This window comes from Chelativorans sp. ZYF759 (assembly GCF_012911015.1).
Lineage (GTDB): Bacteria > Pseudomonadota > Alphaproteobacteria > Rhizobiales > Rhizobiaceae > ZYF759.
In genome coordinates this window covers 55,486-111,693 of the sequence record NZ_WVVV01000010.1, presented here as the reverse complement: position 1 = coordinate 111,693, position 56,208 = coordinate 55,486, and the positions used below count along the sequence as shown (strand labels likewise).

56 protein-coding genes (2 of these 56 cut by a window edge) are annotated in these 56,208 nt (G+C 64.5%); 22 read left to right on the top strand and 34 right to left on the bottom strand.

What is annotated here, in order from left to right; all coding sequences use genetic code 11:
- Both GRZ55_RS16490 and GRZ55_RS16485 read right to left on the bottom strand, forming a co-directional pair.
- Positions 1-557, bottom strand: partial view of a D-alanyl-D-alanine carboxypeptidase family protein gene (locus GRZ55_RS16490; RefSeq protein ID WP_368856633.1) — the 5' portion only. It extends 352 nt beyond the left edge of the window; the window shows 557 of its 909 coding nt (coding positions 1-557); its start codon is at positions 555-557; its stop codon lies off the left edge, out of view.
- A gap of 118 nt (positions 558-675) precedes the next feature.
- Positions 676-1,818 carry a 5-methyltetrahydropteroyltriglutamate--homocysteine S-methyltransferase gene (locus GRZ55_RS16485; RefSeq protein ID WP_169288047.1) on the bottom strand — a complete coding sequence of 381 codons (1,143 nt, stop codon included), beginning with the start codon at positions 1,816-1,818 and terminating at the stop codon, positions 676-678.
- 138 nt (positions 1,819-1,956) lie between these two features.
- Between GRZ55_RS16485 and GRZ55_RS16480 the strand changes: the two genes are divergently transcribed.
- From GRZ55_RS16480 to GRZ55_RS16470, 3 genes are all read left to right on the top strand, one after another.
- Entirely contained in the window at positions 1,957-2,700 is a 744-nt protein-coding gene (locus GRZ55_RS16480; RefSeq protein WP_169288046.1) for a GntR family transcriptional regulator, read from the top strand.
- Positions 2,701-2,850: 150 nt separating this feature from the next.
- Positions 2,851-3,882: a TRAP transporter substrate-binding protein gene (locus tag GRZ55_RS16475; RefSeq protein WP_306785610.1), complete on the top strand. Its 1,032-nt coding sequence runs from the start codon at positions 2,851-2,853 to the stop codon at positions 3,880-3,882.
- A 140-nt stretch (positions 3,883-4,022) separates the two neighbouring features.
- Entirely contained in the window at positions 4,023-4,709 is a 687-nt protein-coding gene (locus GRZ55_RS16470) for a D-lyxose/D-mannose family sugar isomerase (RefSeq protein ID WP_169288045.1), read from the top strand.
- Between the two features lie 15 nt (positions 4,710-4,724).
- On the opposite strand, the gene GRZ55_RS16465 is transcribed toward GRZ55_RS16470, so the two are convergent.
- The gene (locus GRZ55_RS16465; protein ID WP_169288044.1) at positions 4,725-5,777 is read right to left on the bottom strand and encodes a LacI family transcriptional regulator; all 1,053 of its coding nucleotides are present in this window, start codon (positions 5,775-5,777) and stop codon (positions 4,725-4,727) included.
- Between the two features lie 370 nt (positions 5,778-6,147).
- Here GRZ55_RS16465 and GRZ55_RS16460 point away from each other — a divergent pair, with 370 nt between their 5' ends.
- The 12 genes from GRZ55_RS16460 (at position 6,148) to GRZ55_RS16405 (ending at position 18,921) form a co-directional block, all read left to right on the top strand.
- Positions 6,148-7,377 carry an ABC transporter substrate-binding protein gene (locus GRZ55_RS16460; RefSeq protein WP_169288043.1) on the top strand — a complete coding sequence of 410 codons (1,230 nt, stop codon included), beginning with the start codon at positions 6,148-6,150 and terminating at the stop codon, positions 7,375-7,377.
- Positions 7,378-7,450: 73 nt separating this feature from the next.
- Positions 7,451-8,347: a carbohydrate ABC transporter permease gene (locus GRZ55_RS16455; protein ID WP_169288042.1), complete on the top strand. Its 897-nt coding sequence runs from the start codon at positions 7,451-7,453 to the stop codon at positions 8,345-8,347.
- Positions 8,340-9,290, top strand: coding sequence for a carbohydrate ABC transporter permease (locus GRZ55_RS16450; protein ID WP_169288041.1), 951 nt, complete (start codon positions 8,340-8,342; stop codon positions 9,288-9,290). The genes GRZ55_RS16455 and GRZ55_RS16450 overlap by 8 nt, the downstream gene beginning before the upstream one ends.
- Before the next feature lie 14 nt (positions 9,291-9,304).
- On the top strand, positions 9,305-10,390 hold the full coding sequence (locus tag GRZ55_RS16445; protein ID WP_169288040.1) for an ABC transporter ATP-binding protein: 1,086 nt from the start codon (positions 9,305-9,307) through the stop codon (positions 10,388-10,390).
- 33 nt (positions 10,391-10,423) lie between these two features.
- A complete protein-coding gene (locus GRZ55_RS16440) occupies positions 10,424-11,173 on the top strand; it encodes a sugar phosphate isomerase/epimerase (protein ID WP_169288039.1) in 750 nt (249 codons plus the stop codon).
- 4 nt (positions 11,174-11,177) lie between these two features.
- Entirely contained in the window at positions 11,178-12,335 is a 1,158-nt protein-coding gene (locus tag GRZ55_RS16435) for a Gfo/Idh/MocA family protein (RefSeq protein ID WP_169288038.1), read from the top strand.
- A 17-nt stretch (positions 12,336-12,352) separates the two neighbouring features.
- On the top strand, positions 12,353-13,402 hold the full coding sequence (mgrA, locus tag GRZ55_RS16430) for an L-glyceraldehyde 3-phosphate reductase (RefSeq protein ID WP_169288037.1): 1,050 nt from the start codon (positions 12,353-12,355) through the stop codon (positions 13,400-13,402).
- The gene (locus tag GRZ55_RS16425; protein WP_169288070.1) at positions 13,399-15,021 is read left to right on the top strand and encodes a glycoside hydrolase family 43 protein; all 1,623 of its coding nucleotides are present in this window, start codon (positions 13,399-13,401) and stop codon (positions 15,019-15,021) included. Before mgrA ends, GRZ55_RS16425 begins: the two co-directional genes overlap by 4 nt.
- 100 nt (positions 15,022-15,121) lie before the next feature.
- Positions 15,122-15,943, top strand: a complete 822-nt coding sequence (locus GRZ55_RS16420) for an enoyl-CoA hydratase/isomerase family protein (protein ID WP_169288036.1) — start codon at positions 15,122-15,124, stop codon at positions 15,941-15,943.
- Positions 15,940-17,748, top strand: a complete 1,809-nt coding sequence (locus GRZ55_RS16415) for an acyclic terpene utilization AtuA family protein (protein WP_169288035.1) — start codon at positions 15,940-15,942, stop codon at positions 17,746-17,748. The genes GRZ55_RS16420 and GRZ55_RS16415 overlap by 4 nt, the downstream gene beginning before the upstream one ends.
- A 166-nt stretch (positions 17,749-17,914) precedes the next feature.
- On the top strand, positions 17,915-18,661 hold the full coding sequence (locus tag GRZ55_RS16410) for a Crp/Fnr family transcriptional regulator (protein WP_169288034.1): 747 nt from the start codon (positions 17,915-17,917) through the stop codon (positions 18,659-18,661).
- 77 nt (positions 18,662-18,738) lie between these two features.
- On the top strand, positions 18,739-18,921 hold the full coding sequence (locus tag GRZ55_RS16405; RefSeq protein ID WP_169288033.1) for a hypothetical protein: 183 nt from the start codon (positions 18,739-18,741) through the stop codon (positions 18,919-18,921).
- A gap of 11 nt (positions 18,922-18,932) precedes the next feature.
- Here the strand turns inward: GRZ55_RS16405 and GRZ55_RS16400 are convergent, their stop codons facing one another.
- Positions 18,933-19,826 carry a Crp/Fnr family transcriptional regulator gene (locus GRZ55_RS16400; RefSeq protein WP_368856632.1) on the bottom strand — a complete coding sequence of 298 codons (894 nt, stop codon included), beginning with the start codon at positions 19,824-19,826 and terminating at the stop codon, positions 18,933-18,935.
- Between the two features lie 44 nt (positions 19,827-19,870).
- Between GRZ55_RS16400 and GRZ55_RS16395 the strand changes: the two genes are divergently transcribed.
- A complete protein-coding gene (locus GRZ55_RS16395; RefSeq protein ID WP_169288032.1) occupies positions 19,871-20,371 on the top strand; it encodes a DUF2231 domain-containing protein in 501 nt (166 codons plus the stop codon).
- Positions 20,372-20,419: 48 nt separating this feature from the next.
- On the opposite strand, the gene GRZ55_RS16390 is transcribed toward GRZ55_RS16395, so the two are convergent.
- The 8 genes from GRZ55_RS16390 to ureC form a co-directional block, all read right to left on the bottom strand.
- Complete coding sequence (locus GRZ55_RS16390) at positions 20,420-21,313, bottom strand: dihydrodipicolinate synthase family protein (RefSeq protein WP_169288031.1); 894 nt, start codon at positions 21,311-21,313, stop codon at positions 20,420-20,422.
- A gap of 104 nt (positions 21,314-21,417) precedes the next feature.
- Positions 21,418-22,065 (bottom strand): urease accessory protein UreG, encoded by a 648-nt coding sequence (gene ureG / locus GRZ55_RS16385; RefSeq protein ID WP_169288030.1) that lies wholly within the window; start codon positions 22,063-22,065, stop codon positions 21,418-21,420.
- Complete coding sequence (locus GRZ55_RS16380) at positions 22,062-22,457, bottom strand: hypothetical protein (RefSeq protein WP_169288029.1); 396 nt, start codon at positions 22,455-22,457, stop codon at positions 22,062-22,064. Before GRZ55_RS16380 ends, ureG begins: the two co-directional genes overlap by 4 nt.
- A complete protein-coding gene (locus tag GRZ55_RS16375; RefSeq protein WP_169288028.1) occupies positions 22,454-23,128 on the bottom strand; it encodes an urease accessory protein UreF in 675 nt (224 codons plus the stop codon). Before GRZ55_RS16375 ends, GRZ55_RS16380 begins: the two co-directional genes overlap by 4 nt.
- On the bottom strand, positions 23,121-23,684 hold the full coding sequence (ureE, locus tag GRZ55_RS16370) for an urease accessory protein UreE (protein ID WP_169288027.1): 564 nt from the start codon (positions 23,682-23,684) through the stop codon (positions 23,121-23,123). Before ureE ends, GRZ55_RS16375 begins: the two co-directional genes overlap by 8 nt.
- Positions 23,681-24,280, bottom strand: coding sequence for a glutathione S-transferase family protein (locus GRZ55_RS16365; RefSeq protein WP_169288026.1), 600 nt, complete (start codon positions 24,278-24,280; stop codon positions 23,681-23,683). The genes ureE and GRZ55_RS16365 overlap by 4 nt, the downstream gene beginning before the upstream one ends.
- An 8-nt stretch (positions 24,281-24,288) precedes the next feature.
- Positions 24,289-24,759, bottom strand: coding sequence for a DUF29 domain-containing protein (locus GRZ55_RS16360; RefSeq protein ID WP_169288025.1), 471 nt, complete (start codon positions 24,757-24,759; stop codon positions 24,289-24,291).
- Positions 24,760-24,799: 40 nt separating this feature from the next.
- Entirely contained in the window at positions 24,800-26,512 is a 1,713-nt protein-coding gene (ureC, locus tag GRZ55_RS16355) for an urease subunit alpha (RefSeq protein ID WP_169288024.1), read from the bottom strand.
- Positions 26,513-26,660: 148 nt separating this feature from the next.
- Here ureC and GRZ55_RS16350 point away from each other — a divergent pair, with 148 nt between their 5' ends.
- Positions 26,661-27,134: a hypothetical protein gene (locus tag GRZ55_RS16350; protein WP_169288023.1), complete on the top strand. Its 474-nt coding sequence runs from the start codon at positions 26,661-26,663 to the stop codon at positions 27,132-27,134.
- Between the two features lie 41 nt (positions 27,135-27,175).
- Here GRZ55_RS16350 and GRZ55_RS16345 read toward each other — a convergent pair whose 3' ends face one another.
- From GRZ55_RS16345 to GRZ55_RS16330, 4 genes are read right to left on the bottom strand one after another with little or no spacing between them, the layout of a single operon-like run.
- Positions 27,176-27,481 (bottom strand): urease subunit beta, encoded by a 306-nt coding sequence (locus tag GRZ55_RS16345; RefSeq protein ID WP_169288022.1) that lies wholly within the window; start codon positions 27,479-27,481, stop codon positions 27,176-27,178.
- A gap of 11 nt (positions 27,482-27,492) precedes the next feature.
- A complete protein-coding gene (locus tag GRZ55_RS16340; protein ID WP_169288021.1) occupies positions 27,493-28,089 on the bottom strand; it encodes a HupE/UreJ family protein in 597 nt (198 codons plus the stop codon).
- A gap of 23 nt (positions 28,090-28,112) precedes the next feature.
- Positions 28,113-28,415, bottom strand: a complete 303-nt coding sequence (locus GRZ55_RS16335) for an urease subunit gamma (RefSeq protein ID WP_169288020.1) — start codon at positions 28,413-28,415, stop codon at positions 28,113-28,115.
- A 28-nt stretch (positions 28,416-28,443) separates the two neighbouring features.
- Positions 28,444-29,277, bottom strand: coding sequence for an urease accessory protein UreD (locus GRZ55_RS16330; protein ID WP_246734817.1), 834 nt, complete (start codon positions 29,275-29,277; stop codon positions 28,444-28,446).
- A gap of 200 nt (positions 29,278-29,477) precedes the next feature.
- Here GRZ55_RS16330 and GRZ55_RS16325 point away from each other — a divergent pair, with 200 nt between their 5' ends.
- Together GRZ55_RS16325 and GRZ55_RS16320 are read left to right on the top strand one after the other, a co-directional pair.
- On the top strand, positions 29,478-29,732 hold the full coding sequence (locus tag GRZ55_RS16325) for an acyl carrier protein (RefSeq protein WP_169288018.1): 255 nt from the start codon (positions 29,478-29,480) through the stop codon (positions 29,730-29,732).
- 3 nt (positions 29,733-29,735) lie between these two features.
- Positions 29,736-30,968, top strand: a complete 1,233-nt coding sequence (locus GRZ55_RS16320) for a beta-ketoacyl synthase (RefSeq protein ID WP_169288017.1) — start codon at positions 29,736-29,738, stop codon at positions 30,966-30,968.
- Between the two features lie 16 nt (positions 30,969-30,984).
- Here GRZ55_RS16320 and GRZ55_RS16315 read toward each other — a convergent pair whose 3' ends face one another.
- The 13 genes from GRZ55_RS16315 to GRZ55_RS16260 form a co-directional block, all read right to left on the bottom strand.
- Positions 30,985-34,254, bottom strand: a complete 3,270-nt coding sequence (locus GRZ55_RS16315; RefSeq protein WP_169288016.1) for an error-prone DNA polymerase — start codon at positions 34,252-34,254, stop codon at positions 30,985-30,987.
- Complete coding sequence (locus GRZ55_RS16310) at positions 34,251-35,801, bottom strand: DNA polymerase Y family protein (protein ID WP_210257379.1); 1,551 nt, start codon at positions 35,799-35,801, stop codon at positions 34,251-34,253. Before GRZ55_RS16310 ends, GRZ55_RS16315 begins: the two co-directional genes overlap by 4 nt.
- The gene (locus GRZ55_RS23245; protein ID WP_210257378.1) at positions 35,695-36,477 is read right to left on the bottom strand and encodes an ImuA family protein; all 783 of its coding nucleotides are present in this window, start codon (positions 36,475-36,477) and stop codon (positions 35,695-35,697) included. The genes GRZ55_RS16310 and GRZ55_RS23245 overlap by 107 nt, the downstream gene beginning before the upstream one ends.
- Before the next feature lie 288 nt (positions 36,478-36,765).
- Entirely contained in the window at positions 36,766-37,164 is a 399-nt protein-coding gene (locus tag GRZ55_RS16305; protein WP_169288014.1) for a RidA family protein, read from the bottom strand.
- 4 nt (positions 37,165-37,168) lie between these two features.
- The gene (locus tag GRZ55_RS16300) at positions 37,169-38,167 is read right to left on the bottom strand and encodes an oligopeptide/dipeptide ABC transporter ATP-binding protein (protein ID WP_169288013.1); all 999 of its coding nucleotides are present in this window, start codon (positions 38,165-38,167) and stop codon (positions 37,169-37,171) included.
- Positions 38,164-39,135, bottom strand: a complete 972-nt coding sequence (locus GRZ55_RS16295; RefSeq protein ID WP_246734816.1) for an ABC transporter ATP-binding protein — start codon at positions 39,133-39,135, stop codon at positions 38,164-38,166. Before GRZ55_RS16295 ends, GRZ55_RS16300 begins: the two co-directional genes overlap by 4 nt.
- On the bottom strand, positions 39,132-40,676 hold the full coding sequence (locus tag GRZ55_RS16290; protein ID WP_169288011.1) for a gamma-glutamyltransferase family protein: 1,545 nt from the start codon (positions 40,674-40,676) through the stop codon (positions 39,132-39,134). The genes GRZ55_RS16295 and GRZ55_RS16290 overlap by 4 nt, the downstream gene beginning before the upstream one ends.
- On the bottom strand, positions 40,669-41,580 hold the full coding sequence (locus tag GRZ55_RS16285) for a polysaccharide deacetylase (RefSeq protein WP_169288010.1): 912 nt from the start codon (positions 41,578-41,580) through the stop codon (positions 40,669-40,671). Before GRZ55_RS16285 ends, GRZ55_RS16290 begins: the two co-directional genes overlap by 8 nt.
- Positions 41,581-41,603: 23 nt before the next feature.
- Positions 41,604-42,392 (bottom strand): SDR family NAD(P)-dependent oxidoreductase, encoded by a 789-nt coding sequence (locus GRZ55_RS16280; RefSeq protein WP_169288009.1) that lies wholly within the window; start codon positions 42,390-42,392, stop codon positions 41,604-41,606.
- A gap of 9 nt (positions 42,393-42,401) precedes the next feature.
- Complete coding sequence (locus tag GRZ55_RS16275) at positions 42,402-43,217, bottom strand: ABC transporter permease (protein WP_368856634.1); 816 nt, start codon at positions 43,215-43,217, stop codon at positions 42,402-42,404.
- A 47-nt stretch (positions 43,218-43,264) separates the two neighbouring features.
- Positions 43,265-44,191, bottom strand: a complete 927-nt coding sequence (locus tag GRZ55_RS16270; RefSeq protein WP_169288008.1) for an ABC transporter permease — start codon at positions 44,189-44,191, stop codon at positions 43,265-43,267.
- A 67-nt stretch (positions 44,192-44,258) separates the two neighbouring features.
- Complete coding sequence (locus GRZ55_RS16265) at positions 44,259-45,767, bottom strand: ABC transporter substrate-binding protein (RefSeq protein WP_169288007.1); 1,509 nt, start codon at positions 45,765-45,767, stop codon at positions 44,259-44,261.
- A complete protein-coding gene (locus GRZ55_RS16260; protein ID WP_169288006.1) occupies positions 45,764-46,543 on the bottom strand; it encodes a GntR family transcriptional regulator in 780 nt (259 codons plus the stop codon). The genes GRZ55_RS16265 and GRZ55_RS16260 overlap by 4 nt, the downstream gene beginning before the upstream one ends.
- A gap of 383 nt (positions 46,544-46,926) precedes the next feature.
- Between GRZ55_RS16260 and GRZ55_RS16255 the strand changes: the two genes are divergently transcribed.
- A complete protein-coding gene (locus GRZ55_RS16255; protein ID WP_169288005.1) occupies positions 46,927-48,432 on the top strand; it encodes an ABC transporter substrate-binding protein in 1,506 nt (501 codons plus the stop codon).
- Positions 48,433-48,515: 83 nt separating this feature from the next.
- Positions 48,516-49,730, top strand: a complete 1,215-nt coding sequence (locus tag GRZ55_RS16250) for an amidohydrolase family protein (protein WP_169288004.1) — start codon at positions 48,516-48,518, stop codon at positions 49,728-49,730.
- A gap of 39 nt (positions 49,731-49,769) precedes the next feature.
- Here GRZ55_RS16250 and GRZ55_RS16245 read toward each other — a convergent pair whose 3' ends face one another.
- Genes GRZ55_RS16245 through GRZ55_RS16235 form a run of 3 tightly spaced genes read right to left on the bottom strand, consistent with a single transcriptional unit; the run spans position 49,770 to position 53,261 of the window.
- Positions 49,770-51,290 carry a M81 family metallopeptidase gene (locus GRZ55_RS16245; protein WP_169288003.1) on the bottom strand — a complete coding sequence of 507 codons (1,521 nt, stop codon included), beginning with the start codon at positions 51,288-51,290 and terminating at the stop codon, positions 49,770-49,772.
- A gap of 28 nt (positions 51,291-51,318) precedes the next feature.
- Positions 51,319-52,596, bottom strand: coding sequence for an FAD-binding oxidoreductase (locus GRZ55_RS16240; protein ID WP_169288002.1), 1,278 nt, complete (start codon positions 52,594-52,596; stop codon positions 51,319-51,321).
- Entirely contained in the window at positions 52,593-53,261 is a 669-nt protein-coding gene (locus GRZ55_RS16235; RefSeq protein WP_210257377.1) for a VOC family protein, read from the bottom strand. Before GRZ55_RS16235 ends, GRZ55_RS16240 begins: the two co-directional genes overlap by 4 nt.
- A gap of 386 nt (positions 53,262-53,647) precedes the next feature.
- Between GRZ55_RS16235 and GRZ55_RS16230 the strand changes: the two genes are divergently transcribed.
- Entirely contained in the window at positions 53,648-54,682 is a 1,035-nt protein-coding gene (locus GRZ55_RS16230) for a fatty acid desaturase (RefSeq protein ID WP_210257376.1), read from the top strand.
- An 87-nt stretch (positions 54,683-54,769) separates the two neighbouring features.
- Here the strand turns inward: GRZ55_RS16230 and GRZ55_RS16225 are convergent, their stop codons facing one another.
- Both GRZ55_RS16225 and GRZ55_RS16220 read right to left on the bottom strand, forming a co-directional pair.
- Positions 54,770-55,012 carry a hypothetical protein gene (locus GRZ55_RS16225; RefSeq protein ID WP_169287999.1) on the bottom strand — a complete coding sequence of 81 codons (243 nt, stop codon included), beginning with the start codon at positions 55,010-55,012 and terminating at the stop codon, positions 54,770-54,772.
- Between the two features lie 100 nt (positions 55,013-55,112).
- Positions 55,113-56,208 carry the 3' portion of an AsmA-like C-terminal region-containing protein gene (locus tag GRZ55_RS16220; protein WP_169287998.1) on the bottom strand. It continues 746 nt past the right edge of the window, so the window shows 1,096 of its 1,842 coding nt (coding positions 747-1,842); the start codon falls outside the window, past its right edge — the gene reads right to left on this strand; it ends in the stop codon at positions 55,113-55,115.

Sequence of the window (56,208 nt, the reverse complement as noted above, 5' to 3'; positions counted from 1 at the left end):
TCGCGCGCCGTCGTCACCTGGCCCGAATCAGGCAGGCCCGACGCGTTTCGAAAGACGGTGTCGCGCAAGCCGAGTTCGCGCCCGCGCGCCGTCATCATCTCGCCAAAACGCTCCTCCGAACCGCCCAGGAACTCGGCCACCGCGCTGGCCACGTCATTGGCAGATCGGATCAGCAGGGCGCGAATGGCGGTGTCGACGTCGATCGTGCCGCCGCGGGCGAAACCGATCTTGGTCGGCGGGCGGGCACGGGCATATTCGGAAACCGGAATGGCGGTCGTCTTGGTGATACGCCCCTGGTCGAGCGCCTCGAACAGCATCAGCACCGTCATCATCTTGGTGAGAGAGGCAGGAAAGCGACGCTGGTCGGCGTGAACCTGGTAGAGCACGCGACCATCGGAGGCGTCGACCACGATGGCTGCGTAGCGCTCGTTCTGTATGGGAGGCGGCGGCTGCGGCAGCGCGATGGTCGTGCAGCCTGCCAGCGCAATGCAGAAGGCCAGGAGCGCGAACAGGAGCGGCGCCCGCTCACCGGCGCGCGAAATGGCTACATGCCTCACAGATTGCTCCCGCCCAAATCACTTGTGCCGGTCCCGACACGTCGATGATGCCCGAGCAGCGATGGCCGCGCAATCCCGCGGCCATCTCCGGACCAGCCCGAATGCCGGTCGATGGCGGTCAGCGGTCGACGCCGCCCCAGATCGCCTCGGCCGTCTTCACGACCAGCTCCAGCTTGCGCTTCTGGTCGTCCATCGTGACCTTGTTGCCCTCCTCGGTGGAGGCGAAGCCGCATTGCGGGGCGATGCCCAGCTGGTCGAGATCGGCATATTTGGAGGCTTCCTCGAACTTGCGCTTGAGGTCGTCCAGGTTCTCCATCTCGGGCGTCTTGGTGGTGATGAAGCCCGGCAGCACACGCTTCTTGCCCTTGGGCAGGAGCTTCAGCGGCTCGAGGCCACCGGAACGGTCGGAATCATACTCCATGAAGTAGATATCGACGTCCGTCTTGTTGAAGATCGCGTCGGCGGCCGGGTCGTAGGCGCCTTCGGCCGCATAGGTCGACTGGAAATTGCCGCGGCACATATGCATGCCGATCACCATGTCGGACGGGCGGTCCTTGATCGCCTCGTTCATCATCCAGGCATAGCGGTCGATCAGCCAGTCGGGATCCTGGCCTTCCGCCTTCTTGGCCTCGCGGTGCTTGGGATCGCACAGATAGGCGAAGAAGATGTCGTCCATCTGGAGATAGCGGCAGCCGGCATCGTAGAAGGACTGCACGGCCTTGGCGTAGGTCCTGGCCAGATCGGCGAAGAGCACGTCGAGATCGGCATATTCGGCAGGATGGATGTCGGCGCGCGCGGTGCGGAAATGGCAGCAGCTGGGGCCGGGGATCGAGATTTTCGGCGTCACCTTCGTGTTCTCGGCCACGAAGCGGTAGTGGGCCAGCATCGGGTGATCGTCGGGGAAGTCGAGCTTGCCGGTAATCGTCGGATGGATCGGCCTCAGCTTGACGCCATGGAACTGCACGCCTTCGTCGCGCTGGTCCAGCGTGAAGCCGTCCAGCTCGCCCATGAAGTCGTAATGCCAGAAGGAGCGGCGAATCTCGCCGTCGGTGACCGCGAGGAGACCGACCTCCTCCTGCATGCGAATGGCATCCCGGATCGCCTCGTCCTCGACGACCGCCAGTTCCGCCTTGTCGATCGACTTGTCGTCATAGAATTTCCGGCGCGCTTCCTTCACGGAATCGGGACGCAGCAGGCTGCCGACATGGTCCGCGCGGTAAGGCGGCTTGGCAAGCCCGGTTCCGGTCGTTGGGGAAGTCATGCGATGTCTCTCCTGTGGTCGATACTGCTTAATAGCGCAACAGAGGGGTCGCATGGGCGACCCGCTCTTGACGGGGTTGTATACAGTTTGTACCGGTTTGATGTCGACCCCCGCCTCCGGAAAGCCTGGGACCAGCCGATGGGACAGCCACCGAAACAGGAACGCACGGCCTCGCAATCGCTGAAGGCCGTTCTGGGCGTGCGCGACCTCGTCTTTTCCGGCGAAATCGCGCCGGGCGAGCGGCTGTCCGAGGTCAATATCAGCGAGCGCCTGGGCATCTCCCGCACCCCCGTGCGCGCAGCGCTGGCGCGCCTGGAACAGGAGGGCATCCTGGACGCGATTCCCTCCGGCGGCTACTCGGTCCGCGCCTTCACGGTGGCCGACGTGGCCGATGCGATCGAACTGCGCGGCGTGCTGGAGGGCACGGCGGCCCGGCTTGCGGCCGAACGCGGGGTGGCCCCTGCCCGGCTGGCGCAGTTGCGGGCGATCGTGGCCGAACTCGACCCGATCGTCGCGGTTCCCGTCGACCAGCTCGATTTCATCAAATACGAGGACCTGAACGCCCAGTTCCACCAGTTGCTGGCGGAACTGTCCGGCAGCCGGATCATCCAGCGCCAGATCGAGCACGCCACGCAGCTTCCCTTTGCCGGGCCAAGTGCGTTCCTGAACGCCCAGACCGACATCCCGGCCTTCCGCGCCTCGCTGGTGATCGGCCAGGCGCATCATCGGGCGCTGGTGCACGCCATCGAGATGCGCGAGGGTTCACGCGCTGAAGCGCTCGGCCGCGAGCATGCGCGGCTGGCCCGCCAGAACCTCGACTTCGTCATGAAGGACAGTTCGCTCATCGAGCGCGTTCCAGGGCTGAAACTCGTCTCCACCTGAAGGCCAAGATCCGGCCGCATAAGCATTTTTAGCTCGCGCCCCAGGCGGCGGGCGCTGCAATCTGTGGGCGAAATTTTTGGATGAAACGCCTCTTTTACCGAAGAAAGTTCTACGATATAACAATCTAGCTGCAAGGGAGGACTGGCAGATATGATGAAACTCAAGACTTTGCTCATTTCGGCAGTGGCCGTCGGAGCCATGGCAACCTCGGCTGTCGCCCAGGAAGTCACGCTCCGCCTGCACCAGATGCTGCCACAACAGGCGACCATCCCGGCCAATGCGCTCACTCCGTGGGCCCAGAAGGTCGAAGAGGAATCGGATGGCCGCATCTCGATCGAGCTCTACCACGCGATGTCGCTGGGCGGCGCGCCGCCCCAGCTGTTCGACCAGGCGCAGGATGGCGTCGTCGATCTGGTTTGGACCATCGTGGGCTACACGCCCGGACGCTTCCCCTCGACGGAGCCGTTCGAGCTGCCCTTCATGATGGTGGATGGCGAGATCACCTCGAAGGCGTTCCACGAATATTGCGAAACCCACTGCACTGACGAATTCGACAGCGTCAAGGTCATCGCCTGGCACACGCACGGACCCGGTCTCATCCACTCGAACCGTCCGATCGAGAGCCTCGACGACATGAGCGGCCTCAAGATCCGCGGCGGCTCGCGCGTGGTGAACGAGATGCTGGTCGCGCTCGGCGCAGAGCCGGTCGGCATGCCCGTGCCGCAGGTGCCGGAATCGCTGTCGCGCGGCGTCATCGACGCCACGACGGTTCCGTGGGAAGTGACGCCTTCGCTGCGCATCAGCGAGCTTGTGACCAACCACACCGGTTTCTCCGGCGCCAACGGCCTCTATACCCAGCTGTTCGTCTTCGCGATGAACAAGGATGCGTATGAGGCACTGCCCGACGACCTCAAGGCCGTGATCGACGCCAATTCCGGTATCGAGACCGCTGCCATGTTCGGCCGCGTCATGGACGAGGGCGACGTCTACGGCCTCGGCATCGCCGAAGAGCTGGGCAACAACATCATCACGCTCGACGAGGAAGAGACCCAGCGCTGGATCGACACCGCATCCCCGCTGATCGACTCCTGGATCGAGGAGATGACGGCTCAGGGTCTCGACGCAGCCGCGCTGGTCGAAGAAGCCCGTGCGATGATCGATAAGCACACCAACGGCAATTAAAGGGTAGCGGGGGACACCGCGCCTGGAGGGTCGGCCGCACTCGCGGCCGACCCTTTTTCGTTTCCTGGGATATTGCGCGGGGTGAATGCTCGGCGCATCTGGCGTAGTGTCGCGCTTCCGACTGTCCCGGGAGCCACAGCGTGAAGCGATCCCAGATCAACGCCCTCCTGCGCGAGGGCCAGGCGTTCATCGCCGCTCACGGCTATGTCCTGCCACCCTTCGCCGACCTTTCGCCTGGCATGATGCAGGAACATCGCGCCGACTTGTCCGGCCTCATCGACGCAAGGCTGGGGTGGGATGTCACCGATTACGGCCGCGGAGACTTCAACTCGACCGGCCTGCTGCTCTTCACCGTTCGCAATGGACATCCAGCCGATCTCGCCCTCGGGCGCGGCATGCTCTACGCCGAAAAGATCATGATCTCGCGCAAGGGCCAACTCGCGCCGATGCACCGGCATCGGGTGAAAGCCGAAGACATCGTCAATCGCGGGGGCGGAACGCTTGCGATCGAGCTTCACATGTCGGCGCCCGACGGGAGTATCGATCCCGATGCGGTTGTGAAAGTTGCGGTCGACGCCAGGATGCACGAACTGCCCGCCGGCGGCGTGCTCAGGCTTTTGCCCGGCGAGAGCGTGACCCTTCTACCCGGCATCTGGCACGCCTTCTGGGCCGAAGAAGGCGACCTGCTCATTGGCGAGATCTCAACGGTCAATGACGACCAGACCGACAATGTGTTCGCCGAACCGGTGAGCCGCTTCGCCGACATCGAGGAAGACGAAGCGCCCTGGCGCCTTCTCGTCTCGGATTACGCCACCTGGCTGCCCTGATCATTCCCAGCCGGTTCAGATGCCTGTCTGCACCGCGTGGGGCACATAGAGGGAGCCGAGGTTTTCGGGCCGCTCGCCACCGATCAACGCCAGCACGCTGCGCGCCAGTTCATCTCCCGCCTTGCGGAAGTCCTCGTTGACCACCTGGATCTCCCGCCGGAACAGGGGGAGGATGTTGGCCGACTGTTTGGAGACCACGTCGAAATCCTTGCCTATGACAAGGCCGGCTTCCTCCACACCGGCGACAAGGGCGAGTGCCGAAGCGGCACTGGCGCAGATGAAGCCGTCCGGCCTCTCGTCGCGCTTGGCCAGGCTGCGCGCGGCGTCGCGTATCGCCTCAATGGGCTGATCGATGCTCGCCTCGGTGAACGGGATTTCCCTGGCGGGGCTTTCGGCCAGGCCCTGCCTGAAGCCGCGAAGCATGTGCTGATGGTAAGTCAGCCTCGTCGGGGGCGCCAGGAGCGCGATACGTCTCCTGCCGAGCGCGGTCAGCCTGTCGACGGCCAGGCGAGCGAAAGCCTCGTTGTCGAAGTCATGATAGGCGTGGGCGATGCTGCCGGAAGTCCGGCCATGCGTCGCAAACGGAAAATTGCGCTCGGCCAGATAGCGGACGCGGGCATCTTCGGGCTCGGTGCGCGAAAGGATGATGCCGTCGGCCGAATGGGTCTCGACGACATAGCGGATCGGGTCCATCGGGTCGGACTTGCGCGAATAAGGGGTGACGATCAGGTGGTATGGCGTTGCGGCCAGATGCCCGGAGATACCCGAGATGATGTCCGACACGAATCCCATGAGCTGTTCGTCGGTATCCAGCACGAGGCTGATCACGTTGGTCTTGCCCGTCCGAAGGCGGACCCCGGCGCGATTCGGGCGATAGCCAATCTGACGGGCCACCAGTTGCACGCGGCGGCGCGTGTCGAGAGAAATGTCGGACGCATCCTTCAATGCGCGCGAGACTGTCGTCACGCCGAGCCCGGTCATGAAGGCGATGGTCTTGAGCGTCGGCTGGCCGCCGTCGGTGCGGGGCGCCTCGCCACCCCGCCCGTCATATTCACCTCGACTGCTCATCATGTCCCGCCTGCTTCTCCGCCCACCCGTTTACACCACGGTCGCCAAAGCGCCAAGCGGCTCCTGTAACGTTACAGACTTTTCCTGACTTCCAACGCTTGGCCGAGCAGGAATTCGGATAGCGCGCGTCCCAGGAGAGCGTAAAGCGCCCCCTCAGGTTGCAGCGCACAACCTTAAGTTAGAAGGACTTAGAGCTGCAGAGACCCGGTTTTGCTGCGGTGCGCAAGCATACAACCGCCGCCAAACGGGCCCGACCATTTAATTCGTCATTCGAAAAAAATATGAGCCTGATGCGCTCAGGCCGTTGCCAGCGTATTTTTCTTTCGCTACGCTCCTATCTGTAACGTTACAGTTTCAGGGAGGAAATCTGATGCGCTACGGGCTTTTGACCGCTGCCTTCGCCGCAAGTGTTGCTTTCACTACCGCCAGCCATGCCACCGAACTCGAAGTCACCCACTGGTGGACCTCGGGCGGCGAAGCCGCAGGCGTCGCCGAATTCGCCAGGGCCTTCGAGGAGGCCGGCCATACCTGGATCGATGGCGCCATCGCCGGTGGCGGCCCCACCGCGCGATCCGTCTTCGTCAGCCGCCTCCTCGGGGGTGATCCGATGGGTGCCACTCAGTTCAACCACGGCCGCCAGGCCGAGGAACTGGTTGAGGCAGGCTTGTTCCGCGACCTGACCGAAATCGCCGAGGAAGATGGCTGGCGCGACATCGTCAACCCGCCGTCGCTTCTTGACGGCTGCACGCTCGACGGCAGGATCTACTGCGCGCCGATCAACATCCACTCATGGCAGTGGCTCTGGCTGTCCAACCAGGCCTTCGAAGACGCTGGCGTCGACGTTCCCACCAACTGGGACGAGTTCGTCGAGGCTGCGCCGGCCCTGCGTGAGGCGGGCAAGGTCCCCCTGGCGCTCGGCAGCCAGTCCTGGCAGGCCGCCGGGCTGTTCCAGGTCCTGATGGTGGGGCTTGGTGGACCGGACGTCTTCAACCAGGTCTATGGCGACAAGGACGCCGAATTTTCCGCCGGAGAAGAGGTGGCCAGGGTTTTTGCGGCGGCCGACGATGCCCGCGAGATGTCAAGGGGGTCGAATGCGGTCGAATGGCAGCAGGCGACCAACCTCGTGATCTCCGGCGACGCGGGCGGCCAGATCATGGGCGACTGGGCGCAGGGCGACTTCCAGGCTGCCGGCCTGGTCGCGGGCGACGATTACAGCTGCCTGCCCGGTCTCGGTGTCCATGACGTCATCGCCACCGGCGGCGACGCGTTCTACTTCCCCGTCCTCGATGACGCCGAGAAGTCGGACGCCCAGCTCGAACTCGCCCGCATCATGCTTTCGCCGGAAACGCAGGTGGCCTTCAACCTCAAGAAGGGCTCGCTTCCGGTGCGCGGCGATGTCGACCTCGAGGCCGCCAATGACTGCATGAAGAAGGGCCTCGAAATCCTTGCAGCAGGCAATACGGTGCCGGCCGTCGAGCAGGTGCTGAGCCAGGACACGGTCACGCAGATCAACGATCTGATGACCGAGTTCTTCAATTCGGAGATGACGGCGGAAGACGCCCAGGCGCAGTTCGCCACCATCATCTCGCAGGCCGACTAAAGCCTCCCAGACGGCGCCGGCTCCCGACCCTGGGAGCCGGCGTCACCTTTTCGCCCAGCGGCAGAGGCGCATCATGCAGGCGCAGACCCGACGGCCCACCCGGCTGTTTCGAAACCTCAGTGCAAAGATCGCTTCGATCCCGATGATCCTGACCGCGCTCGTCATCTTCGCGGGCGGCACGATCTGGACGGTCGTCTATTCCTTCACCAATTCGCGCCTCCTGCCGCGGCTGAATTTCGTCGGCATCGAGCAGTATGAGCGGCTCTGGTCCTCGACGCGCTGGATGATCTCGATCCAGAACCTGTTCATCTACGGCATCTGCATGCTGATCTTCTCGCTGGTGATCGGCTTCATCCTGGCAGCGCTGCTCGACCAGAAGATCCGCTTCGAGAACACGTTCCGCTCGATCTTCCTCTATCCCTTCGCGCTCTCGTTCATCGTGACGGGGCTGGTGTGGCAGTGGCTGCTCAATCCCGATTTCGGCCTTCAGCAGGTCGTGCGCGACCTCGGCTGGACGAGCTTCAGTTTCGATCCGCTCTACAATACCAACATCGTGATCTTCGGGATTCTCATCGCCGCCCTCTGGCAGGGCACGGGACTGGTCATGTGCCTCATGCTGGCGGGACTGCGCGGCATCGACGAGGACATCTGGAAAGCGGCCCGGGTGGACGGGATTCCGATGTGGAAGACCTACATCTTCATCGTGATCCCCATGATGCGCGGTGTGCTCATCACCTCGCTGGTGCTGATCGCTTCCGGTATCGTCAAGGTCTATGACCTTGTCGTGGCCCAGACCGGCGGCGGTCCCGGAATCGCGTCGGAGGTGCCGGCCAAATATGTCTACGACATGATGTTCCAGGCGCAGAATCTCGGCCAGGGCTTTGCCGCCTCGACCATGATGCTTTTGTCGGTCCTCATCGTCCTGATCCCGTGGGCCTATCTTGAATTCGGGAGACGGCGTCATGGCTGATATCCGCACGGCGGCCACCGCCGCCGAAACCGACCCGACCACCGCAGGCTGGAACGGGGCGAGATCCGAACCCTACGGGCCGCGTCCCCGCCGCATCGTCTCGAGACGCAACATCGTCGTTTACGGCACGCTGTTCGTGGTGGCCGTCTACTACCTGCTGCCGCTCTACGTCATGGTCGTGACCTCGCTGAAGGGCATGCCGGAGATCCGCTTCGGCAACATCTTCGCGCCGCCGGTCGAGATCACTTTCGAGCCCTGGGTGAAAGCGTGGGCAGAGGCCTGCACGGGCCTGAACTGCGACGGACTTTCACGAGGCTTCTGGAATTCGGTGCGCATCACCGTCCCGTCGGTGATCGCGTCGATCGCCATCGCCTCGATCAACGGCTACGCGCTTGCCAACTGGCGCTTCAAGGGTGCGGACACCTTCTTCACGATCCTCATCATCGGCGCCTTCATTCCCTACCAGGTGATGCTCTATCCGATCGTCATCCTGCTGCGCGAAATGGGACTCTACGGCTCGATCTGGGGCCTGGTGATGGTCCATTCCATCTTCGGCATGCCCATCCTCACCTTGCTGTTCCGCAACTATTTCAGCTCGATCCCGGTGGAACTGTTCAAGGCGGCACGGGTCGACGGGGCGGGGTTCTGGGGCATCTATTTCAAGATAATGCTGCCGATGTCGCTGCCGATCTTCGTCGTGGCGCTGATCATCCAGGTCACCGGCATCTGGAACGACTTCCTGTTCGGCGTCGTCTATGGCCGGCCCGACACCTATCCGATGACGGTCCAGCTCAACAACATCGTCAATTCGGTGCAGGGCGTGCGGGAATACAACGTCAACATGGCGGCAACGCTGCTCACGGGTCTCGTGCCGCTCATCATCTACTTCATTTCGGGCAAGCTGTTCGTCCGCGGCATCGCCGCTGGCGCAGTCAAGGGTTAGACGGAGATAGCCGAATGTCGAGCGTCATCGTTCGGGACGTGTCGCTGAGCTTCGGCGCCGTGGAGGTGCTGAAATCGCTCAATCTGGAGATTGGAAAAGGCGAGTTCCTCGTCCTGCTGGGCCCGTCGGGCTGCGGCAAGTCCACGCTGCTCAACTGCATCGCCGGTCTGCTCGACGTCACGGCCGGGCAGATCCACATCAATGGCAAGAACGTGACCTGGGAGGAGCCGAAGGACCGCGGCATCGGGATGGTTTTCCAGTCCTATGCGCTCTATCCGCAGATGAGCGTCGCCGGCAACCTGTCCTTCGGGCTCAAGAACGCCCGGCTACCGAAGGCCGAGATCGCGGAGCGCGTGGCACGCGCAGCCTCGATCCTTCAGATCGAGCCGCTGCTGGCGCGAAGGCCGGCTGAACTTTCCGGCGGCCAGCGCCAGCGCGTGGCGATCGGGCGCGCCCTGGTCCGCGATGTCGAGGTCTTCCTGTTCGACGAGCCGCTCTCCAATCTCGATGCCAAGCTGCGCGGCGAGCTGCGCGTCGAGATCAAGAGGCTGCACCAGAAGCTCGGCAACACCATGGTGTATGTCACCCACGACCAGATCGAAGCCATGACCCTGGCCGATCGCATCGCGGTCATGAAGGGCGGGGTCATCCAGCAGCTGGACACGCCCCAGGAAATCTACAGTCGGCCGGTCAACCGTTTCGTGGCAGGTTTTATCGGTTCGCCGGGCATGAACTTCTTCGAGGGCAGCATCGAGACCAACAGCGCACCCGTTTTCAAGTCCGGTGACATCAGCGTCGATCTCTCGCGGTACGATTTCGCCGGGCCCGGCCCAGAGGGGCGCCAGGTCGAACTGGGCCTTCGTCCCGAACATGTTGTCCTCGGTCATGGCGCCGACGAGATGCCGGTGACGGCGGAAGTCGAGGTCGAGATCATCGAACCGATGGGGTCTGACACGCTGGTCTGGACCCGCTATGGAGGTGAAAGCCTGACAGTGCGCGCCGAGACCGACAAGGTGCCGCGCCCAGGCGAGCGCGTGCTCGTCGGCTTTGATCCCGGCCGCGCCTCGATTTTCGACGCGACGCATGGCGAGCGTCTCTGAGCCGTCCCTTTCTCCTTCCCGATGGAGCCAACGATGACCTGGTCCTTCCAACTTTACAGTGCCCGCAACTTCACGCCCTGGGATGATGCCCTGGCGATGGTGGCGGCGGCCGGCTACCACAATGTCGAAGGCTTCGGAGGCCTTTATGAAGACCCGACCGCGCTGCGCGCCCTGCTCGACAAGCACGGTCTTTCCATGCCGACCGCGCATTTCAGCCTCGATCTGCTGGAGAATGATTTCGACAAGGCCCGATCCATCGCCGAAATGCTTGGCGTCGCCACGGTGATCTGCCCCCACGTCGCGGCGGACCTGCGGCCGGTGGACGAAGCGGGATGGCGCGGTTTCGCAGCCCGGCTCGCCGCGGTCAACGAGGCCTGCGCGAAGGCCGGCCTCGCCTTCGCCTGGCACAATCACGATTTCGAGTTCGAGGGCACGGACGGCATCGTGCCGATGCGCGTGATCCTCGACGCCGCGCCGGAGATAGGGTGGGAGATCGACGTGGCCTGGGTCGTCCGTGGCGGCGCCGATCCGATGGCCTGGATTCGCGAATACGGCACGCGGATCGTTGCTGCCCATGTCAAGGATATCGCGCCGGAAGGCGAGGCGAAGGAAGAGGATGGATGGGCCGATGTCGGCCACGGTGTCCTCGACTGGCCCGGGATCATGAAGGCGCTGCGCGAGCGGACCGCGGCCAAGATCCTCGTCATGGAACACGACAACCCAAGCGACGTGAAGCGCTTCGCCAGCCGCTCGCTGACGAGCGCCCAACAATTCCAGGAGTAGAAACATGCAACGCAGACTGGGCATCGGCGTCATCGGATGTGGCAACATCGCGACGACCTATCTGCGCCTGGCGCCGCTCTTTCGTGGCATCGAGATGCGCGGTTGTGCCGATCTCGACGAGACGGTCGCCGCTGCCAAGGCGAAAGAGTATTCGATCCGCGCGGACACGGTTTCCGGGTTGCTTGCCGCCGAAGACATAGACATCGTCGTCAACCTCACCATTCCCGCCGCCCATTACGAGGTCTCGCGCGCCATCCTTGAAGCGGGCAAGCACGTCTATTCGGAAAAGCCCTACGTGCTGACGGTCGAGGAGGGGCTGGAGCTGGCCAGCCTGGCGCGCAAGAAGGGCCTCAGGATCGGCTCCGCTCCCGACACGTTCCTGGGCGGCGCGCACCAGCATGGCCGTCACATCGTCGACAGCGGGCTGATCGGGAAGATCACCAGCGGCACGGCCCATGTCATGGGCCACGGCATGGAGCACTGGCACCCCAACCCCGACTTCTTCTTCCAGCCCGGCGGCGGCCCGATCCTCGATCTCGGACCCTATTACCTCGCCAATCTCGTCCAGCTTGCCGGCCCCGTGCGGCAGGTCGCTGCCCTGACGTCGATCCCCGCGCGCCAGCGCACCATCACCTCCGAACCGCGCCGCGGCCAGACGATCGAGGTCAACACGCCGACCACCATCCACGCATTGCTGGAATTCGAGAACGGCGCGGTCGTCACGCTGAACGCCAGCTGGGACGTGTGGAATCACGGCCATGCGCCGCTGGAAATCTATGGCGAGGAGGGCTCGCTCTTCCTTCCCGACCCTAACTTCTTCGGCGGCGAAGTGCGCTTTACCCGTGAGGCCGAGCCGGCGACCCCGTCGGAACCCTGGGACCATGCCTTCGGCGTCGTGAACCAGGATCCCGGTGGCCGGGATTTGGCGAATTATCGCGCCGTGGGGCTGGCCGACATGGCGCTCGCGATCATGGAGGATCGCGCGCACCGCTGTTCGGGCGAATTCGCGCTGCATGTGGTCGACATCATGACCGGCATCCTGCGGTCGGGCGAAAGCGGCCGCTTCGAGACCATGCGGACGACATGCGAACGGCCGGCAGCCCTCTCGCCGAAGGAAGCGCTTGATCTCTCACTCCCCGTCGCCGACGAAAAGGTCGCGTGAGGAAGAAGGAGAATCACATGCGCTGGCAACCGGCCGAGGACCGCTACGAGCGGATGGTCTATAATCGCTGCGGGACTTCCGGCCTCAAGCTGCCGGCGCTGTCGCTCGGGCTTTGGCACAATTTCGGCCATGACACCGCGCACGCGACCAAACAGGCGATCTGCCGCAAGGCCTTCGACCTCGGGATCACCCATTTCGACCTTGCCAACAATTATGGACCGCCGCCCGGATCGGCGGAGGAAGCCTTCGGCGAGATACTGCGCACCGATTTCGCGGGCTATCGCGACGAGATGATCATTTCGACCAAAGCCGGCTACCTCATGTGGCCCGGGCCCTATGGGGAGTGGGGTTCGCGCAAATATCTCCTGTCGAGCCTAGACCAGAGCCTGAAGCGCATGGGTCTCGACTATGTCGACATCTTCTATTCGCACCGTTTCGATCCCGACACGCCGCTCGAGGAAACCATGGGCGCGCTGGATCAGGCCGTGCGGTCAGGCAAGGCGCTCTATGCGGGGATCTCGTCCTACAATTCGCAGCGCACCCGCGAGGCGGTGGCGATCCTGAAGGAACTCGGCACGCCCTGTCTCATTCACCAGCCCAGCTACTCGATGATCAATCGCTGGGTGGAGGATGACGGACTGCTCGACACGCTGGACGATCTCGGCATCGGATCGATCGTCTTTTCCCCACTCGCCCAGGGCATGCTGACCGACAAGTACCTCAAGGGCGTTCCCGAGGGCAGCCGCGCGGCGCAAGGCAAATCGCTGCGCACGGAGTTCCTCAGCGACGACAATCTCGAACGCATCCGCGCGCTCAACGCGATCGCGGAAAGGCGCGGGCAGACGTTGGCCCAGATGGCGATCGCCTGGGTCTTGCGCGGCGGCCGCGTCACCACCGCCCTGATCGGCGCAAGCCGGCCCGAGCAGGTGGAGGATTGCGTCGGCGCGCTCGCCGCACCCGACTTTACCGCAGACGAGCTGGCCGAGATCGACCAGCATGCGCGCGAAGCCGACATCAATCTGTGGGCGGCCTCCGCGGAACGGAAGGGACCAGAAAGAAAGCACTGATGGCAACCATCATCAATCCCATCCTGCCCGGCTTCAATCCCGATCCTTCGATCTGCAGGGTCGGGGCGGACTACTACATCGCGACCTCCACCTTCGAATGGTATCCGGGCGTGCAGATCCATCATTCGACCGATCTGGTGAACTGGACGCTGGTGGCGCGGCCGCTGACCCGCGCCAGCCAGCTCGACATGAGGGGCAACCCCGATTCCTGCGGCATCTGGGCGCCCTGCCTGTCTCACGCCGACGGCCTGTTCTGGCTGGTCTATACCGACGTCAAACGGCTCGATGGCAACTTCAAGGACGCGCACAACTACATCGTCACCGCGCCTTCGATCGAGGGGCCCTGGTCCGACCCGTCCTACGTTAATTCGAGCGGCTTCGACCCGTCGCTGTTCCACGACGACGACGGCCGCAAATGGTTCGTCAACATGGTCTGGAACCATGTTTCGACGGGTATCGGCGGGCAGCCGAAACACCCGTCTTTTGACGGCATTCTCCTGCAGGAATGGGACCATGCGGCCGGCAAGCTGATCGGGCCGGTCAGGAACATCTTTCCCGGCAGCGCGCACGGCCTTGTCGAGGCGCCGCATCTCTACAAGCGCGACGGCTGGTACTATCTGACGACCGCCGAAGGCGGCACGGGATACGACCATGCCGTCACCATGGCGCGCGCGCGCCGCATCGAGGGGCCATATGAGCTTCACCCGCTCATCCACCCCATTACTTCGAAGGATGCGCCAGGCGCCGTGCTGCAGCGGTCGGGGCACGGCCAGATCGTGGAGACGCCGGACGGGCAGACCTATCACACCCATCTCTGCTCTCGGCCCCTGCCCGGCACGAAGCGCTCGCCGCTCGGGCGCGAAACCGCGATCCAGAAGTGTGTGTGGAGCGAAGATGGCTGGCTCTATCTCGCCCATGGCGGCCAGGTGCCCAATGTCGAGGTGCCGGCTCCCGGCGAGGCCGCGCGGCTCCCCGCCGCCGCGCCCATCCGCCGTGGATTCGAAGGCGAGACGCTGCCACCCGAATTCCAATGGCTGCGCACGCCCCAGCCCGAACGCATCTTCTCGCTCAGCGAACAGCCAGGGCGCCTGACGTTATTCGGCCGTGAATCGATCGGCAGCTGGTTCGAGCAGGCGCTGGTCGCCCGTCGGCAGGAGCATTTCGCCTTCCGCGCCGAGACCACGCTGGACTTTTCTCCAGGGACCTATCAGCAGGCGGCCGGGATCGTTCACTACTACAACCGCCACAAATTCCATTTTCTGGCCGTCACGCACGACGCGGAATTGGGGCGCGTGCTGACCGTGATGTCGTGCCCCGCCGACTGGCCTGACGGTCGGCTGGCATTTCCCCTGGCACTACCGATCCCCCTGCCACCGGCCGGTCCGGTCGGCCTCGCGATGGAGATCGACGGCGCCAGCGAGAAGCTCTTCTACCGCACGGGGCAGGAGTGGCAGGCGCTCGAGCTCGAACTCGATGCCAGCCTCATTTCCGACGAGGCGGGACGCGGCGAGCACGGCTCCTTTACCGGCGCCTTCGTGGGCATGGCGGCTTTCGACACCAGCGGGCAGGCGGCGCGTGCGCGCTTCCATCACTTCACCTACGCCCCCGCCAGGACCTAGCGTTTCCCGGCGAAACATGTTGGCGATGGGCCCTGCCCTGTCGCCCCGGGCGCGTCCTTACCGTAACATGGCGGTCCATCCGAAGGGAGGATCGGACGCGATGATTGCTTACCCGCAGCCCGAAACGCTTGTCCTTGAGCGTGCCGGGCCATGGCTCACGATCTGGTTCAATCGGCCGCAGGCACGAAACGCGCTGTCGGCCCGAATGGCGGAGGAACTGGCGGCAACGGCACGCGCGCTTCGTGCTGACCGCGCGATCCGGGGCGTCACCTTCCGCGGGCGGGGTGGGATCTTCTGTGCCGGCGGCGACCTCAAGGACTTTCAGAACATCCTGTCGGGGCACACTTCCCATGAGGATGTAGCCGCCTTCAGCCGCCAGGCGGGCGAACTCTTCCATCTCATCCGGGAGCTTCCGCAGGTAACGGTCATGCTTGTCGAGGGCGCGGCGGTGGCCGGCGGGCTGGGGCTTGCCTGCGCCGGCGATTTCGTCGTCGCTACCGTGGACTCGCAATTCGCACTGACCGAGACAATGCTGGGCATTCCCCCGGCACAGATCGCTCCGCTGGTCGTCGAGCGCGTCGGTCCTTCTGTCGCGCGGCGCATGATGCTCGCAGGTGCCCGGTTCGACGCCGCCGAAGCGCTGCGTATCGGCCTCGTCGACGAACTCGCCGCGGAGGCGGACGAACTGACGTTGCGCGAGGCCAGGATCCGTGGCGGGGTCCTGCGCTGCGCGCCAGGCGCCAACGCCGAGACCAAAAGTCTGGTCGCCGCCACCAGCCGACTGGACAGGCAAGCCATGATCGACATGGCGGCCGACAGCTTCGCGCGATGCCTTCTCGGGCCGGAGGGTCAGGAAGGCGTTGCCGCCTTTCTCGAGAAGCGAAAACCGTCCTATGTGGTCGATGGCGGAGAGAAGTCTTGAGCCGACGCACCGTTCGCATTGGCGGGGCCGCGGCGGCGTGGGGCGACACCATCCATGGCGCGCGGCAACTCGTCGAGAAGGGCAATGTCGACTACCTCGTCGGCGACTATCTGGCCGAAGTCACGATGGCGCTCCTGGCACGGGCTCGGGCGAAGTCGCCGGAGGCCGGTTTCATCCCTGACTGGCTGGTTTCCGTCAAACCGGTGCTGCAACCGATCCGCGAGCGCGGTATCCGTCTCGTGACCAATAGTGGCGGCATGAACCCGCACGCGGCACGTGACGCCTTTCTCGCGGCCGCCGGCGAACAGGACCTCGACTTCAAGGTCGCGGTCGTGCTTGGCGACGATCTGATGCCGGACATGGAAGCGCTCCGCCGCGCGGCGCCGCTCGAGATGTTCTCCGGGGCTGCCCTGCCCGCGCGCTTTGCCTCGCTCAACGCCTATCTCGGGGCCGGCGCCATCGCGCGCGCGCTCGACGAGGGGGCCGATGTGGTGATTACCGGCCGGGTCGTCGATTCCGCGATGGCGCTCGGACCGCTGATGCACGAGTTCGGCTGGCGAGCCGACGACTACGACCGGCTGGCCGCCGGATCGCTGGCGGGCCACGTCATTGAGTGCGGCGCCCAGGCAACGGGCGGCCTCTTCACTGACTGGGAGGCTGTTGCCGATGGCTGGCCCGACATGGGTTTTCCCATCGTCGAGTGCGTCGAGGACGGCAGCTTCACCGTCACCAAGCCAGCCGGCACCGGCGGCCTCGTCTCCATCGGCACGGTGGCCGAGCAGATCGTCTACGAGATCGGCGATCCGCAATCCTATCACCTGCCCGACGTCATCTGCGACTTTTCCGAGGTCCACCTGGAACAGGATGGTCCTGACCGGGTCCGCGTAAGCGGTGCGAAGGGACGCGCGCCCGGCCCCGACTTCAAGGTCTGCGGCACCCATCTCGACGGCTATCGGATCATGACCACCTACATGATTGCCGGCTGGCAAGCCGGCGCCAAGGGAAGGCGTAGCGCCGAGGCACTTGTCGAACGCACGGCTCGTATGCTGGCCGGCCAGGGAATGGCCCCTTACGACGAGATCTCGATCGAGGTGATCGGCGCGGAAGACACCTATGGCGCGGCTGCCCGGGTCAAGGAGGCGCGCGAGGTGGTGGTCAAGCTTGGCCTGCGCCACCGGCAGGCCGAGGCGCTGGATGTCTTCGCGCGTGAATTCGCCCATCCGGGGGTCGCGATGGCGCAGGGGCTTACAGGCGTGCTGCACGGACGCCCGAAGCCGGCTCCCGTGCTCAGGGTGCACTCCTTCCTATGGCCGAAATCGCAGGTCCAGGTTGTGGTGGAAATGGACGGTGTGCCGCGCGCGGTTGTTGCTGTGCCGATCGACGGTCGGAGTCAGCCCCCTCCACCCCCTGTTGCGCCTCCCGCAATAGATCTCGAAGGGCCGACGGTCTCCCTTCCACTGCGCACGCTGGCGTGGGGCCGCAGTGGCGACAAAGGAAACCATGCCAATATCGGGATCATTGCCCGGGAGCCGGAATACTATGCGCTCCTCGTCCAACAGGTCACTGCGGAGCGCATCGCCGACTTCTTCGCCCATTATCTGGAGGGTGAGGTGCGGCGCTTCCTGCTGCCCGGCTTCCACGCGCTCAACTTCCTCCTGCACGACGTTCTCGGTGGGGGCGGGACCGCCAGCCTGCGCTACGATCCGCAGGCCAAGACCTACGCGCAGATGGTTCTCGACCTGCCGGTCGACGTGCCCGTGAGCTGGGCCGGCAGCAACGAGGCTGGCCGTTCCGACGATCCTTGAGCGCTTGACCCGAAAGGTTTGGAATGGCCCGCCACACGGAACGCATGCCGCTTTGGCGCCAGTCGTTGCAGACTAACAAATGAAAGCGCGCGGTCCCTGAATCTCTTGTATCCGAAAGTCGAGATGGCTCGCCCGAGCCCTTAAGCGGCATTTTCGGAAATTAGCTTTGCCAGAATCATTGATTGCCAAGTGGAGCACGCGCTTCGGTGGGGCTGAGAGGACATTCGAGCCGATTATCGGCAGTATTGGCCGGCAACGTCTCGTTGATGCCGGCCACCAGATCGTCGACGCTGAGGTTCCCGCCAAATCCTGTTCATTGCTGCTTGAAGGTTTCGCGGCACGATACCGGATTCTGTCGAATGGGCGCCGCCAGATAAGTGCTCTTCACGTTCCTGGAGACTTTGTCGATCTTCACGATTTTCTGCTCGCGCGCACGACGCAGAACGTCGTCACCCTGTCGCCTTGCCGCCTTGCAATGATCGATCATGAAACGCTGCGCATAACCTCGTCACGCCACCCTCAGCTGACGCAGTTGTTGTGGGCGGATACGCTCGTCGATGCCGAAATGGCGCGCGAATGGCTTGTCGCCATGGGTCGCCGTAGCGCGCTCGGCAGACTGGCCCACCTGATCTGTGAACTTTGCGTGCGTCTCAAGGTGGCCGGCAGGGCCCGACAGATGACCTTCCCGCTCCCGCTCACCCAGACCGATCTTGCCGACACGCTGGGCCTGTCTGTGGTGCATGTGAACCGGGTGCTGAAAATCTTGCGGACGCAACGCCTGATTCTGCTCGAGGATCACTCCGTGACCGTGCTCGACTGGTGCGAATTGAAACAACTCGCCGAATTTGACGCGAGCTATCTGGGCTTTGGTGATCTCGAATTGGTACGGGCCGAAAACGCCATCCTCGCTTAACCTGTGTGATATCGGATCGCCTTCATCGCCTGTAGCATGATGCTTGCCGACGAGGCGCCACGAAAGCGAAGCACACGATGACCATCGATGAAGTCATTCGCAATTATGTCGAGACCCGGCCAGCGCCGGTCGTTTCGACCGCCAACGCAGTGCGCAGCATCAAATCCGTGCTGCCTAATTGCCCGCTCGACGATCGGGAACTGGCCGAGTTGATCGCCCAGCATGCCGTTCGGGAAGGGCTCGTCGTGAATTTCGACTGAGACCGGCGCCCTCAGCGAGCCCGGGTCTGCAGATTGAGGTAGCCCGCATCGAACTCGGCTGCCGATGCCAGCGCCTCCCAGTCCAGGATTTCGACGTCGGCGCCCGACCAGACGATCAGGCCGCGCTTGCGCATCTCCTGAAGTGTCCGGTTGATATGCACCGTCGAAAGCCCCATCGCATCACTCAGTTGCGCCTGGGTCATGGGCAGCCAGAAACGATTGCCATCCACCTGGTGTACCGTACGAAGCCTGACGAAAAGCTCGCAAAGAAGGTGGGCAACACGTCCCACCGGCGACAGGCGCCCGGAAGCAACAAGCCAGCGCCGGTGCATCGCGGCGTCAACCAGCGTACTCAACCACAACATCCGGGAAAGGTGCGGATGGGTTTCGGTCAGTCCGCGCAACCGCGTATGGGGGATCATCACTACGCTTGCAGCGGAAAGCGCGATCACGCCGTGGTCCATGGGCTGCAGCAACAGGGAGTGCAGATCCACGAAATCGCCAGGCACGTGAATCGCGCTGATGTTGCGCTTGCCGTCCGAGAGGACATGATAACGGGCCGAATATCCGCTCAGCATGAGGCAGCTGGCCGTGGGCGAATCGCCTTCCAGCACCAGATTGTCGCCAATGGCCATCTGCTTGGGCGTGACGGAAGCCAGATCGTTGAGGATGCCCATTTCCTCGTCATTCAAGCGATCTCGAGCCAATAGTTGGAGCGCCAGCGGATTGTATTGTTGTGTGGTCGACATTCTGTGAGCCTCTGCCGGCTTTCCCAATTCGTTGAAGCGGATCTCAGCCATATGCAAGGAGGGATTGATGTTGCAGGCGGCGCTGTCAAGCGGAACCGCCACAAAGTGGTACGACCGAACCCCCATATCCGCCGAAGGGTGGACATGGGGGTGCACGGGCCTATCTTCAAACCCGATCCGGATGCGAGGAGTTGAATGCGATGGCGAAAAGCAGCGGCAGCGACAATCCCGTCATTGAGGCGATTACGGAAAAGAGCATCGAATCCGCTGTTGCCGTCGCGGGACACCCTATCCATGCCATGGCCGTACACTTCCCGATCGCGCTCGTCATTGCGACGCTCGGCTGCGACATCTTCTATTGGTGGTCCGGTGACGAGTTCTTCCTGCGGGCCGGGCTTTGGGCGGCGGGCTTCGCCTTCGTCACCGGCGTGGCCGCCGGGCTCGTGGGGACCGCGGAACTCCTGCTCGTGGCAGGCATAAGGGGGCGCGTCGGCAGCTGGACCCACGCCATCGCGGCGATGACCCTCCTTGCCATCGCAGGGATGAACTGGGGTATCAGGCTGGTCGACGAGACCTCGGTCCTGCCCCATGGACTGATCCTGTCCATCCTCGCCAGCATCTTTACCGGCCTCGCCGGCTATCACGGCGGCAAGTTGGTTTTCCACCATGGCGTGGGCATCATGGTGTCGACCAAGGAGTGACCACCGCGCGAGGACGCGATGTCGAATCGCGTGCTCGGGCGGCCGATCTCATATCCGTGGCAAAGACGGCCTGGATGAGATCGCGTCGAGCACGATGCGGTCGACCTCCTCCTTCATGGCGCCGGCCAGCGGCAGGCGCGGCGCGCGCACGCGGTCGTTGGAGCCGATTGCGTGCACCTCGGCCCGCTTGATGTTCTGGACAAGGTAGGTGGAGACGTCGAGATCAAGCAGCGGCCTGAACCAGCGATAGATCTCGAGGGCCTCGGCATGGCGCCCGGCCTTCAGCAGACGATAGATCGCCACCGTTTCCTTCGGGAAGGCGCACACCAGCCCCGCCACCCATCCGACGGCTCCCATCACCAATGCCTCATAGGCAAGATTGTCGACGCCCGTCAGGATGGCATAGCGGTCGCCAAGTCGATTGACGATCTCAGTGGTGCGACGGATGTCGTCGGATGATTCCTTGATCGCAACGAAACGTTGGTCGCCGGCCAGTTCCTCCATGATCTCCGGCGTGATGTCGACCTTGTAGGCCACACGGTTGGAGTAGATCATGATCGGCAGGTCGGAAGCCTCGGCCACCGCCTTCAGCGTGGCGAGCGTCTCGTCGTAGTTGGTGTGATAGATCAGGCTCGGCACGACCATGAGGCCGTCAGCACCGGCTTTTGCCGCTGCTTTGGCGATGGTGGCGGACTGGGCGGTCGAGGCCGCGGCCACCGTCATGAGCACCGGCTTGCCGGATGCCGCGGACTTCGCGATCTTCAGGATTTCAAGCTTTTCGTCGAGCTCCAGCATGGGGCCTTCGCCGAGCGACCCGCACACGATGAGGCCGTCACATCCCGCATCCATCTGGAGGCCGAAGCAGCGCTCGTTCTCGGCGCCGTCCAGCTTTCCCTCGTTGTCGAACTTGGTTGTCACGGCGGGCAAAATGCCTGTCCACATCGGTCCTGCTCCTTGCATTCAAATTCCACGGCCGCCTCTCCTCCGACAGGCGCGGCCCTTCAACTGATCGATACGGCAAGACTGCCGCTGGCGTCCGACCAGCCTCAGACGGCGGCTTCCCCAGACATCTCCTCGGCCACGCCGAGACCGCCCTGCTCGATGATGAAGCGGGCGATTTCTTCGATCCCCTTGCCGCGCGACAGGTCGGTAAAGGCAAAGGCCTTGCCCGATCTCATGCGGCGCGCGTCGACATCCATCAACTCGAGATCCACATTCACATGCGGCGCGAGATCGGCCTTGTTGATGACCAGGAAATCGGAGCGGGTTATGCCGGGCCCGCCCTTCCGCGGAATATCGCCGCCCTGGCAGACGGAAATCACGTAGAGCGTCAGGTCTGCCAGGTCCGGTGAGAAAGTGGCAGCCAGATTGTCGCCGCCCGATTCGATGAAGACGATGTCGAGATCAGGGAAACGTTCATTCATCTGGGCGATCGCCTGCAGGTTGATCGAGGCGTCCTCGCGAATTGCCGTGTGCGGGCATCCACCCGTCTCGACGCCCATGATGCGCTCTTCGGGCAGCGCCTGAAGGCGCGCCAGCATCAGTGCGTCCTCCTTGGTGTAGATGTCGTTGGTCACCACGGCGAGGGAGAAATGCGGGCTCAGCGCCTTGCAGAGCTTCTCCGTGAGCGTCGTCTTGCCCGAGCCGACGGGTCCGCCGATTCCGACGCGGAGGGGTCCGTGCGATGATCTCATGTTACCTCGGCCAATCTTTCCACGAGTTTCAGTGTCATATGACCCTCCCCGATCTCGACGTCGCTTGTCCTGAATATTCCGATGGACTGGCCCACCGAACCCGTCGGGGCGTCCGGGGTGGGCGGGATCGCGTGGCGGACGAGAACGGGCGCGCCCGATAGCAATAATTCACGCCATCGCTCCTGACCTTGATCGTTCCACCAGGCGCGGCCGAACTGATCGGGGTTTGCTGCGAACAGGACGGGATTGCGCCACGTCCATTGTCCGTCGCCAAAATCACGCATCACCGGCAGCGTATCCGTCCCGAGATGCGTCATGCAGAAGGGATCAGCGCATTGCGCGATCCACGGCCCTCTCTGCTGGACAAAATGGAAACGCGGCAGCCGGCTCATGATCTGAACAGCCTCGAATACTGGGTCTCATGCCGCATGGCCATCGTATCGGCCATGATGGTCGCCGAGCCGAGATCGGCGAGCGTGGATCGCGCCGCCCTATTCGCCACGGCGGTGATTTCGGGCTCCAGCTCGGCGACGATGCCGACGCCGTCCTTCTGGCCGATGACGGAGAGCCGGATTGCGGCCTGCAGCTGATTGGATATGAAGGCCTGGAGATAGGCGCCAAGGGCTGCCTCCGGTTCGATGCCATGCGCGCCAGCCACGGCGCCGAAGGCAACGCAATAGGCGCATCTGTCAGGCAGGGCGGGAGCGCTCGCTATCGGCCATTGCCGCGCGGCTTCCACGAAGGCCGCGCCCTGCAGCATCGTTTCCATATGGCGTTCCCGCGAGCCGGCAAGCGCCTCTGCGAGCGCGGCGACATCGGCGATACTTTCCCCCGCACGGGCACACCTGTGGCTTTCAACGGCCAACAGCGCGTCGTTCCAGGCCGAACCGCGATCGATCAACATGCGAATCCAGGCCACCAGTGCCTTTCGATCGTCGACGAGTCCGTCATGCACGGCGCGCTCCAGCCCATGGCTGTAGGCGAAGGATCCGACCGGGAAGGTCGGCGAGAGCCAGGCCATCAGCCGCAGGAGTGCCGCGGCTTGGCCCGCGCCCTCAGGCATGGTTGTGGCCGTAGTGCGGATCCCCCGGCAGGCGGCCATGCGCGTCAGGCTTCCCGTCTTCGTGGTGATGGTGATGGCCGTGCCCATGACCGGAATAGGCGCCGCGCAGCGGCATGAAGGGCTCCACCACGTCGGTTACCCTGGCGCCCAGTCCTTCCAGCATCGCCTTGATGACATGGTCGCGCAGGATGAGAATTCGGTCTTCCTCGATCTGCGCCGCCAGATGCCGGTTGCCGATGTGCCAGCACAACTCCGCCTGATGCAACCGGTCGCTGGCGCGGATGTCGTAGAGCTCTTCTTCAGCCGCCACGATCTCGGCATGGCGCCCGTCATCCAGCACCAGCATGTCGCCATGATCGAGGGCGACCGGCTCGGGAAGATCGACGAGCACCTTGGTGCCCTCTCCGAGTTCGAGAACCTTGCGCCTCAAATGCCGCTCGTCATGGGCGAGCACCGCGCGGCCGATGGGCGTGACGTCCGGTCCTGCTTCGTTGGCTTTCAGTACCGAGCCGGCGCGCGGCAGCTTGGTGAAGTCCGTGTTGATCGACAGTTTCATGCGGCGGCTTCCTTTTCCTTGGCCCGTGCCAGCGCAGGACGCGCCAGGACACGGTCGAAATAGGCATTCCCGCGCTCGGATGCGATCTCGAATTTCGCGCCCCGTGCCCATTGCCCGCAATGACCCAGGATGATGTCGGCAGCCGTGAAGCGCTCGCCCATGGTAAAGGTCCGGTCGCCGAGGCGCTTGTCGAAATTTTCAATCTCGCGGGCGAATTCATATGCCGCCCAAGGCCCCACCTCGGCACGCAACTCCTCGCTCAGAAGCATCCGGTGCTTGAGCTTGTTCCACAAGGGCGCTTCGAGCTCGCATTGCGCGAAGAAGAGCCACGAGTTCAATTCCGCGCGTTCGGCGGGGTTCGTGGCGCCCATGCCCTTGTCGGCATGTTTTTCGGCGAGATAGGCGCAGATGGCAGCCGAGTCCGTCACCACCAGATCGCCGTCGACCAGTGCCGGCACCTTTCCGGTCGGGTTGTAGCGACGCATCGTGTCGGAATGTTGCTTGGCCTTGACGATCTCGTAGGGCTGGCCGAGTTCCTCCAGCATCCAGGTGACGCGCGTCAACCGCGAGCCCGGCGATCCGACTGCTTGATACATGGCAAAACTCACTCTTGTCCTGCGGCCTCGGGAAGCCAGTCCTGATCGAGCACCTGCTCGATGGTGAAAGGGCATTCCGGGGGGAAGATCTCTTCCGGCAGGCCGGTTTCGTCGGCGGCATTCGGCATTGCCAACTCATATTCCGCCGCCAGGATTTCCGCCGGATACTGCTTGAGACTAGGGCTGTCCCTTAGCAGCCGCGCTATTGGCTGCCGTTGTTCGCGGATCGATGCCTTCCAGCTTCCGGACCGCGCTTTTGGCTGGAAACGCCATTTGAGGAGATGCACGGGCAACACCTTCAGCCTGCTGTCAATCTCGTATCGTTCGCTCCGTTCCAAGCTTTCGATCTCCTCGGCGAGGTTTTCGCGGTCGAGGGCATCGAAACGGCCTTCGCGCAGAAGGGCACCCTGCTCAGCGCACCAGAGGGCATAATCCGCTTCGTAGTCTGTCACTTTCAGCCGGCGATCGAGCTTGTTCATGGCGGCAAGGCGCCCTTTGTCGGATGGGATACGGCCCAATCTAGAACAGAAAATACCTCTGCGCCATCGGCAGCACGGTGGCCGGCTCGCAGGTGAGGAGTTCGCCGTCAGCGCGCACCTCGTAGGTTTCGGGATCGACCTCGACGTGAGGCGTGGCATCGTTGAGCACCATGGTGCGCTTGCCGATGCCGCCACGCGTGTTTTCCACGGCCACCATCTGCTTCTCCACGCCCAGCTTGCCGCGCAGCCCGTCTTCCAGCGCCGCCTTCGAGACGAACGTGACGGAGGAATTGGTGATCGCCTTGCCGTAGGCGCCGAACATCGGACGATAGTGCACGGGCTGCGGCGTGGGAATCGAGGCATTGGGATCGCCCATCGGCGCGCAGGCGATGGACCCGCCGACCAGGACCATCATGGGTTTCACACCGAAAAATGCCGGATCCCACAGCACCAGGTCGGCGCGCTTGCCGACTTCCACCGAGCCGATCTCCTTCGAAATGCCATGCGCGATGGCCGGGTTGATCGTGTATTTGGCGATGTAGCGGCGGACGCGGAAATTGTCGTTGTCGCCGGTCTCTTGCTTCAGCCGCCCACGCTGGCGCTTCATCTTGTCGGCGGTCTGCCAGGTGCGGATCAAGACTTCGCCGACGCGGCCCATGGCCTGGCTGTCGGAGGAGATGATGGAAAAAGCGCCCATGTCATGGAGGATGTCCTCGGCCGCGATCGTCTCCTTGCGGATGCGGCTTTCGGCAAAAGCGATGTCCTCGGGAATCGACGCGTCCAGATGGTGGCATACCATCAGCATGTCGAGATGCTCGGCGATGGTGTTGACCGTGTAGGGCCGGGTCGGATTGGTCGAGGAGGGTATGACGTTCGGCAACCCGCAGACCTTGATGATGTCGGGCGCATGGCCGCCGCCCGCGCCTTCGGTGTGGAAGGCGTGGATGGTGCGATCCTTGAAGGCAGAAACGGTGTTTTCCACGAAGCCACTCTCGTTGAGTGTATCGGTGTGGATCATCACCTGGACGTCGTATTCGTCGGCGACCGACAGGCAGTTGTCGATGGCCGCCGGTGTCGTGCCCCAGTCCTCGTGCAGTTTCAGCGCGCAGGCCCCGCCCAGCACCATCTCCTCGAGTGCTGCCGGCAGCGAGGCGTTGCCCTTGCCCGCCAGGCCGATATTCATCGGGAAGGCGTCGAAGGACTGGATCATGCGGCCGATATGCCACGGCCCCGGCGTGCAGGTGGTCGCCAGTGTGCCGTGCGCCGGGCCGGTGCCGCCACCCAGCATGGTCGTGACGCCGGAGGTCAGCGCTTCCTCGATCTGCTGTGGGCAGATGAAGTGGATATGCGCGTCGAAGCCGCCCGCCGTCAGGATCTTGCCCTCGCCGGCAATCGCCTCCGTGCCGGGACCCACGATGATGGTGACGCCCGGCTGCGTATCGGGGTTGCCGGCCTTGCCGATCGCCGCGATGCGCCCGTCCTTGAGCCCGATATCGGCCTTGTAGATTCCGCTGTGGTCGACCACCAGCGCATTGGTGATGACCGTGTCCACGGCGCCGTCCGCGCGTGTCACCTGGCTCTGTCCCATGCCATCGCGGATCACCTTGCCGCCGCCGAACTTCACCTCCTCGCCATAGGTCGTGAAATCCTTCTCGACCTCGATGAAGAGCTCCGTGTCGGCAAGCCGCACCCGGTCGCCGGTTGTCGGGCCGAACATCTGTGCGTAGGATTGGCGGGAGATTGTCGCGGGCATTTCAGATCCTTCCTGTCATGCTCGTTTGATGTCGCAGCATTAGTTTCGGTTCAGACATCGAACCGGATAAATTCGGAACAGCCCTCGTCCCGGCGCGTTCTCTCGCGATCAGGGATGCAATTGGCCCACAGTCTATTGGGAGACCGGAATGAGAATTTTGATGAACGGGTATGGCATCCTGGCATCGTCGGCGCTCGCCGCCGCGCTGATGCTGGCGGCCCCCGGTGCTCACGCCCAGGGCGTGGAAGCTGACGGCGCCCGCGATTCCATCATCGGGTCCGAAGTGAAGACAGGCGAGGTCAGCGCGGATGACGGTCGCGAACGCGTCCTTGAGGCCATCGAGAATACCGGTGAAGCGATCCAGGAAGTACGTCGCCGCTTCAATCTGGGCGAGGTCTCGATCGTTCTTCTCAGCGATATCAATACGTCCGAGGGCCCCGTGGCCGAAGCCGTGCAGGCCAATCGCGAGGCGATCGATGAGTTGCGGATCGCGATCGAGAGCAGCGCCATGTTCTTCCATGCCATCGACAGCCGCCGCGTCCTGCTGCAGAACGTGCTCGGCATGGAATTCGAGGATGACGACGTCATCATCTTCGCCATTGGTGGCGGCGAAGTCCAGTAGAGGCGGCCGGGCGGGCTGCCCGGAAAAGATCGCTCCTCGCGTCACAGCGATCCCATGACCTTCTGCTGGAAGCCGTAGACCGCGCGTTTGCCGGCAAGCGGCACCAGCGTCACCTCACGCTCCTGTCCTGGTTCGAAGCGGACCGCGGTGCCGGCGGCGATGTCGAGCCGCATGCCGCGTGTCTTCTCGCGGTCGAAACGCAGGCCCCCATTCGTCTCGAAAAAATGGTAGTGACTGCCGACCTGGACGGGGCGGTCGCCCGTATTCGCCACCATCACGGTGACGGTCTCGGCACCTGCATTCAGGGTGATGTCGCCATCCGCCGCGATGATTTCACCAGGGATCATGATTTTTCTCCTCAGGCTGGCATGGCCAGCAGGATGCCGCCCACCACGGTCAAAGCGCCCGCCGCGCGCGTGACGAGACGGCCTTGTCCCCGCTCCAGCACACGCCCGAGGCCAAGTCCCGCGGCCAGACCCGCCGCGTGCAGCGTCGCGGTGGAAATCGCGAACCCGGTGCCATAGGCAACCATGCCGGCCGCCCCCATTTCCTGGCCGTGGGCGTGACCGTGGAACAGCGCGAAGAAGCCGACAACCGCGGCGCCGACGACGACCGGAACAGGTACGGCAAGGGCGACGACCAGACCCAGGACAACCACCGAGGCAAGCACGAGCGGTTCGACAAACGGGAGATCGACCCCGCCGAGCGCCAGGAGAAAACCAACGGCCATCACGCCGACAAAGGCAGCCGGGACCACCGACAGCGCGCGCCCGCCGATGAGCGAAGCCCACAGACCCACCGCCACCATGGCAAGCACATGGTCGAGCCCGAAGATCGGGTGCAGCAGCCCGCTCATGAAGGAGCCGTAATCGTCCAGATGGGCGTGATGCGGGTGGGCCAGAGCGGCCGATGCGGCCAGAACGAAGGGAAGTGAAAAAGCGAGGCGTCGAAGCATCGATCTGTCCTTGAACATGTTGCCTAGCGGATGGGTTCGTGAACGGTGACGAGCTTGACGCCGTCGGGGAAAGTGGCTTCGACCTGCACGTCGTGGATCATTTCCGCGATGCCTTCCATGACCTGATCGCGGGTAATGACATGCGCGCCGGCTTCCATCAGGTCGGCGACCGAGCGGCCGTCTCGCGCGCCTTCGACCACGAAATCCGCGATCAGGGCGATGGCCTCCGGGTGGTTCAGCTTGACGCCGCGCTCCAGCCGCCGGCGCGCTACGGTGGCCGCCATGGCAATGAGCAGTTTGTCCTTCTCGCGTGGCGTCAGCTGCATTCCATATTCTCCCTCGACCGCCGGCGCCCTAGCTTGACCAAATTTTGGGCAACCCTGCCTCACCATTAAGCAGGCGCATCAGCGGAATTAGACCCTGCCGCAGAGCGTGCCCGTCCCTCGCAAGAAGCCTAGCAAGAAGTTTGCCAGACCCGCCCACCGACCAGGCGCTGGCGCCGTCCTGCGGGCCGAGAAGCGCCTGCGCGGCAGGCAGCATCTCGGTGGCACCCTCCCCTATCAGGAGGACAGTGGCCATGGCGATCGCGCCGTTACCGCCGGCCCTCTCCTGGAGGATGTCGTCGACCGCCCCGTCGAAGGCGAGATTTTCGGCGTGAACGAGCCTCCCCCCGACGCGCAATCGCCAGTGGTCGCGAAATCGCGCCCGGACAACCCTCTCGCCCATCGCGGTGCGCCCGAAGATCGCCGATTCGACGATCAGGGCGCGTGCGTCCGGCGCCAGATCGATCTCCAGCCTGCGGGTCAGGGCCGACTGGTCGAACAAAATCGTTTCCTGCGGGATCCAGGCGAGGAACCCGCCCTCGCCCACCTTGAGGTTGCAGGTGACCCGGGCTTCGCCGCCGGAGGACCGGTAGACCTTCTCGCATGCCTGGGTGGTGGCGATGACCGTCGCCCCGGGGCCGGCTTCGACATTCCATTCCAGCCGGTCGCCGCCGGTGAGGCCGCCCCCGGTGTTGATGAGCACCGCTTCGAGCGGCGTGCCGGGCAGCCGGGGCAGCCTGATCTTGGCGGCCCCTTCCTGATAGAGCCGTTCCAGCCTCGTCCGGCCGTCTCGAAATACGGCGGAGACGCGTCCTGTTGCCTGAATTCGCTGGAACCGGGGTGGCTCGGAGAGCGTCGAGGTCAATGGCTGGTCATCCTTTGCTCTCTTTTCCTCCTCGCGAGTCATCCGTGCTACAGACCTTTGAATATGTTGCATCGGTCCGTTTGGGAACCTAAGCTGAACCGAAGGGGATTGGCTGGCCGGACAGTTCGCCGAGGGGGCGGTTTGGCCCCGCAGCGATTTACGAATGCATAAGGACCGAGGCAAGCGGGGGACAGTCAAGCATGAGCCAGGAGCTCCAAGAGAAGATCATCGAAATGATCCGGTCGAAATCCGATGCCGACGCGGGCGAGGTCAGGCCCGAGACCCCGCTCGCCGATCTCGCCATCCATTCGCTCGAAATGGCCGAGATCATCTTCGACATCGAGGAAGAATATGACGTCGAGATCGACATGAACACCTCCGACGTCTGGAACAACCTCGAAACGGTCAATGACATCGTCATCGCGGTGCGCGAACTCATCGCCAAGAAGGGCTGAGGCATGGCTTCAGGTCGCGGGCCCGAACGGCCGCGCATCGTCATCACCGGCGTGGGCGGCATATGTGCGCTCGGCACTGATGCGCCGGCCATCTGGGATTCCATGCGCCAGGGCCGTAGCGGCATCGGCCCGATAACCAATGTGCCCCTGCACGAATTGAAGATCGGCATCGGGGCCGAGATCAAGCAGTTGCCCGAACACGGCATCGACCGCCGTCGGCTTTCAACCATGGACCGGTTCAGCCTGCTGGCCGTGATCGCGGCAGGCGAGGCGCTCGCCGATGCAGGCGTCGTGGTGGACGCATCCAATACGGCGCGAATCGGCGCGGTAATCGGGGCTGGCGTCTGCGGCTGGGAAACGGTGGAGGAGAACTATCGCTCGATTCTCCTGGAAGGTCGCAAGCGTGCAGACATCTTCTCGGTCCCCCGCGCGATGACGGGTGCACCGGCTGGCCAGGTCAGCATGCAATACGGGCTGCGGGGGCCGGTCTTCGGGGTCACCTCGGCCTGCTCGACCGGCAACCACGCCTTCGCCTCGGCCATGGATCAGCTGTTGCTCGGACGCGCCGACATGATGCTTGCTGGCGGCACCGAGGCGCCCATCATCTGGGGCGTGCTCAAGGGATGGGAGGCGCTGAGAGTGCAGGCGCGCGACACCTGCCGCCCCTTTTCCGCCGATCGCGACGGGCTGGTCATCGGTGAGGGCTCGGGCGTGGTGGTTCTCGAAACGCTGGAGCATGCACGCGCGCGCGGCGCGACGATCCTGGCCGAACTCGCCGGTGTCGGCATGACGGGAGACGCCTCCGACATCGTCGCGCCGACGGTGGAAGGGCCGGTTGCTGCCATGGCGGCGTGCCTTGCCGATGCGGGACTCTCGCCCGAGGACGTCGACTACATCAACGCCCACGGCACCGGTACCAAGGCCAATGACGAGATCGAGACGCAGGCCATCCGCCGCGTATTCGGCAAGCACGCCGACAGGCTTTCGGTGTCGTCCACCAAATCGATGCATGGCCACGCGCTCGGCGCCTCCAGCGCGCTGGAGATAATCGCCTGCCTTGGCGCGCTGCGCGAGGATCTGGTGCCGCCCACCATAGGCTATCGCGAGGCGGACCCGGCCTGCGATCTCGACGTGACGCCAAATGAGGCGCGCAAGCGGGAGGTCAGGGTGGCAATCAGCAATGCCTTTGCCTTCGGCGGCACCAATGTAACGGTGGCGTTGAGGAAACTGACCTGACACGAGCGGTCAGGAATCAGTGAAAATCCCTCGATTTCGGCAGGATGCGCACGTCGCGCGGGTGGTGGCCGCCGGGACGCTGGTAAACGGGCTTCAGCAATTCGTCGGCGCGCGCGAGTTCGAGCCTGGCCTCATGGCCCTGTGACAGGCGGCCGAGATCGGCCGTCCGGTCATGGATGCGGCTGGCCATCACATGCACCACGCCTTCGGCGCTGCGCTGCACCCTGCCTTCGATCAACGCCAGCCTGGCCGACATCACCTCGCGGCGGAAGCGCTTGAAATCCCGCGCCCAGAGCAGGATGTTGCAGATGCCGGTCTCGTCCTCGATGGTCATGAAGATGGCGTTGCCCTTGCCCGGCCGCTGGCGCACCAGCACCACGCCGGCCACCTTGACGAAGGCGGCATCGCGGCTTGCATCGGTCTCGGCGCAGGACAAGATGCGCTCGGCGCGGAAACGGTCGCGCAGGAAGCTCATCGGATGCGCCTTCAGCGACATTCTGGTGGTCTGGTAGTCTGCCACCACATGTTCGGCCAGCGGCATTTTCGGCAGTGCAGCGTCGGCATCCTCTCCCAGTTCGCGCGCCTCAGCCGCGGCTGCGAAGAGCGGCAGCGGCTCGTCGTCGGGCAGCCGGCGCACCGCCCACAGCGCCTCGCGCCGATCGAGTCCCACCGAGCGGAACGCATCGGCATCGGCGAGTTTCTTCAGGGCCGGCAGTCCGAGGCGGGCACGCCGCCACAGCCCTTCGAGGCTGTCATAACCATCGCCACGATGGGCAAGGATCGCCTCGGCCCAGTGCTTTTCCTTGAAGCCGTCTATGTTGCGGAAGCCAAGGCGCAGCGCCAGCGTATTGTCCTCGCGCTTCTCCAGCGTGTTGTCCCAGACGCTCGAATTGATGTCGACCGGCCGCACCTCGACATCGTGCTCGCGCGCATCGCGCACGATCTGGGCCGGCGCGTAGAACCCCATCGGCTGGGAATTGAGCAGGGCGCAGGCAAACACCGCAGGGTGGTGGCATTTCAGCCAGGAAGAGACATAGACCAGCTTGGCGAAGGAGGCGGCGTGGCTTTCGGGAAAGCCGTATTCGCCGAAACCCTTGATCTGTTCGAAACAGCGACGCGCGAAATCGGGATCGTAGCCGCGCTTCACCATGCCGGCGACCATCTTCTCCTCGAACTGATGGATCGTGCCGACATGGCGGAAAGTGGCCATGGCGCGGCGCAGGCCGTTCGCCTCCTCCGGCGAAAAGCGGGCAGCCACCATGGCGATCTTCATCGCCTGTTCCTGGAAAAGCGGCACGCCCAGCGTGCGGTGGAGCACCTGTTTCAACTCGTCGGCCGGGCCGTGCTCGGGCGCGGGCGATGGGTAGTGCACCTGTTCCAGCTTGTTGCGGCGCCGGAGATAGGGATGCACCATGTCGCCCTGGATCGGGCCCGGCCGCACGATCGCCACCTGGATGACGAGATCGTAGAAACACTCGGGCTTCAGCCTCGGCAGCATGTTGATCTGGGCGCGGCTTTCGACCTGGAAGACGCCAATGGAATCGCCCTTCTGCAGCATGGCGTAGACGGCCTTATCGTCTTCTTGGACGCTGGCCAGATCGTGCTTCACGCCGCCATGGCGCTCCAGGAGATCGAAGCCCTTGCGGATGCAGGTCAGCATGCCGAGCGCCAGCACGTCGACCTTCATCAGGCCGAGCGTGTCGATGTCGTCCTTGTCCCATTCGATGAAGGTGCGATCCTCCATCGCCGCATTGCCGATCGGCACCATCTCGTCGAGCCGCCCGCGCGCCAGCACGAAGCCGCCGACATGCTGGGAGAGGTGGCGGGGAAAGCCGAGCAACCGTCTCGCCAGGGCGATGGCGCGGCCGATCATCGGATTGTTCGGGTCGAGGCCTGCCTCGCGCACCTGTGAATCGGGGATTTCGTCGCCCCAGCTTCCCCACACGGTGCCGGCGATCCTGGCTGTCACGTCTTCGGTCAGCCCCATCGCCTTGCCGACTTCGCGGATGGCGCTTCGCGGGCGATAGGTGATGACGGTCGCGGCAATGCCGGCACGCTCGCGGCCATAGCGGCCATAGATGTACTGGATGACCTCCTCGCGCCGCTCATGCTCGAAATCGACGTCGATGTCGGGCGGCTCGCGGCGTTCGGACGAGATGAAGCGGGCAAACAGCAGGTCGTTGACGCTGGGGTCCACGGCGGTGATGCCGAGCGCGTAGCAGACGGCCGAATTGGCGGCCGAGCCGCGCCCCTGGCACAGGATGCCCCGATCCTCGGCGAAACGCACGATGTCGTGGACGGTAAGAAAATAGCGCGCATAGTCGAGGCTGGCGATCAGGGCCAGTTCGTCGGTGATGAGCTTTCTCACCTTGTCCGGCACGCCTTCGGGATAACGCCAGTCCGCGCGCCGCCAGGTCAGGTCCTCCAGCCAGCCCTGCGGAGTCCAGCCGGGCGGGATCGGTTCGTCGGGATATTCGTATTTCAGTTCATCGAGCGAAAAGTCGATGCGGTCCAGGAACTCGGTGGTGGCGGCGATCGCCTCGGGCGCGTCGCGGAAGAGCCGCGCCATCTCGGCCGGCGGCTTCAGGTGGCGTTCGGCATTGGCCTGAAGCAGCTTGCCGGCATTGGCAACGTTCACACCCTCGCGGATGCAGGTGACGACATCCTGCAGGTCGCGCTGTTCGGGGGCGTGGTAGAGCACGTCGTTGACGGCGATCAGATCCACGCCGGCGTGTGCCGCCTCCCCTTTCAGAAAGGCCAGCCGGCGCCTGTCGTCGCCCCGGCGCAGCATCGCCGCGCCCAGCCAGATACCGGCCGATGCCTGCCGCAGTCTGGTGAGCAGTTGCGCCAGGGACCGTTTTTCCTCCGGCACCAGGATCAGCAGAAGATCGTGGGCTTTGGCCAGAAGGTCTTCGAGGCACAGGATGCACGCGCCCTTCACGGCCTTCATCTTGCCCATTGTCAAAAGCCGGCAGAGATCGCCCCAGCCCGCACGGTTCTGCGGATAGGCGATCACGTCCGGCGTTCCATCGGCAAAGACCAGCCGCGTACCGACCGCGAGCCGGAAGGGCGGGACGGCCGCCGCACCATGTTCCTCGGCGATCTTCTCCCTGATCCTCTTGACCGCATCATGGGCACGAACGAGGCCCGCCACCGTATTGCGGTCGGCAATCCCGATACCCGCATGGCCGAGCTTCATCGCCTCGCCAACCAGATCGGCAGCCGAGGACGCCCCCCTCAGGAAGGAGAAATTGCTGGCAACGGCGAGCTCGGCATAGCGGGTCATGCGAACATCCCGTGCATGAACCAGCGCGGGGCGAACTGTTCGGAAAACAGGCCCTCGCGGAACACCCAGAAGCGGCGGCCCGAGACATCCTCCAGCCGGTAGTAGTCGCGGGTGAGCCCGTCGCAGCGGTCGTGGCGCCACCATTCTGGCGCGATGCGCTCTGGCCCTTCCGCGCGCGCGATCTCGTGCAGCACCCGGCGCCAGCGAAACCGCAGAGGCGGGCCGTCAGGCACCTCCGCCAGGGCCTCGATGGGCTGCGGCGGATCGAAGAGATGGATGGGTCTTAGCGGCGGGCCGACCGGATCGGGCGTCGGCCAGCCCGCAGTCTTGCCCGAAAGCTCCGCCGCCGGCACGGCATATGCGGCACGCTCCGGAATGTGGGTGTTGACGGGCACGAAACGGGTGACGGCCTCCGCTCCGAAGCGCACGCCCAGCCGGTCGACCAGTTCGGCCACCTCCTCCTCTTCCACATGGCGACCGTCGAGGCTGGCCTGTGCGGGTGCAAAGCCTTCCGTGCGCATGACGGACAGGCGGATCAGGTCGAAGCCGAAACCGGCATCGAGCGGATCGGACAGCGAATCCAGCCGCTCGCGAAAAAGCCGCATGAGGGATTTGGGATCGCGCGTCGGGCGGCCTGTCTCGAGCCCGAGGCGCAAAACCTTGCCGTCGGTGCGGAAGAAGGCCGCCTCGAAGGCGCGCCCACCCTCGCCGCGGGCCTCCAGAAGTCGTCCGACCTCGGCCGAAAGCGCCTCCAGCGCCTCCTCCACCCATGTGACCGGCTCGGCAAAACGTCGCTCCACGAGACAGTCGGGAAGCGGCCGGCGGGGCGAGATGCGAATGTCTTCTTCGCCCAGCACGCGGGCAAGGCCGGTCGTGAGTGCCGATCCGAAACGGGCAGCCAGCGCAGAACGCGGTCGCATCGCCAGGTCGCCCAGCGTCTTCAGGCCGGCGCGGTTAAGCGCCACCACGCTCTCGCGCCCGATGTCGAGGGCCGATACCGGGAGACCGTCCACCGCGTGTGCCTCGCCCCCGCACGGCACGAGGTCGACGTCACCGAAACGGGCAAGCGCGCGGGCGGCCTGGGGCGTGCCGGCGACCGTGGCCCGGGTCTCGATGCCGGCCTTTTCCAGCCGGTCCATGAGGCTTTCGCGCAGACGGGCCTCGCCTTCGAAGAGATGGGCGCAGCCGGTGATGTCGAGCACCAGGCCCTGAGGCAGGTCGAGTGCCACCAGGGGCGTATAGCGATCGCAGAAATCGGCGAGCCGTTCCAGCAGTCTCCGGTCGGCGGGGGGATCCATCTCCACCACCTGGAGTTCCGGAATGCGCGCGCGCGCGTCGGCCAGCGTCAGTCCGGGCGCAAGGCCGAGGGCGATCGCGTCGCGATCAGGCGCAACGAGCCTGAGCGCGTTGCCCGCTCTCTCGACCAGCGCCAGCGGCCTCTCATCCCGTTCGCGCGAGCGGGAAGCGCGCCGCAGCCGGTCGACGGCCAGGAACGGAAACCACAGGGCCAGATAGCGGCGCGGTCTGTCTGAAGTGATGGTGCTCATGATCCCATTCCAGGCGCCATTCCATGCCGGCGGGGCCGGCACGGTTGCGCAACAAGGTGACGTCGAAGACGGGTCTGCCGGGCGCATTGGCGGCCAGCGGGACCGATGGTCCCGAGGCGACCCGCCAGCGTGTCTGCGCCGCCGAGACCTCCTCCCGCGCGCCCGGCCGCATCAGGATGACGGTGACGCCCGATTTCTCGGCCGCCAGCGCCAGGCGCCGCGTGGCGGTGAGATCGAGTGTCCTGTGGCTGCCCCAGGGCTCCAGGATGACGGCGCCCAGCCCCGGGCAGCGCGCGGCCTCCACCCCGGCGCGCAGCACGCCCACGATGTCGTGCACGCCGACCATGATCAGGCGGTCCGGATCGAGCCCGAAAGCCGAAAGACCGGGCGTGTAAAGCCCGCCAGTCTCCCGCTCGGCATTCTTCTGGCGCACCCAGACGAGGTCGCGCGCCGTCGCCATGCTGCGCAAGGCAAGTCCCGCACCGAATCCGGCAGCGGCGGTGGCATCGGCTTCGGCGACAGGCAGAATCTCGTGCAGCCCGCCGCGCACCAGCCCGCCGGCAAGCGCGTCGTCAATCTGAGCCAGGCCGAGGCCAAAAGCCGTCTGTTCCCGCCGGGCACCGGCAGGTTCAAGGGCTGCTAGCCTGCGCCTGAGAAAGGATAGGGTCTCTTCCATGGCGCTTGTTCTCTATTTGTTCCATTATCAAGCGCAGGATGTGGCAGGAGTCAAGATGGCGGTCGCGCGGCAGGCAAATGATAACGAGAACTTGGAAGCCGCGAATGGAACGCTCCTTCTGGAAGCGGCGTCACCATCGCCTACACTGCTCGTGCCCATAACGGGGCGCTGTTGCCGCCGCTATGAAGGGGGATGGACGGGATCGACAGACCACGGGCAGATACCCCTCTCCTCCGTCTCGCGGAAAAACTCCCGGGTGCGACCTCAAGGTCACGGCACCGGCAGATTTCACGCGGTGGCGATGGCCTCGATCTCGATCAGCCAGGCGGGATCGTAGGGGCCGGCGATCACCGTCGACAGCGCGACCATCCGGTCGCCCATCACCTCCCAGCGCACCTTCGCATTGACGTCGCGATACTCGTAGCCGGCGAGGAAGACCGTCACCTTGACCAGATCGTCGAGGCTCATGCCGGCGGCTTTCAGCTGCCGCTCGACATTTGCCCAGGCCAGGCGCGCCTGGGCTTCGAAATCGTCCGGTGCATTGCCATCCGCGTCGACCGGGATCTGCCCGCTGATGTGGAGGGTTCGCGACTGGCCGCTCACCTCGACGGCATTGGAATAGCGGCGGTGCAGTGTCTGCGGTGCATCCGGCGCGTTGACGAGGCGGCGGGCAAAGGGCGCGGGCATATGGCTATCCTGGAATTGCGAGAGGTGCGGGCGCACGCACGTGGCAGGCGGCTTGCCAGCCATCGCCGACGCCAACCAGCGGTGGATGCGTCTCGTGGCACACGGCCTCTGCAAGAGGGCAGCGCGTGACGAATTTGCAGCCCTTGGGCGGATTGGCCGGGCTTGGCAAATCTCCCTTCAGCACAATGCGCCTGCGGCTGCGCTGAGCGACGGGATCGGGGAGCGGCACGGCCGACAGCAGCGCCTCGGTATAGGGGTGAACCGGGTTGGCAAAGACATCGCCGGTCGCGCCGCTTTCCACGATATGACCGAGATACATGACCGCGACCCGATCGGCGAAGTGGCGTACCACCGACAGATCGTGACTGATGAACAGATAGGACAGACCGAACCGTTTCTGGAGGTCCAGAAGCAGGTTCAAGATCTGCGAGCGGATCGACACGTCGAGCGCGGATACGGGCTCATCGAGGATCAGCAGCTTGGGATTGAGGGCGAGCGCGCGGGCAATCACGATGCGCTGGCGCTGGCCTCCGGAAAAGGCGGTGGGCTTGCGCGCCGCGTGCTGGGCATGCAGGCCGACCAGCCCGAGCAGTTCGGCAACGCGATCGCGCCGCTCGCCGGCAGTACCGACACCATGGATCGCCAGCGGCTCGGCGATGCTTTCGCCGATCGTCAGCTTGGGATTGAGGGCGGAAACGGGATCCTGAAACACGATCTGCAACTCGCGGGAAAGCGCACGCCTGGTGGCGGCCGTGTCGCGCGAGATTTCGCGGCCCTCGAACATGATCGTGCCGGAGGTGGGCTTCTGCATGCCGAGGATCGCGGCGCCGAGTGTTGACTTGCCGCAACCGGATTCGCCCACCAACGCGACGCTCTCGCCGCGCCCGATGTCGATATCGACCCCGTCGACCGCCTTGACCCAGCCGGACGGCTTGCCGAGCAGGCCGCCGCGGATCGGAAAATGGACCTTGAGGTCGCGAACGGAAAGCAACGGCTGGCTCACAGCATCGTCTCCACACGGTCGCTATGCCAGCAGGCCGCGAAGCCCGTGTCGCGACGCGGCGCCAGCGCCGGCTGGGCCTCGATGCAGGGCTGATCGGCCAGCGGACAGCGGGGATTGAAGCGGCAGCCGACCGGCCATTGCCCGATGTCGGGCACCATGCCCTCGATGCTGGGCAGGGTTACCTTGGGCCGGCCGTCGAGTCTCGGAATGGTGGAAAGGAGCAGACGCGTATAGGGATGTTCCTGACGCGCGAAGATGTCATCGACAGGAGCCTGTTCGATGACGCGGCCCGCATACATGACGGCCACGCGGTCGGCCATGTCGGCCACCACGCCCATGTCGTGGGTGATCAGGAGGATGGCAGCGCCGGTCTCATCGCGCAGCCGCTTCATCAGGTCGAGGATCTGGGCCTGGATCGTCACGTCAAGCGCCGTCGTGGGCTCGTCGGCTATCAGCAATCTGGGCCGGCAGATCAGTGACATGGCGATCATCGCGCGCTGGCACATGCCGCCGGAGAGCTCGAAGGGATACTGGCCGGCGCGAATCTCCGGCTCCGGAATGCCGACCTCCTCCAGCATGGCGATCGCGGCAAGGCGCGGATCGCGGCCTTGCGTCTTGCGGTGGACGATCAGGCTTTCGGCGATCTGGCGACCGATCGGCATCAGCGGATTGAGGGAGGCGACCGGCTCCTGGAAGATCATCGCCAGATGGTTGCCGCGCAGATTGCGCCGTTGCGCCTCCGACAGCGCGCGCAAATCGGTGTCGCCCAGCATGATACGGCCGCCGGCCAGCCGGGCGGCCTTGGGCAGCAGATCCATCACGGCAAAGGCGGTCATCGACTTGCCGCAGCCGGATTCGCCCACGATGGAGACGATCTCGCCTTCATTGACGTCGAAGCTCACGCCGTCGACGACGGGGTTGCCGCCAATCGTTACCTTGAGGTCGTCGACATGCAGCACCGGGCTCATGACGCGCTCTCGACGCCGACCGCCGCCCATGGGTGGTTCTGATGGGCCATGCCGACATTTTCCACGCCGTCGCGCAGGACGGCTGAAGGAATGGCGAAGTTTACCGGGTAAAGAGTGTCCTCGACGATCTCGATGGGGAACTCGTCGCCGAGCCGCGTGGCGACATCCGCCTGCGCCTTGCGGTTTACACGCAGGCGCACGCCGCTGGCATCGAGCCGCGGGGCGTGGAAGGCCTCTTCCAGCGACATGCCGTAGGCGGCGACATAGGCAAATATCTGCGTGATGGCGCCGACGATCTGTCGTCCGCCGGCCGCGCCCAGCGCGAGCCTCGGCCCTTCGCTGTCGGTTGCAATGATCGGCGACATGTTGGCGAGCGGACGCACGCCCGGCGCGATCGCGTTGGGCTGGCCCGGACGCGGATCGAACCACATCATGCCGTTGTTCATCAGCATGTCGGTTGACGGCAGCACAACCTTCGAGCCGAAGCGCGAGAGGAGCGTGTTGGTCAGCGACACCATGGTGCCGTTCTTGTCGACGACGCTCAGATGCGTGGTGCAACTGTCGCCATTGGCGTGCCCCAGCGTGCGCAGCCGGTGCTCGGAGGCGCGGCGGATTGCGCGGGCAAAGCTGAGCGCCGCCTGGCCCGACAGCGGCTCCCCTTCTGGCAGCGCGCGTGCCAGTTCCCGCAGCGCGGCGGCCAGAGTCGGTCCACCCGAGAGGCCGGACATCGAATGCACCGTGAGGCCGTGAAAATCCGTACGCAGTGACTCACGCCAGACGGGAGCATAGGCCGCCAGTTCACCCGCGTCGATCGCCGAGCCACCTGCCTGCAGATCGGCGATGATCGACGCCGCGACCTCGCCTTCGTAAAAATCACGCGCGCCGGCGCTGGCCAGCCGCTCCAGCATCGCCGCCTTTCGCGGCATCGGTATCGTGCGCACGGTGCCCGTCTCCGGCACTCGCGGCGCGCGGCCATTCTTCAGAAACAGGCCGGCAGAAGCGGGAAAGCGACCAAGCCCCTCCGCATCTATGGCGAGGCACAAAACGGTGAACCAGTCGACGACCAGCCCGCGCCTTGCATGCTCGATGGCTGGCTGCAGGGCCTCGGCGAAGCTGATCGTGCCGAACCGTTCCAGTGCCTCCGCCAGACCAGCGATCGCGCCCGGCACGCAGATCGAATGGTAGCCGATGAGATTGCGGTCATCCTTCACCGATGGCCAGTCGAACCAGTCTCCGTCGCGGCCTTCGACCAATGGATAGTCGGCGATGTCGATGTTGCGGGAAGAATCGACGTTGAAGTCGAGCGTGTCGACCGCGCCCGTGCTGCCGTCGGCATGGAGCAGGAAGCCGCCTCCGCCGATACCCGACAGCCACGGCTCCACCACGCTCAGCGTCAGCGCCGTGGTGACCGCGGCATCCATGGCATTGCCGCCGCGCGACAGGACGGCTGCGCCTGCCTCCGCCGCCAGCCCGTTCTGGCAAGCCACGAGGCCCTTGTCGCTGCGCACCTCGCCCTTGCGAACCATCCAATGCTCACCCATGCGTCTGTCCGAACCTGCGGTGGCCAATGGCATCGGGCACGTGAGCGGGGACGTTGAAACGGCCCTTGTTGGCCGAGCCGGCGTGAAAGGCGGCAATCTCGCGCGCGGTCGCGACCCACGCGGTGTTCTCCGCGCGGATCGCGTCGAACATCTCCTCCAGAAGCGCGATGCGCTGGGCGCGGCCGGAAATCCAGTCATGCACGGTCAGCGTGAACATGCCGCCATAGCGGTGCAGCATTCGCCACTCGCGAAGCCAGTCGTCCAGGACCGTGCGGCCAGACTGCAAGGGCCACTTGTCACGGCCGCCGCCCTCGAACTTGAAGAAGATCGCGTCGTCTACCGCCCACTGAACGGGGAGTTCCACGAGGCCGTCGACCTCGTAGGGGTGATCGAAGCCCGACAGGGACGAGTCATAGGCCAGGCCGAGCCGTTTGATTTCAGCCAGCATGTGCGGCGTCAGTTCCCAGGCCGGAGAGCGGAAGCCGACGGGCGTCTGACCGGTCTGCTTGACGAACAGTTCCATGCTCGCTTCGAGCGCTCCGGTGAACTCAGCGTCGGAGGCTTCGGCGACGATCTCGTGAAAATAGCCGTGCAGGCCGATCTCGTGGCCGCCTTCGAGAATGGCCGGAAGTATCTCGGGATTGGTTTCAGCCACGAAGCCCGGCACGTAGAAGCTGCCCTTGAAGCCATAGCGGGCGAAGAGGTCGAGCAGGCGATAGAGGCCGGTGCGGGGTCCGAAGCGGCGTATCTCGATGCCGGCCAGTCGGTCCGGCACACCGTCGCGCAGCGACCACAGAAACGGCGAATGGGCATCCACATCGACCGACAGGAGCGCGGCCGATTGCTTGCCTTCCGGCCATTCATAGGCAGGCCAGGGAGATTTGATGGTCAGATGGTCCGTCATGTGGTCCTCTTCTCGTGCGCCGCTCACAGCGCCTTCTTCTTGTCCTGGTAGACGGCCTTGGTGCCGATCGAATTGCCGCCATCGACCGTGAGCGTGCCGCCGGTCACATAGGCGCCGGCCTGCGAGCACAGATAGAGCACGGCGCTCGTCACATCCGAGGGCGAGGAGGGCCGGCCGAGCGGAATCGAGCCGATGGCAGCGTTCACGTGCTCGTCGGAGAGCGGACTGACATCGCTGCCGGCCATGAAGCCTGGCTCCACCGCGTTGACGCGGATGCCGTATTCGGCGAGTTCCAGCGCGAAGCCCTTGGTCAGCCGGTCGAGCGCGGTCTTCGAGGTGCAGTAGGGCACGACCGTGGTGCGCATCTTGCGCGAGGCGCCCGACGAGATGTTGACGATCGATCCCCCCTTCCTCGCCTCGATCATCTGCCGGGCGAAGAGCTTCGACAAGACGAAGGGCGCGCGCAGATTGACCTCGAAAACGGCGTCCCATTCGTCAACATCGATGTCGAGCAGGAAGCCCGAGGGATAGATGCCGGCATTGTTGATCAGGATGTCGGGGGCGCCCCATTCGGTTGCGACCCGATCCGCGAGTGCACTCATCGAAGCCGTATCGCGGAGGTCGGCGGCGATGGCGAGATGGCCGTCTCCCGCCCAGTCCGCGAGCATGAGGTCGAGCCGTCCCTGATCGCGATCGGTGAGACAGACGGTGGCGCCGGCGTCGCGGAAGCCGTCGGCGATCCAGCCGCCGATGATCCCGCAGGCTCCGGTGACGATGACCTTCCGACCGTTGAATTCGTCTGCAAACTGCATGCACTTGTCCTAGCGTGAGCGGGGGTCGAGGCGGTCACGTACATGATCGCCGATGAGATTGATGGAGAGCACGAGCAGGAACAGAGCGAGCCCGGGGAAGGTCGCGATCCACCAGGCGTTCCCGACATAGTTCCGGCCCGTCGACAGCATCGCGCCCCAGCTTGCCGTGGGCGGCTGCACGCCCAGGCCCAGGAAGGACAGACCTGCCTCGAACAGCACCATCAGGCCGAATTCGAGCGTGGCAACGACAATGAGCGCGCCAGCGATGTTGGGCAGGACATGGCGCCAAAGCAACCTGAACCAGCCCGCTCCCATGAACTTTGCGAGGCGCACATAGGGCATGTTGGCCACAGACAGCGTCTGTCCATAGGCGACGCGCGCATAGCGGGGCCACCGCGTAAGCGCGAGAACGATGACGACGTTGTAGAGGCTCGGTCCCAGCACCGCGACGGTGATGATGGCAAGCAGGATCGCCGGTACCGACAACACGATGTCGACGAGGCGCATGATGATGGTCTCGACCCAGCCGCGCTGGAAAGCGGCGACCATGCCAAGGATGCTGCCGAAAATGCCCGACAGGATGACCGACGCGAAGGCGACCAGAAGCGAGATTCGCGCGCCGTAGATCACGCGGCTGAGGACGTCGCGACCCAGCTCGTCGGAACCCAGATGGTAGACTACCCCGCGCGCCTCGGTTCCAGGTGCCTTGAGCCGGGCAAGGAGGTTCTGCGTGCTGGGATCGACCGGCGCGATCAGCGGGGCAAAGACCGCCATCAGCACGAGGGCGAGAAGGATCAGGCCAAACGGCACAACCGCCCAGGGGATCGACGAATGCCTGACGGGGTTTGGTCGGGGGGGTGATGCTGCCGCGCTCACGGGTTCGCCTCCATGCGGATGCGCGGGTCGATCAGACTGTAGAGAAGATCGGCGATGAGATTGAGGGAGATCGCGGTGACAGCGCCCAGGAGCACGACCGCCTGCACCACCATGAAGTCGCGCGCGTTGATGGCCTGCACGGTAAGCTGACCCAGGCCCGGCCACGCGAACACCGTCTCCACGATCACCGCGCCGGCCAGCAGATTGGCGATCTCGAGCGCGGCCACGGTGACGACGGGAATAGCGGCGTTGCGCAGCAAATGACGCGTGACGATGCGGTTCATCGGCAGGCCCTTGGCATGGCCGGTGCGCACGTAGTCTTTTTCCAGCTCATCAAGCACGGCGGTGCGGGCGACGCGGGCGAAGGTGGCCATGGACAGGAGCCCGAGCGCAATCGACGGCATGATCAGGCTCGAGGCCGAGCGCGCACCCGAGGGCGGCAGCCAACCCAGCCACACCGCGAACACCATTATCATCAGGATGGCGCTCCAGAAGGTCGGCATCGACTGGCCGGCCAGAACGAAGCCCATCATCACCTTGGATTCCGGCTTGCCGCGCCGCACCGCCATCAGCACGCCCAGCGGGATGCCGATGCCGAAGGCCACGACCAGCGCCCCGCCCGCCAGCATCAGCGTGTAGGGAAGGCGGCTGGCAATCAGCGTCCAGACCGGGATGTTCTGGATGTAGGAGCGGCCGAGATCGAATGTGAGAAGCCCGGCCATGTAGTCGAAATATTGAACCGCCAGCGGCCGATCGAAGCCGAGCGTGACTCGCATGGCCTCGATGTCCGCCCTTGTGGCGTTCTGCGGAACCAGCAGCAGAACCGGGTCGCCCGTCAGCCGCTGCAGGAAGAAGATGAGCGTCATCACGCCGATCACGGCGATCAGCGCCTGGAATATCCGCTTCAGAAAGAACGCCGACACGTGGGCACTGCCTCTCGAATCGCATTGCGGCCCGGCGTTTCACGGGACCGCCGCAGGGGTTGCAGGTTCAGTCGGACCAGCCCATCCGGTTCAGGAACATGCTTTCATTGGAGGTCGGCTGCCATTCAAGCCCATTGGCCGCACCGTAGATGATGGCAGCCTGGTAGAGCGGCACGAGAGGGACCTCCTCGGCCACAAAACTGCTGACCTCGCCGTAGGCGGCAAGGCGCTGGTCCTCGTCGAGCGTGTTGCGTGCTTCGTCGAGCAGTGCATCGATGCGTGGATCCGACAGCGCCGACCATGAACTCGACGAATGCAGCAACGAGTGGAGAACGCCGTCCACATCCTGACACGCGCAGGACCAGCGGCCGAAGGCCATATAGGGCTGGTCCTCAGGCTCGCTTTGCACGCGCTGGAGGTAGGTTGCCATATCCGTCAGCTCGATTTCGGCGACGAGGCCGGTATCGCTGATCATCTGGGCGAGGGCCTGGACGATACGCTGGTCGAAAGTGGGGGAGGTCGCGAACGAGACCACCTGCCCGGCCGCACCGGCTTCTTCAACCAGACTGCGCGCGGCCTCGGGATCGTAGGGATAGGCCTCGATGCCTTCGACATATCCAAAATGCGACGTCGTTGCCATCTGCGCCACGGGCGCGTCAAAGCCGCCCAGAATACCCTCCACGATACCTTCCTTGTCGATCGCATGGGCGATCGCCTGACGAACGCGCTGGTCGTCGAGCGGGGCGCGGGTCGGATTGAGCTTGAGGTAGCCGATGCGCTCGGTCAGCACGGAAACCGCCTTGGCGTTGGCCGACCCTTCAAGCTGCGCGGCAAGGTCGGAATCAAGCGTCACCGCGAGATCGGTTTCGCCAGCCTGGAGATTTGCAACGCGGGTCGACGCGTCCGGCACGGCGCGGAATTCGGCCGCCGGGAATACGCCCACCTCGCCCCAATAATCGTCATTGCGGTCAAGGCGCACCGAAATACCGCGCTGCCACTCCCCGAAACGGTAGGGACCGGAGCCGACGGGGCTTGCATTGAAAGCGTCAGCGCCGACTTCCTCGACGATGTGCTGGGGGACGATCGACAGCTTGACGAGCTGAGCCAGCAGCACCGGGTAGGCGCCATCGGTCCTCAGCGTCACCTCATATTCGCCGGTCGCTTCGGCAGAGACGATCTTGTTGAACTGACCGAGCTGCGGACTGCCGAAAGAAGGATCGATGATGCGGTTCACGCTGAAGGCCACGTCTTGGGCGGTGAGCTTCTCGCCATCATGGAAGGTGACGTCGTCACGGATCTTGAACACGATCTCCGTGTCGGACGTGTTTTCCCACTCGGTCGCAATCTGCGGCACGATCTGACCGTCATTGTCGCGCGTCAGCAAATTGTCGAAAATGTTGCGGTACACGTAGTAGCTGTCCGGATTCCATTGGCGGTGCGGATCCAGAGAGGAAGGCTCGCTGACGAGATCCACGACCAGCAGATCCTTGGCGCGCGCATCGTCCATGGGAAGGGCGGAGCCGGCAATGGCCACGCTTAGTGCGAGAGAAAACGAGTAAGCCAGCTTATGGGTCATCGTATTGTCCTCATTCCGGATGGTGATTTCGTTGCCCGCCGGTCGACTGGCTTTTCCTTTTCCGCCGCGCGACGCGGATTGCGCGTGCCGACCATCGCTTCCGATTCAAGGAAGCGGTCCAGCAGATAGGTTTCCAACGCGGCATTGGCGGCGGCGAGATGACTGAGCGCGTCGGCCTTGCGGCCCTCGATCAACGCCTCGACAAAGCGCGAGCGATCGGCTGGTGCCAGCTTTGACGGCCCGCGCGCCTCGAAGAAATTCACGAGCCGGATCGAACGATCCCACAGGTCCGTCAGCCAGCCGGCGACGATGGGCATGCCCAGCCGGGCCGAAAGGGCTTCAAGGATGTCACGCTCGCAGCGGCGGATGGTCGGCACCATATCGCCGCCGAGCTCCTGTCGATGGGTCAGCGCCGTATGCATTTCGGCCTGCCTCAGGAGATGCGCGCGCTCGGCCTCATCCAGCACGACGCCACACAGAAGCGGTTCCAGCTGTCGCCGGGCCGCACTGAGTTCGCGGATTTCGGCCGCCGACACGGGGGTAACCGACCAGCCGCTTCGCGCGCTGGACGAGACGAAGCCGCTGGCCTGCAGACGGGCCAGCGCGGCGCGCACGGCGCCCCGCCCCAACCCGAACTCGCGCGCCAATTCGACTTCCGACAGACGCTCTGCCGGCGCAAGCACGCAGTGCACGATGGCGCTGCGGAGTGCACGCTCGGCGGCTTCACCCTTGCCCTGCGGCGGCAAGGGAGAGGCGTAGGCGTCATGGTCAAGCATTCTATCTAACCTCTCAGATAGTCCAACTGTCATCGCAGCATGCGAATGAGAATGCCGCGTTTCTCTTACTTTCACGCTCGCGCAAAAATCGGTTCGTGCGGCAAGTCCGAAAGCAGAACTCCCGCATCCTTCTATCTGAAGCCCTATACGTCAAGCCTCCTACAACGTTCTTCAACATGCGCTGCTCCGGGCCGCGCTGGCTGGCCAGCAGAGCGAGAATTCCTGTTGCCCACGGTTTTGAAGCGTGCAAGGATCAAAATCTGATGTGCCAACACTGCACACTAAGATGTCAGTTGGAGCATCTAGCGTTGGCCGATTGTCGACGCAACCGCCCGTCGGCGGGTGGCCTGGGGAACAAGATACGGATTGGAAGGAAGAGACCAATGCGACTGAACAAGCTTATGATTGCGGCCTTGCTGGCTGCCTCGTCGTTGACGCTGCCGGCCACGCTGGCAGCCGCCAAGGACATGATCGTCATCGATTTCGTGGGCGAGCCGAATTCGCTCGATCCCCACATGCAGTGGAACCCTGACAGCTTCAACGTCTACCGAAACATCTTCGACAACCTCATGACGCGTGACGATGGCGGCGAGTTCGCGCCGCAGATCGCAACGGAGTGGACCTACCTGTCCGACACCGAGATCGAGTTCAAGATCCGCGACGACGTCACCTTCCATGACGGCGAGAAACTGACGGCCGATGACGTCGTGTTCAGCGTCAAGCGCATCACGGATCCGGAATTCGCGAGCCCGCAGCTGGGACAGTTCAACAGCATCATCGACGCCGTCGCGACCGATGAAACCACCGTCGTCCTGACGACGAATGGCGCCTACCCGGTCCTGTTCGCGCAGCTCACCAAACTCTCGATCGTGCCCCAGCATGTCGTCGAAGCCGTCTCAAAGGACGAATTCAACGCCAATCCTGTCGGCTCGGGGCCCTACAAGTTCGAATCATGGAACCGCGGCGTCGAAGTGATCCTCGCCCGCAATGACGACTACTGGGGCGAGAAGGGCGTGTTCCCGAAGGCGTCCTTCCGCGCGGTACCGGACGCGGCGACCCGCGTCGCCAATTTGCAGTCCGGCACGAGCGATATCGTCACCAACATCGACAGCGACCTTGCTGCCCAGGTCGAGAGCGGCGGCGTCGGCAAGGTATTGGCGGCCCGCACCGAGCGCGTCGCCTATTTCGCGATGAACGTGCAGAAGGCACCTCTCGACGACGAGCGCATGCGTCTGGCGATTGCCCATGCGATCGACAAGGAAGGCATCGTGGAAGGAATTCTGGGCGGCTATGAGGCTCCTGTCTCACAGCTCGTCTCGCCTGCCTCGTTCGGCTATGTCGAGGGCATCGAGGCTGCCGAGTACGATCCGGAGAAGGCGAAGGAGATACTCGCGGAACTGGGCGATACGGCTACCGCGGAATTTTCGATCCTGACCGCGCCGGTCTACGACCAGCGCGTGGTGCAGGCGATCCAGCAGATGCTGGTCGATGCCGGCCTCAACGCCGAGATCGAGATGACGGACATGGGCAACTGGATGCAGCGCATGCAGTCGGGTCCCGAGAGCATTCCGCAGACCTCGTTCAGCCGCTGGAGCTGCGGCTGTCAGGACGCCGACGGCATCATGTATCCGATCCTGCATTCGTCGAGCGGCTGGGCCAATGTCGCCGACGAGGAACTCGACGCGGCGCTGGATGCCGCGCGTGCAACGATCGACACGGACGAGCGTCTGGAACTCTACCAGCAGATCAGCGAGATCGTGGCCAGCAAGAATTATGTCATCCCGCTCTACCAGGCTTCCGTCATCTATGGCGCAGCCGAGGAGATCGAGTTCACCCCGCTGGCCAACGAGAACATCTTTCTGAACCGCATCGGCTGGGCGGGACAGTAAGTCTACGCATCGAGAAGGGACCGGGCGCCAGCACGCCCGGTCCCTATCCATTTTCCGGCATGAGACGTCAGAGGAGTCGGGCGGTGATCACCGTTCTCGAAAACAGCAACGTTGTCGACGTGGATACCGGCACCATCCTTGCCGACCGGCATCTGGTGCTTGAAGGCGGCCTGATACGCGAAGTCGCCGAAGAGCCTGTGAAAGGTCTGCCCGACGCACGGCGCGTGAAGATCGATGGCGGGTTCGTGATCCCCGGCCTGATCGACTGCCATGTCCATGTCACGGCCTATACCGCCAATCTGGGCGAGCTGCCGCGCCAGTCGCCGATGTATGTGGCAGCACGAACGGCGCATACGCTGAAAGCCATGTTGCGACGCGGTTTCACCACGGTGCGCGATGTGGGCGGGGCCGAGTTCGGCCTCGCGCGTGCGATCGAGGAAGGCTTTCTGGAAGGACCTCGCCTGCACTACGGTGGCAAGGCGCTGTCGCCCAGCGGCGGACATGGCGACCATCGCGGCATGGGCACCGACACCGAGGACATGGCCTACTCGCTGGTCAGCCTTGGCCGACGTTGCGATGGTGTCGACGAGGTTCGGCGGGCGGCGCGCGACGAGATCCGCCGTGGGGCGCATCACATCAAGATCATGGCGAATGGGGGCGTATCCTCCCCGACCGACCGGATTACCTCCGACCAGTTCTCCGAAGCCGAAATCGCCGCGATCGTCGACGAGGCGGAGATGGCCGGTCTCTATGTCGTCTCGCACACCTACACGGCGAGCTCCGTGGGGCGCGCCGTGCGCAATGGCGTGCGTTCGATCGAGCACGGCAATCTTCTGGATGAGGAGACCGCGGTCCTGATGAAGGAGCGGGGTGCCTATCTCACGCCGACACTGTCGATCCTGCGGGCCATCGCCGATGTCGGGGCAAAGAGCGGGTTTCCAACCGACCGGATCGACAAGGTCAATCACGTGCTGGATGCCGGCATCCGCGCGGTTGAACTGGCCCAGCGCATCGGGATTCCGATGGCCTACGGCACCGACCTCATCGGCCCGATGCAGGAGCGCCAGCTCGACGAATTCCGGCTGCGCGCGGATGTCGTCGCGCCGATCGACATGTTGCGCGCAGCCACCTCAACCGCTGCAGAGCTTTTGCGGCTCGACAGCGAGATCGGCCAAGTCCGGGGAGGCTTCCGCGCCGACCTGAACATTCTCGATGCCAATCCGCTCGACAAGGGCGTGCTGGAAGCCTTCGCCACCCATCATCGCCATACGATCAAGGGCGGCGAGGTCGTGGCGTAGCGCCATTTCGACACGCAGCGCATCGGCGACGGTCGATCGTCAGTCCTGGCCGAACGCGACCTCGCATTCGGCCTCGATCTGCCGATCCCATTCGGCCCGGTCGAGGTCGGCAAGCGGCAGGATGCGCGTGGCGCGCCTGGTGAAGGGAAAGCGGCGGGCGTCCGTCGAGGCCCAGCCGCCACTGTCGACCACAAACACGCCATTGGTCGCCAGTGGCGTGAAGGCGGAGCGGAAGTGGTTGCTCGACTTGACGTGGATGATCGCCTTCGATTCCAGATCGATGTCCTGGCTGCGGAAGGCCTGGGTGTCATAGGCCTGGATGCGCTCGGTGACGATGGCGATATGCCCGTGATCACCTACACGAACCACGGCACCCAGCCCGCCTTCGAGGAGTTCGCCGTGAAGATTCGGCCCCTCGTTGCGGTACTCGACGATCCCGACACGCTCGACCGTGACTTCCGGCGCGAAGGTCCTGCCGTCGCTCATCGTGCCCATGGGCACCACGCCGCTCTTTCCGACCCCGATCGATTGAGCTGACAGGACCGCCTTGCCGTCGACCATGAAGCCGGCGGCAAAGGGCAGGCGCTGCGCCGCAAGCGCGGCAAAGATGTCGGCGACATCCGCAACGCCGCCGGAGCCGGGATTGTCGCCGGCGTCGCCGACGACCACCCTGCCCTTTGCGGCATGTGCGTAAATTTCAGAGGCGGCGTCATCGAACGACGGTGCCATCTTCAGCATCGCAGCGCGTCGCTGCCAGATTGCATCGGCCATCTCGCGGAAGGCCTGGCGCATCGCGTTCTCATCTGTGCCGGTGACGAGCACGGAGCTGCCGACCTCGTCGGAGTCGACATAGGGAAATCCTCCCATGACGACGACATCGGCAAGGCCGGCGCGTGTCTGGATCTCGTTGCTGAGGGCCACCAGTTCGGAAAAGGGCGCCGTGTCACTGGTCTGGGCGCTCATCGGCGCCGCCATCGGCAGGCGGAAGCGGCGCGTCTTCCATGGCTCGGGCGCAAGTGCCAGTTCGATCAGCCTCTTACCGCGCGCATGGGTGTCGGCATGGGGATAGAGCTTGCCGCCGATCACCACGTCCACAACGAAGGGCAGTTCCGGCTCGACATTGGCGTGGAAATCGAGCGGCACGGCGATCGGGACGGACGGACCGACCAGCGCCCTCACCTTTCGGGCGAGATCGGTCTCGGGGGTGGCTACCCCTTCCACCACCAGCGCGCCGTGCAGCACCAGCGCAACGAGATCGACCGGACCGGCCTTCCGGATCTCTTCCAGCGAAGCCATGATCTCACGAACCAGCCGGTGATAACTCGCCCCATCGAGCGTGCCGCCGGGCAGGCATCCGGTACAGACACCATAGGCGATTTCGTAGCCGGCCTCGTCGAGTGCCTGTGTCACGCCGCCCAGCCAATTGCTGGTGGAGCCGAACTCGCGGCGCACGTCTTCGCCGGTGACATATTGCGCCGAGCGAAAACCTTCATAGTCGGCCTTGGACGGCGTGAAGGCATTGGCCTCGTGAAAGAGCTGGACGACGGCGGCGCGCGGCATGGACTTCTCCGGATGATGGTGGGTGCGTTCAGACTTCGCGGCTGTCCTGCCAGCGCAGCCACGGCAGGATCATGCGCGCGGTGCGGCTGACGAAGGGATGAAGCGGAACGGTGGCAAGCGGCGTGGGCCGCAGCGCGAGCTCGGCGTCCGGCACGTCGCAGACGGCATCGGCCAGGACCTGCGCCATCGCACAGGCGAGTGCCAGCCCGCGGCCGTTGCAGCCGATCCATGTGGCCAGCCCGTTTTCGGTGCGATGCAGATGAGGAAGACGGTCGACCGTCATCGCGATCCGGCCGCCCCAGACATGCTCGATCGGCAGCGCGGCGAGCTCCGGCCGAAATTGACCGAGCCTGCCGCTGATCAGGCGCGGCAATCGCGTCGATGCCGCGACCTGAAGGGCAAGCGCACCGCCCGAGACGATGCGCCCTTCCCGGTCCTTGCGCATGTAGCGCAAATCCTGCCGGGTGTCCGAAAATGCCTCGTCGCCCGGCAGGATAGCGGCTGCCATTGCACCCAGTGGAACGGTGGCGGCCTGGTAGGAGGTGACCGGAACGATGGTGCGGCGCAGCCCCGGCCAAAGGTCGCCGGTATGGGCCGCCGTGGCGAGCACAACGCGCGGCGCACTCACGGTCCCGCCCATGGCATCGGCCCGCCAGAGCCCGTCTTTGAAGGTCAGCGCGGTGACGGGGCAGTTCTCGTGGATCACCACACCTTCGCCCGCAGCAGCACGCGCAAGGCCGACGGTGAATGCGTAGGGATTGATATGCCCGCCGCCGCGATGCTCCCAACCCCCGCAATAGGCGTCCGAGCCGATGCGCGCCGCCATTTCCTCACGGTCGAGCGCGCGCGCTGGCGCGCCACACGCGACCCACTGCGCGGCCATCGCCTTCACACGCGCGGCGCGGCGCGGCGTGTGAGCCGGCTGCAGCCAGCCCGTGCGCTGCGCATCGCAGTTGATGCCGTATCTGTCGACGAGGCCGAACAGCCGGTCCGCGGCGGAAGAAAGCAGTTCGAGAAACGGCTTTCCCAGCGTTTGTCGTATCGCATCCGGCCCGTATCGGGTCAGCGCCGCGATCACCTGACCGTTGGCGCGGCCCGACGCGCCGGCACCGACGGACGCGGCTTCAAGCACCACCACCGAACGCCCGCGGGCATTCAGTTCCAGAGCCGTCGTCAAACCGGCTATGCCGCCACCGACGACCACGACGTCGGCGCGATGGTTGCCGCTCAGCGGAGCGGACGAGAAGCGCTCGCGTGACAGGCTTCGCCAGAGCGGGGACGGTCGGTCGGCGGGCCAGGAGTTCATGCAGTCACAATTCCTTCCAAGCGGACGCCCGTGACCCGGCGTATGGCTTCGCCATCACCGAACGGACGCTGCATCTCGATGGTGATCCGGGCTTCAGGACCGTCGCCGACCGGCGTGTTCGCCGCATCGCCGGTCGCGAGAGCAGAAAGGGCAGCGCTACCGGGAATAGCGGCGCGAACGATGCGGACTGCGCCATTGGCGTGGCGCATGGCATCGTCTGTCCATAGCAGTTCCGGCGTGTGGTGCCGGCAATAGATGCACTGCAGCCCGGGCGCGAGATCGCGCGTCAGTCGGATGACGGAGAAGCGGAGATCCCCTTGCGGCATGGGTCGCGCGAACTCACGCGCGGGTTCCGCGATCACGCCCTTCCGCTCGAGCATGGCCGCCGTCGCGTCGAGATCGCCGCTGCGCAGGGCCATTCCCTTCAAGCCGGGGCCGGACGACAGCAATTCCCGCCAGCCTTCGTTTGCGGCGGTATCCTCCACAATGGCCAGCAGTTCGATGTAGGTCCCCCGCAGCATGATGCAGGCGTTCGCCGTTCCCATCTTCGCGCTGTGCCGCGCGATCGGCGTGACGGTGAAACCTGCATCAGCAAAACCGATGCGCGCGGCGTCGAGATCCGGCACCAGGACGACAAGGTGATCGAGCGGCAGATCAAGCGTCACGTCATGCTCGCTGGGCGACAGCCAACAGCGCGGAGCATCAATCGCGTGCATGCGCGATACGCAGCGCAGTGCCGGTCTCCGAGGTAGACATCCGTGGGCATGTGTCGGCCGTCCGTATTTGCCATGCTCCACCTTCTATACGCTCCGGCGTTCCAGGCGAACGCATTCGGCGGGATTTCCACCCCTAACCCCGGCGGACGGCGTCATTGCACAGCTGCAGGTCCCCTCCTCCGTCCCGAGCTCAGCGCGTGAAAGCGGCGAAGGCCTCAGAAACGTCACCGTCGTCGCCTTTAAACTACATTCTTCCGCCCCCGGTTGCTGTATGAGGCCCTTAGTCAGCTGGCTGGGCAGTGGCAAGAAAACCTTATGAAGCTTGGAATCCAATGATGAATGACGAATCTGCCATGCCGGACCCTTTGGCCGAAGCCCGCCGCTGGAGTCCGATACTGGCTCGTTACCGACAGCCAAGTGGATGGCGAAGTGCGTTCGAAATCGCGGTTACGGTGGTCCCCTTCGTGATCCTGTGGGCCGCCACAGCGATTGCCGTCGTCCACGGCCACTGGTGGGGACTGATACTGACCGTGCCTGCGGCCGGCTTCCTCGTGCGGATGTTCATGCTTCAGCACGATTGCGGCCATGGCGCGCTGTTCGCGCGGCGCAAGCTCAATGACTGGATCGGCCGAGCAATTGGCGTCCTCACGCTAACTCCCTACGATTACTGGCGACGGAGCCACGCGGTCCATCATGCGACGGCAGGAAACCTCGACCACCGGGGCGTGGGCGACATCACGACGCTCACTCTCGGCGAATACCGAGCGCTGTCGCGCTGGGGCAGGGCCCGCTACTGGCTCTACCGCAATCCCGTGGTCATGTTCGGGTTCGGGCCGGCGTGGGTTTTCATATGCCAGCATCGCCTGCCGGTGGGTTATATGCGTTCCGGCGTGACGCCGTGGATCTCCACGCTGGCCACGAACCTGGGCATCGCACTGCCCGCGATCGGCCTGATCTGGCTGATGGGCCTCGTCCCGTTCCTGCTGGTTCAGCTGCCCATCACGCTCATGGCGGCCACCGCCGGCGTATGGCTCTTCTACGTGCAGCATCAGTTCGAGGAAACGCACTGGTCGAAGGACAATGACTGGAACTTTCACGGCGCGGCCCTGCATGGCAGTTCCCACTACGACCTTCCGGGGGTGCTGCACTGGTTCACCGGCAATATCGGCATTCACCATGTCCACCACCTCGCCAGCACGGTACCGTTTTATCGGCTGCCACAGGTACTGAGGGATCATCCCGAGTTGCGCGATATCGGACGGATCACCTTTATGGACAGCCTGCGCTGCGTCAAACTCGTGCTGTGGGACGAAACGGCCGGGCGCCTGATTTCCTTCCGCGAGGCGCGCCAGGCCATCGCGACCGGCTAGACAGGCCGGTCGGAGGGCTGGCCCGACAGGCGCACATTCGCCAAGACTGTGTCGGTGCGGCCTGCGCCGCCACATTCCGGCAACCCGTCAACCCCGGGAAGGTCGCAGGACATAGACGGCGAACCAGAGCGGCAGAATGATGAGCGAAGCAAACAGAATGCCGTGCACGGCCCAGTCCATGCCTCGCCGCACAAGCCCGAGAAGTGCCTCCGAGCCGAGGCCGAAGCCTGTCATGATTTCCGCGGCCGACACGTCCAGCGCCGACAGTGCAGCCCCCGTCAGAAGCGTGACCAGGGCGATCTTGACGATACCCGACAGCAGTTTGAACATTGCCCCATGCCCCAAGTGAAGATTTCAATCCCGTCGACAATTTTAACCAAAGAGACTGAACGAAACCTTTCCGTTGGGGAAACGGCAAGCTGCAGCGACTTCAATTGACGTCGCCGAAAAAGAGTACGGGCGAGACGAAGGGGGCGTCCCAGCCGCCGCCGATGAAGAATGCCGCCTCGGGCGAGACCGGCCCGATCTCGGGATCGGCACGCGGCGAGATCTCGCCGGAAAGCGCCAGCGCCCGACCCAGATAAGGCACGATGCCTTCGATGGAGATGATGCGGTCGGCCAACCGGGCCTCCGAATGGTCGATTCGCAGCACGCCGTTTTGCAACGTGCCCTTGAGTTCCGCGCCGCTGATCGACAACTGGCCGTTGGCCACTTCGGAAAAGGCGAAGAAGGCTCCTTCCGATGCACGGCCGAGAAAGGCCGGCATGTCGAAACCGACGATCGTACCCTCGCCCAGAGCGGCGGTGAGCGTCCCTTCGGCATTGGCGAGCACGGCGTTCCAGTCGGCGCCGCTGCCCTTTGCGTTCAGGGCCAGATTGGCGCGTGCCTGGGGAACCATGCGCCGCATGCCCGTACTCAACACGAAAGCCCCCGCATCGATGTGCTCGGCGTTCACGCGGAACTCGGCCATGCTGTTTTCCCCGGCACGGTCGATGCGCAGGCCTGCCTGAACGGTACCGCCAAAGACCGTGGCGTCGGAGAGGTCAAAGGCGGCAAGGCCCCGCTTGACCTGCACGGTCGCCGCCAGGTCGGTGAATGCCACGTCCCCGCCAGATGCATTTGCCGCCGAAAGCCTCAGGTCGAGATTGATCTGGCTTGCCAGTTCCGAATCGACGGCATCGTCCATCTGCCCGCGGCTGGCCGCCATCGGCAGGAAAGTGGCCATGAAAGAGCGCAGGTCGAGCGTGCGAAAGGCGAGCGTGCCGGCCACCGTCGGCAGGCCGTCATCCAGAGACAGGTCGAGAACGCCAGCACCCTGGTTTCCATTGAGGTCGAGGGTGACGTTCTCCATCTTGAGACGCGTCGCCTCGCCGGCCACGTCGCCTGCCAGAGAAAGCGAGCCGATGGTCGCGCCGGCGGCGATCTCTGTCTGCGTCCACTCGAGGAAGCGACGCAGCGAGGGCGAGGCAAAGCGTCCGCTGCCCTTGAGGAAAGGCTGGGATGAAACGATCACAGAGCCTTCGAAG

What these genes read in the sequence shown, in the direction of transcription:
- GRZ55_RS16485 (WP_169288047.1), bottom strand. Translation starts at nt 1,818, where the DNA reads ATGACTTCCCCAACGACCGGAACCGGGCTTGCCAAGCCGCCTTACCGC.
- GRZ55_RS16480 (WP_169288046.1), top strand. Translation starts at nt 1,957, where the DNA reads ATGGGACAGCCACCGAAACAGGAACGCACGGCCTCGCAATCGCTGAAG.
- GRZ55_RS16475 (WP_306785610.1), top strand. Translation starts at nt 2,851, where the DNA reads ATGATGAAACTCAAGACTTTGCTCATTTCGGCAGTGGCCGTCGGAGCC.
- GRZ55_RS16465 (WP_169288044.1), bottom strand. Translation starts at nt 5,777, where the DNA reads ATGAGCAGTCGAGGTGAATATGACGGGCGGGGTGGCGAGGCGCCCCGC.
- GRZ55_RS16460 (WP_169288043.1), top strand. Translation starts at nt 6,148, where the DNA reads ATGCGCTACGGGCTTTTGACCGCTGCCTTCGCCGCAAGTGTTGCTTTC.
- GRZ55_RS16455 (WP_169288042.1), top strand. Translation starts at nt 7,451, where the DNA reads ATGCAGGCGCAGACCCGACGGCCCACCCGGCTGTTTCGAAACCTCAGT.
- GRZ55_RS16450 (WP_169288041.1), top strand. Translation starts at nt 8,340, where the DNA reads ATGGCTGATATCCGCACGGCGGCCACCGCCGCCGAAACCGACCCGACC.
- GRZ55_RS16445 (WP_169288040.1), top strand. Translation starts at nt 9,305, where the DNA reads ATGTCGAGCGTCATCGTTCGGGACGTGTCGCTGAGCTTCGGCGCCGTG.
- GRZ55_RS16440 (WP_169288039.1), top strand. Translation starts at nt 10,424, where the DNA reads ATGACCTGGTCCTTCCAACTTTACAGTGCCCGCAACTTCACGCCCTGG.
- GRZ55_RS16435 (WP_169288038.1), top strand. Translation starts at nt 11,178, where the DNA reads ATGCAACGCAGACTGGGCATCGGCGTCATCGGATGTGGCAACATCGCG.
- mgrA (WP_169288037.1), top strand. Translation starts at nt 12,353, where the DNA reads ATGCGCTGGCAACCGGCCGAGGACCGCTACGAGCGGATGGTCTATAAT.
- GRZ55_RS16420 (WP_169288036.1), top strand. Translation starts at nt 15,122, where the DNA reads ATGATTGCTTACCCGCAGCCCGAAACGCTTGTCCTTGAGCGTGCCGGG.
- GRZ55_RS16405 (WP_169288033.1), top strand. Translation starts at nt 18,739, where the DNA reads ATGACCATCGATGAAGTCATTCGCAATTATGTCGAGACCCGGCCAGCG.
- GRZ55_RS16395 (WP_169288032.1), top strand. Translation starts at nt 19,871, where the DNA reads ATGGCGAAAAGCAGCGGCAGCGACAATCCCGTCATTGAGGCGATTACG.
- GRZ55_RS16390 (WP_169288031.1), bottom strand. Translation starts at nt 21,313, where the DNA reads ATGTGGACAGGCATTTTGCCCGCCGTGACAACCAAGTTCGACAACGAG.
- ureG (WP_169288030.1), bottom strand. Translation starts at nt 22,065, where the DNA reads ATGAGATCATCGCACGGACCCCTCCGCGTCGGAATCGGCGGACCCGTC.
- GRZ55_RS16380 (WP_169288029.1), bottom strand. Translation starts at nt 22,457, where the DNA reads ATGAGCCGGCTGCCGCGTTTCCATTTTGTCCAGCAGAGAGGGCCGTGG.
- GRZ55_RS16375 (WP_169288028.1), bottom strand. Translation starts at nt 23,128, where the DNA reads ATGCCTGAGGGCGCGGGCCAAGCCGCGGCACTCCTGCGGCTGATGGCC.
- ureE (WP_169288027.1), bottom strand. Translation starts at nt 23,684, where the DNA reads ATGAAACTGTCGATCAACACGGACTTCACCAAGCTGCCGCGCGCCGGC.
- GRZ55_RS16365 (WP_169288026.1), bottom strand. Translation starts at nt 24,280, where the DNA reads ATGTATCAAGCAGTCGGATCGCCGGGCTCGCGGTTGACGCGCGTCACC.
- GRZ55_RS16360 (WP_169288025.1), bottom strand. Translation starts at nt 24,759, where the DNA reads ATGAACAAGCTCGATCGCCGGCTGAAAGTGACAGACTACGAAGCGGAT.
- ureC (WP_169288024.1), bottom strand. Translation starts at nt 26,512, where the DNA reads ATGCCCGCGACAATCTCCCGCCAATCCTACGCACAGATGTTCGGCCCG.
- GRZ55_RS16350 (WP_169288023.1), top strand. Translation starts at nt 26,661, where the DNA reads ATGAGAATTTTGATGAACGGGTATGGCATCCTGGCATCGTCGGCGCTC.
- GRZ55_RS16345 (WP_169288022.1), bottom strand. Translation starts at nt 27,481, where the DNA reads ATGATCCCTGGTGAAATCATCGCGGCGGATGGCGACATCACCCTGAAT.
- GRZ55_RS16340 (WP_169288021.1), bottom strand. Translation starts at nt 28,089, where the DNA reads ATGCTTCGACGCCTCGCTTTTTCACTTCCCTTCGTTCTGGCCGCATCG.
- GRZ55_RS16335 (WP_169288020.1), bottom strand. Translation starts at nt 28,415, where the DNA reads ATGCAGCTGACGCCACGCGAGAAGGACAAACTGCTCATTGCCATGGCG.
- GRZ55_RS16325 (WP_169288018.1), top strand. Translation starts at nt 29,478, where the DNA reads ATGAGCCAGGAGCTCCAAGAGAAGATCATCGAAATGATCCGGTCGAAA.
- GRZ55_RS16320 (WP_169288017.1), top strand. Translation starts at nt 29,736, where the DNA reads ATGGCTTCAGGTCGCGGGCCCGAACGGCCGCGCATCGTCATCACCGGC.
- GRZ55_RS16315 (WP_169288016.1), bottom strand. Translation starts at nt 34,254, where the DNA reads ATGACCCGCTATGCCGAGCTCGCCGTTGCCAGCAATTTCTCCTTCCTG.
- GRZ55_RS16310 (WP_210257379.1), bottom strand. Translation starts at nt 35,801, where the DNA reads ATGAGCACCATCACTTCAGACAGACCGCGCCGCTATCTGGCCCTGTGG.
- GRZ55_RS23245 (WP_210257378.1), bottom strand. Translation starts at nt 36,477, where the DNA reads ATGGAAGAGACCCTATCCTTTCTCAGGCGCAGGCTAGCAGCCCTTGAA.
- GRZ55_RS16305 (WP_169288014.1), bottom strand. Translation starts at nt 37,164, where the DNA reads ATGCCCGCGCCCTTTGCCCGCCGCCTCGTCAACGCGCCGGATGCACCG.
- GRZ55_RS16295 (WP_246734816.1), bottom strand. Translation starts at nt 39,135, where the DNA reads ATGAGCCCGGTGCTGCATGTCGACGACCTCAAGGTAACGATTGGCGGC.
- GRZ55_RS16290 (WP_169288011.1), bottom strand. Translation starts at nt 40,676, where the DNA reads ATGGGTGAGCATTGGATGGTTCGCAAGGGCGAGGTGCGCAGCGACAAG.
- GRZ55_RS16285 (WP_169288010.1), bottom strand. Translation starts at nt 41,580, where the DNA reads ATGACGGACCATCTGACCATCAAATCTCCCTGGCCTGCCTATGAATGG.
- GRZ55_RS16280 (WP_169288009.1), bottom strand. Translation starts at nt 42,392, where the DNA reads ATGCAGTTTGCAGACGAATTCAACGGTCGGAAGGTCATCGTCACCGGA.
- GRZ55_RS16265 (WP_169288007.1), bottom strand. Translation starts at nt 45,767, where the DNA reads ATGACCCATAAGCTGGCTTACTCGTTTTCTCTCGCACTAAGCGTGGCC.
- GRZ55_RS16260 (WP_169288006.1), bottom strand. Translation starts at nt 46,543, where the DNA reads ATGCTTGACCATGACGCCTACGCCTCTCCCTTGCCGCCGCAGGGCAAG.
- GRZ55_RS16255 (WP_169288005.1), top strand. Translation starts at nt 46,927, where the DNA reads ATGCGACTGAACAAGCTTATGATTGCGGCCTTGCTGGCTGCCTCGTCG.
- GRZ55_RS16245 (WP_169288003.1), bottom strand. Translation starts at nt 51,290, where the DNA reads ATGCCGCGCGCCGCCGTCGTCCAGCTCTTTCACGAGGCCAATGCCTTC.
- GRZ55_RS16240 (WP_169288002.1), bottom strand. Translation starts at nt 52,596, where the DNA reads ATGAACTCCTGGCCCGCCGACCGACCGTCCCCGCTCTGGCGAAGCCTG.
- GRZ55_RS16230 (WP_210257376.1), top strand. Translation starts at nt 53,648, where the DNA reads ATGAATGACGAATCTGCCATGCCGGACCCTTTGGCCGAAGCCCGCCGC.
- GRZ55_RS16225 (WP_169287999.1), bottom strand. Translation starts at nt 55,012, where the DNA reads ATGTTCAAACTGCTGTCGGGTATCGTCAAGATCGCCCTGGTCACGCTT.